Source organism: Agrobacterium sp. fls2-241-TYG-188a, assembly GCF_030209845.1.
In genome coordinates, this window is sequence record NZ_JARVRD010000002.1 from 1,369,613 (window position 1) to 1,427,283 (window position 57,671).

The 57,671-nt window shown below is 57.7% G+C and carries 50 protein-coding genes, 3 tRNA genes and 1 pseudogene (2 of these 54 running past the window's edge); 21 read left to right on the plus strand and 33 right to left on the minus strand.

Annotated features, from left to right (window positions below; translation table 11 throughout):
- Nucleotides 1-423, minus strand: partial view of an acyl-CoA dehydrogenase family protein gene (locus QRN85_RS13395; protein WP_062589511.1) — the beginning only. It extends 1,230 nt beyond the left edge of the window; 423 of the gene's 1,653 nt are visible here — the first part of the coding sequence; its start codon is at nucleotides 421-423; its stop codon lies beyond the left edge, outside the window.
- A 155-nt stretch (nucleotides 424-578) separates the two neighbouring features.
- On the opposite strand from QRN85_RS13395, the gene QRN85_RS13400 reads away from it, so the two are divergent.
- From QRN85_RS13400 to dprA, 4 genes are read left to right on the plus strand one after another with little or no spacing between them, the layout of a single operon-like run.
- Nucleotides 579-1,520, plus strand: a complete 942-nt coding sequence (locus QRN85_RS13400; RefSeq protein ID WP_284758504.1) for an aspartate carbamoyltransferase catalytic subunit — start codon at nucleotides 579-581, stop codon at nucleotides 1,518-1,520.
- The gene (locus QRN85_RS13405; protein ID WP_284758506.1) at nucleotides 1,517-2,803 is read left to right on the plus strand and encodes a dihydroorotase; all 1,287 of its coding nucleotides are present in this window, start codon (nucleotides 1,517-1,519) and stop codon (nucleotides 2,801-2,803) included. Before QRN85_RS13400 ends, QRN85_RS13405 begins: the two co-directional genes overlap by 4 nt.
- A gap of 32 nt (nucleotides 2,804-2,835) precedes the next feature.
- Nucleotides 2,836-3,453 carry a glycerol-3-phosphate 1-O-acyltransferase PlsY gene (plsY, locus tag QRN85_RS13410; RefSeq protein WP_062589508.1) on the plus strand — a complete coding sequence of 206 codons (618 nt, stop codon included), beginning with the start codon at nucleotides 2,836-2,838 and terminating at the stop codon, nucleotides 3,451-3,453.
- A 35-nt stretch (nucleotides 3,454-3,488) separates the two neighbouring features.
- Nucleotides 3,489-4,631, plus strand: coding sequence for a DNA-processing protein DprA (gene dprA, locus QRN85_RS13415; protein WP_062589506.1), 1,143 nt, complete (start codon nucleotides 3,489-3,491; stop codon nucleotides 4,629-4,631).
- Here the strand turns inward: dprA and QRN85_RS13420 are convergent.
- Nucleotides 4,584-4,814, minus strand: coding sequence for a hypothetical protein (locus QRN85_RS13420; RefSeq protein WP_082469771.1), 231 nt, complete (start codon nucleotides 4,812-4,814; stop codon nucleotides 4,584-4,586). The genes dprA and QRN85_RS13420 overlap by 48 nt on opposite strands.
- A gap of 263 nt (nucleotides 4,815-5,077) precedes the next feature.
- Between QRN85_RS13420 and topA the strand changes: the two genes are divergently transcribed.
- The 6 genes from topA to rpmG all read left to right on the plus strand — a co-directional run bounded on the left by topA (nucleotide 5,078) and on the right by rpmG (nucleotide 12,728).
- Nucleotides 5,078-7,795, plus strand: a complete 2,718-nt coding sequence (gene topA, locus QRN85_RS13425) for a type I DNA topoisomerase (RefSeq protein WP_284758508.1) — start codon at nucleotides 5,078-5,080, stop codon at nucleotides 7,793-7,795.
- Nucleotides 7,792-10,140, plus strand: a complete 2,349-nt coding sequence (rnr, locus tag QRN85_RS13430; RefSeq protein ID WP_284758510.1) for a ribonuclease R — start codon at nucleotides 7,792-7,794, stop codon at nucleotides 10,138-10,140. The genes topA and rnr overlap by 4 nt, the downstream gene beginning before the upstream one ends.
- 28 nt (nucleotides 10,141-10,168) lie before the next feature.
- On the plus strand, nucleotides 10,169-10,603 hold the full coding sequence (locus tag QRN85_RS13435; protein ID WP_062589503.1) for a DUF983 domain-containing protein: 435 nt from the start codon (nucleotides 10,169-10,171) through the stop codon (nucleotides 10,601-10,603).
- 15 nt (nucleotides 10,604-10,618) lie between these two features.
- Nucleotides 10,619-11,290 (plus strand): NUDIX hydrolase, encoded by a 672-nt coding sequence (locus QRN85_RS13440; RefSeq protein ID WP_244475512.1) that lies wholly within the window; start codon nucleotides 10,619-10,621, stop codon nucleotides 11,288-11,290.
- A gap of 8 nt (nucleotides 11,291-11,298) precedes the next feature.
- The gene (locus QRN85_RS13445) at nucleotides 11,299-12,471 is read left to right on the plus strand and encodes an MFS transporter (RefSeq protein ID WP_284758512.1); all 1,173 of its coding nucleotides are present in this window, start codon (nucleotides 11,299-11,301) and stop codon (nucleotides 12,469-12,471) included.
- Nucleotides 12,472-12,560: 89 nt separating this feature from the next.
- Entirely contained in the window at nucleotides 12,561-12,728 is a 168-nt protein-coding gene (rpmG, locus tag QRN85_RS13450; RefSeq protein WP_003496403.1) for a 50S ribosomal protein L33, read from the plus strand.
- Between the two features lie 793 nt (nucleotides 12,729-13,521).
- Here the strand turns inward: rpmG and QRN85_RS13455 are convergent.
- On the minus strand, nucleotides 13,522-14,889 hold the full coding sequence (locus QRN85_RS13455) for a PleD family two-component system response regulator (RefSeq protein ID WP_062589501.1): 1,368 nt from the start codon (nucleotides 14,887-14,889) through the stop codon (nucleotides 13,522-13,524).
- Between the two features lie 15 nt (nucleotides 14,890-14,904).
- Entirely contained in the window at nucleotides 14,905-15,276 is a 372-nt protein-coding gene (locus tag QRN85_RS13460; RefSeq protein WP_003547430.1) for a response regulator, read from the minus strand.
- Between the two features lie 129 nt (nucleotides 15,277-15,405).
- Here QRN85_RS13460 and QRN85_RS13465 point away from each other — a divergent pair, with 129 nt between their 5' ends.
- The 4 genes from QRN85_RS13465 to QRN85_RS13480 all read left to right on the plus strand — a co-directional run bounded on the left by QRN85_RS13465 (nucleotide 15,406) and on the right by QRN85_RS13480 (nucleotide 18,850).
- On the plus strand, nucleotides 15,406-15,714 hold the full coding sequence (locus tag QRN85_RS13465) for a DUF3572 domain-containing protein (protein WP_062589500.1): 309 nt from the start codon (nucleotides 15,406-15,408) through the stop codon (nucleotides 15,712-15,714).
- Nucleotides 15,715-15,789: 75 nt separating this feature from the next.
- Nucleotides 15,790-17,076, plus strand: coding sequence for a DNA polymerase IV (locus tag QRN85_RS13470; protein ID WP_284758707.1), 1,287 nt, complete (start codon nucleotides 15,790-15,792; stop codon nucleotides 17,074-17,076).
- Between the two features lie 147 nt (nucleotides 17,077-17,223).
- A complete protein-coding gene (locus QRN85_RS13475; protein WP_284758708.1) occupies nucleotides 17,224-18,462 on the plus strand; it encodes a L,D-transpeptidase family protein in 1,239 nt (412 codons plus the stop codon).
- A 97-nt stretch (nucleotides 18,463-18,559) separates the two neighbouring features.
- The gene (locus tag QRN85_RS13480; protein ID WP_284758709.1) at nucleotides 18,560-18,850 is read left to right on the plus strand and encodes a hypothetical protein; all 291 of its coding nucleotides are present in this window, start codon (nucleotides 18,560-18,562) and stop codon (nucleotides 18,848-18,850) included.
- Between the two features lie 24 nt (nucleotides 18,851-18,874).
- Here QRN85_RS13480 and dnaE read toward each other — a convergent pair whose 3' ends face one another.
- The 26 genes and pseudogenes from dnaE to QRN85_RS13610 form a co-directional block, all read right to left on the minus strand.
- Nucleotides 18,875-22,369 (minus strand): DNA polymerase III subunit alpha, encoded by a 3,495-nt coding sequence (dnaE, locus tag QRN85_RS13485; protein ID WP_284758710.1) that lies wholly within the window; start codon nucleotides 22,367-22,369, stop codon nucleotides 18,875-18,877.
- A gap of 423 nt (nucleotides 22,370-22,792) precedes the next feature.
- The gene (locus QRN85_RS13490; protein WP_062589496.1) at nucleotides 22,793-23,476 is read right to left on the minus strand and encodes an ABC transporter ATP-binding protein; all 684 of its coding nucleotides are present in this window, start codon (nucleotides 23,474-23,476) and stop codon (nucleotides 22,793-22,795) included.
- 15 nt (nucleotides 23,477-23,491) lie between these two features.
- Nucleotides 23,492-24,799 carry a lipoprotein-releasing ABC transporter permease subunit gene (locus QRN85_RS13495; RefSeq protein WP_062589495.1) on the minus strand — a complete coding sequence of 436 codons (1,308 nt, stop codon included), beginning with the start codon at nucleotides 24,797-24,799 and terminating at the stop codon, nucleotides 23,492-23,494.
- Nucleotides 24,800-24,819: 20 nt separating this feature from the next.
- On the minus strand, nucleotides 24,820-26,142 hold the full coding sequence (proS, locus tag QRN85_RS13500; RefSeq protein ID WP_062589494.1) for a proline--tRNA ligase: 1,323 nt from the start codon (nucleotides 26,140-26,142) through the stop codon (nucleotides 24,820-24,822).
- A gap of 649 nt (nucleotides 26,143-26,791) precedes the next feature.
- The gene (locus QRN85_RS13505; protein ID WP_062589493.1) at nucleotides 26,792-27,061 is read right to left on the minus strand and encodes a DUF1467 family protein; all 270 of its coding nucleotides are present in this window, start codon (nucleotides 27,059-27,061) and stop codon (nucleotides 26,792-26,794) included.
- Between the two features lie 105 nt (nucleotides 27,062-27,166).
- The gene (gene mce, locus QRN85_RS13510; protein WP_284758711.1) at nucleotides 27,167-27,571 is read right to left on the minus strand and encodes a methylmalonyl-CoA epimerase; all 405 of its coding nucleotides are present in this window, start codon (nucleotides 27,569-27,571) and stop codon (nucleotides 27,167-27,169) included.
- 34 nt (nucleotides 27,572-27,605) lie between these two features.
- Nucleotides 27,606-29,273 carry a ribonuclease J gene (locus tag QRN85_RS13515; protein ID WP_062589491.1) on the minus strand — a complete coding sequence of 556 codons (1,668 nt, stop codon included), beginning with the start codon at nucleotides 29,271-29,273 and terminating at the stop codon, nucleotides 27,606-27,608.
- Between the two features lie 164 nt (nucleotides 29,274-29,437).
- Nucleotides 29,438-30,208: a biotin--[acetyl-CoA-carboxylase] ligase gene (locus QRN85_RS13520; protein ID WP_284758712.1), complete on the minus strand. Its 771-nt coding sequence runs from the start codon at nucleotides 30,206-30,208 to the stop codon at nucleotides 29,438-29,440.
- A gap of 11 nt (nucleotides 30,209-30,219) precedes the next feature.
- Entirely contained in the window at nucleotides 30,220-31,662 is a 1,443-nt protein-coding gene (gene nuoN, locus QRN85_RS13525; RefSeq protein ID WP_112963808.1) for an NADH-quinone oxidoreductase subunit NuoN, read from the minus strand.
- 18 nt (nucleotides 31,663-31,680) lie between these two features.
- On the minus strand, nucleotides 31,681-33,192 hold the full coding sequence (locus QRN85_RS13530) for an NADH-quinone oxidoreductase subunit M (protein WP_113092926.1): 1,512 nt from the start codon (nucleotides 33,190-33,192) through the stop codon (nucleotides 31,681-31,683).
- Nucleotides 33,192-35,189, minus strand: coding sequence for an NADH-quinone oxidoreductase subunit L (nuoL, locus tag QRN85_RS13535; protein ID WP_113169477.1), 1,998 nt, complete (start codon nucleotides 35,187-35,189; stop codon nucleotides 33,192-33,194). The genes QRN85_RS13530 and nuoL overlap by 1 nt, the downstream gene beginning before the upstream one ends.
- Nucleotides 35,190-35,196: 7 nt before the next feature.
- The gene (gene nuoK / locus QRN85_RS13540) at nucleotides 35,197-35,505 is read right to left on the minus strand and encodes an NADH-quinone oxidoreductase subunit NuoK (RefSeq protein WP_042619655.1); all 309 of its coding nucleotides are present in this window, start codon (nucleotides 35,503-35,505) and stop codon (nucleotides 35,197-35,199) included.
- Between the two features lie 29 nt (nucleotides 35,506-35,534).
- A complete protein-coding gene (locus QRN85_RS13545) occupies nucleotides 35,535-36,149 on the minus strand; it encodes an NADH-quinone oxidoreductase subunit J (RefSeq protein WP_062589485.1) in 615 nt (204 codons plus the stop codon).
- Between the two features lie 135 nt (nucleotides 36,150-36,284).
- Nucleotides 36,285-36,776 (minus strand): NADH-quinone oxidoreductase subunit NuoI, encoded by a 492-nt coding sequence (nuoI, locus tag QRN85_RS13550; RefSeq protein WP_062589484.1) that lies wholly within the window; start codon nucleotides 36,774-36,776, stop codon nucleotides 36,285-36,287.
- A gap of 39 nt (nucleotides 36,777-36,815) precedes the next feature.
- The gene (gene nuoH / locus QRN85_RS13555; protein WP_062589483.1) at nucleotides 36,816-37,859 is read right to left on the minus strand and encodes an NADH-quinone oxidoreductase subunit NuoH; all 1,044 of its coding nucleotides are present in this window, start codon (nucleotides 37,857-37,859) and stop codon (nucleotides 36,816-36,818) included.
- Between the two features lie 12 nt (nucleotides 37,860-37,871).
- The gene (gene nuoG / locus QRN85_RS13560) at nucleotides 37,872-39,953 is read right to left on the minus strand and encodes an NADH-quinone oxidoreductase subunit NuoG (RefSeq protein WP_284758716.1); all 2,082 of its coding nucleotides are present in this window, start codon (nucleotides 39,951-39,953) and stop codon (nucleotides 37,872-37,874) included.
- A gap of 170 nt (nucleotides 39,954-40,123) precedes the next feature.
- Nucleotides 40,124-41,428: an NADH-quinone oxidoreductase subunit NuoF gene (nuoF, locus tag QRN85_RS13565; protein ID WP_062589481.1), complete on the minus strand. Its 1,305-nt coding sequence runs from the start codon at nucleotides 41,426-41,428 to the stop codon at nucleotides 40,124-40,126.
- A 35-nt stretch (nucleotides 41,429-41,463) separates the two neighbouring features.
- Nucleotides 41,464-42,252 (minus strand): annotated as a pseudogene (gene nuoE / locus QRN85_RS13570) (NADH-quinone oxidoreductase subunit NuoE); the annotation flags it as partial.
- A 16-nt stretch (nucleotides 42,253-42,268) separates the two neighbouring features.
- Complete coding sequence (locus QRN85_RS13575; protein WP_062589479.1) at nucleotides 42,269-42,523, minus strand: hypothetical protein; 255 nt, start codon at nucleotides 42,521-42,523, stop codon at nucleotides 42,269-42,271.
- Nucleotides 42,523-43,713 carry an NADH-quinone oxidoreductase subunit D gene (locus QRN85_RS13580; RefSeq protein WP_062589478.1) on the minus strand — a complete coding sequence of 397 codons (1,191 nt, stop codon included), beginning with the start codon at nucleotides 43,711-43,713 and terminating at the stop codon, nucleotides 42,523-42,525. Before QRN85_RS13580 ends, QRN85_RS13575 begins: the two co-directional genes overlap by 1 nt.
- Nucleotides 43,713-44,144, minus strand: coding sequence for a GFA family protein (locus tag QRN85_RS13585; protein WP_284758720.1), 432 nt, complete (start codon nucleotides 44,142-44,144; stop codon nucleotides 43,713-43,715). Before QRN85_RS13585 ends, QRN85_RS13580 begins: the two co-directional genes overlap by 1 nt.
- Entirely contained in the window at nucleotides 44,141-44,743 is a 603-nt protein-coding gene (locus tag QRN85_RS13590) for an NADH-quinone oxidoreductase subunit C (RefSeq protein ID WP_112963672.1), read from the minus strand. Before QRN85_RS13590 ends, QRN85_RS13585 begins: the two co-directional genes overlap by 4 nt.
- A gap of 20 nt (nucleotides 44,744-44,763) precedes the next feature.
- The gene (locus tag QRN85_RS13595) at nucleotides 44,764-45,348 is read right to left on the minus strand and encodes a NuoB/complex I 20 kDa subunit family protein (protein ID WP_062589475.1); all 585 of its coding nucleotides are present in this window, start codon (nucleotides 45,346-45,348) and stop codon (nucleotides 44,764-44,766) included.
- On the minus strand, nucleotides 45,339-45,704 hold the full coding sequence (locus QRN85_RS13600) for an NADH-quinone oxidoreductase subunit A (RefSeq protein WP_062589474.1): 366 nt from the start codon (nucleotides 45,702-45,704) through the stop codon (nucleotides 45,339-45,341). Before QRN85_RS13600 ends, QRN85_RS13595 begins: the two co-directional genes overlap by 10 nt.
- A gap of 498 nt (nucleotides 45,705-46,202) precedes the next feature.
- Nucleotides 46,203-46,279: transfer RNA gene (locus QRN85_RS13605), tRNA-Asp, on the minus strand.
- Between the two features lie 42 nt (nucleotides 46,280-46,321).
- Nucleotides 46,322-46,398: transfer RNA gene (locus QRN85_RS13610), tRNA-Asp, on the minus strand.
- Nucleotides 46,399-46,953: 555 nt separating this feature from the next.
- On the opposite strand from QRN85_RS13610, the gene QRN85_RS13615 reads away from it, so the two are divergent.
- Nucleotides 46,954-47,029: transfer RNA gene (locus QRN85_RS13615), tRNA-Val, on the plus strand.
- Between the two features lie 148 nt (nucleotides 47,030-47,177).
- Here the strand turns inward: QRN85_RS13615 and QRN85_RS13620 are convergent.
- Complete coding sequence (locus tag QRN85_RS13620; RefSeq protein WP_113219431.1) at nucleotides 47,178-47,396, minus strand: hypothetical protein; 219 nt, start codon at nucleotides 47,394-47,396, stop codon at nucleotides 47,178-47,180.
- A 96-nt stretch (nucleotides 47,397-47,492) separates the two neighbouring features.
- Entirely contained in the window at nucleotides 47,493-49,088 is a 1,596-nt protein-coding gene (locus tag QRN85_RS13625; RefSeq protein ID WP_284758723.1) for a S8 family serine peptidase, read from the minus strand.
- A 526-nt stretch (nucleotides 49,089-49,614) separates the two neighbouring features.
- Here QRN85_RS13625 and QRN85_RS13630 point away from each other — a divergent pair.
- The 4 genes from QRN85_RS13630 to QRN85_RS13645 all read left to right on the plus strand — a co-directional run bounded on the left by QRN85_RS13630 (nucleotide 49,615) and on the right by QRN85_RS13645 (nucleotide 54,320).
- The gene (locus tag QRN85_RS13630; protein ID WP_284758724.1) at nucleotides 49,615-50,718 is read left to right on the plus strand and encodes a hypothetical protein; all 1,104 of its coding nucleotides are present in this window, start codon (nucleotides 49,615-49,617) and stop codon (nucleotides 50,716-50,718) included.
- Between the two features lie 146 nt (nucleotides 50,719-50,864).
- On the plus strand, nucleotides 50,865-51,977 hold the full coding sequence (locus QRN85_RS13635; RefSeq protein WP_284758725.1) for a phosphotransferase family protein: 1,113 nt from the start codon (nucleotides 50,865-50,867) through the stop codon (nucleotides 51,975-51,977).
- A 1-nt stretch (nucleotide 51,978) separates the two neighbouring features.
- Nucleotides 51,979-53,031: a T3SS effector HopA1 family protein gene (locus QRN85_RS13640; protein WP_284758726.1), complete on the plus strand. Its 1,053-nt coding sequence runs from the start codon at nucleotides 51,979-51,981 to the stop codon at nucleotides 53,029-53,031.
- Nucleotides 53,032-53,045: 14 nt separating this feature from the next.
- Nucleotides 53,046-54,320, plus strand: a complete 1,275-nt coding sequence (locus QRN85_RS13645) for a lanthionine synthetase LanC family protein (protein WP_284758727.1) — start codon at nucleotides 53,046-53,048, stop codon at nucleotides 54,318-54,320.
- A 324-nt stretch (nucleotides 54,321-54,644) separates the two neighbouring features.
- Here the strand turns inward: QRN85_RS13645 and QRN85_RS13650 are convergent, their stop codons facing one another.
- A complete protein-coding gene (locus QRN85_RS13650) occupies nucleotides 54,645-55,445 on the minus strand; it encodes an NAD-dependent epimerase/dehydratase family protein (protein WP_284758728.1) in 801 nt (266 codons plus the stop codon).
- A gap of 290 nt (nucleotides 55,446-55,735) precedes the next feature.
- Here QRN85_RS13650 and kdgD point away from each other — a divergent pair, with 290 nt between their 5' ends.
- Both kdgD and QRN85_RS13660 read left to right on the plus strand, forming a co-directional pair.
- Complete coding sequence (gene kdgD / locus QRN85_RS13655; protein WP_062589873.1) at nucleotides 55,736-56,641, plus strand: 5-dehydro-4-deoxyglucarate dehydratase; 906 nt, start codon at nucleotides 55,736-55,738, stop codon at nucleotides 56,639-56,641.
- Nucleotides 56,638-57,671, plus strand: partial view of a mandelate racemase/muconate lactonizing enzyme family protein gene (locus QRN85_RS13660; protein WP_284758729.1) — the 5' portion only. The gene runs 103 nt beyond the window's last position; 1,034 of the gene's 1,137 nt are visible here — the first part of the coding sequence; its start codon is at nucleotides 56,638-56,640; the stop codon falls past the right edge of the window. The genes kdgD and QRN85_RS13660 overlap by 4 nt, the downstream gene beginning before the upstream one ends.

A 57,671-nucleotide genomic window follows, 5' to 3' on the forward strand; every position in this document is an offset into this window, starting at 1 on the left:
CAGCGGACACAGATGGCCCGCCTCAAGCTGCGAGGTGAGATAGAACTTGGTAGCGCGCGCCTTGTGCTCGTTGCCGCGCGTTTCTGGCGTATTTTCCCAGGCGCTGCTGTGCAGACCCGATGACATGGAACGGCGCATCAGTGCGTGCCAGGCCGGGTGAAACTCCACCTGATCCAGCCGTTCGCCGCGCGGCCCATGGGTGTGCAGCTTCGGCGTGCTGACATTGGCCATACGCGCCAGTTCCTGCGCCTCGGAAGAGGTGACATAGCGTCCGATCTGATCGAACTCATCACGCAACGGGCGCGAAAGACTGGAGGTCAAATCCACGATCAACGGGTCTGAGCGGTAGGCATTGATGCCGGACCAGAGGCTGGGCTGGTTCAAATCGGCAAGCTGTTCTTCGTTCCGGTTCATATTCGTCATCGCGTGGCTATATCGGGATTCGCATTTTATTGCATGTATTAGGTCTGGCACGGCTTATCCCATGCTTGCCGACAAAGCCACCTGTCTTTATAGACCCGGTGACTAAAGCGAGCAGCATTGCCAGATGCTCTATTGCGACCCGGAGGACATATTCCATGGTCTATTATCCCCACCGCCACCTGCTTGGCATCAAGGGGCTTTCCCATCAGGATATCACCACTCTTCTCGACAAGGCCGATGAGGCGGTGAAAATAAGCCGTCAGCGCGAGAAGAAGACGACGACCCTGCGTGGTCTGACCCAGATCAACCTGTTCTTCGAAGCATCGACGCGCACGCAATCATCCTTCGAACTGGCGGGCAAGCGGCTGGGCGCTGACGTGATGAACATGTCGGTCGGCAATTCATCCGTCAAGAAAGGCGAAACGCTGATCGATACGGCCATGACGCTGAACGCCATGCGCCCGGACGTGCTGGTGGTTCGCCACTCCTCGGCTGGTGCCGCCGCCCTTCTTGCGCAAAAGGTGGCGTGCTCGGTGGTCAATGCCGGTGATGGCCAGCACGAACACCCGACACAGGCGCTTCTCGACGCTCTCACCATCCGCCGCGCCAAGGGCACGCTGTCGGGCATGACGGTGGCAATCTGCGGCGATGTTTTGCATTCGCGCGTTGCCCGCTCCAACATCATTCTCCTGAACCAGATGGGTGCGCGGGTGCGTGTGGTGGCACCACCGACGCTTCTGCCATCAGGCATCGGCCAGATGAGCGTGGAAGTCTATCACGACATGAAGGAAGGTCTCAAAGGCGCTGATGTCGTGATGATGCTGCGCCTGCAGCGTGAGCGCATGTCCGGCTCCTTCGTGCCTTCGGTGCGCGAATATTTTCATTATTACGGGCTGGATGCCGAAAAGCTGAAAGCCGCCAAGGAAGACGCGCTGGTGATGCACCCCGGCCCGATGAACCGCGGCGTCGAAATTGCCTCCGAAGTGGCCGATGGCCCGCAGAGCGTGATTGAAAGCCAGGTGGAAATGGGTGTGGCCGTGCGCATGGCCGTTATGGAAACCCTTCTTCTTTCGCAAAATCAGGGAGAGCGCGCATGAGTACCGTTCTCAAGAATGTCCGCATCATCGATCCTTCCCGCAATCTGGATGAGGTCGGCACGATCATCATCGGCGCTGACGGCACTATCCTGGCGGCTGGCAAGGATGCGCAGAATCAGGGTGCGCCCGAAGGCGCTGTAGTGCGCGACGGACGCGGCGTGGTTGCAGCACCCGGTCTGGTGGATGCCCGCGTCTTTGTGGGTGAGCCCGGTGCGGAACACCGCGAAACCATCGAATCCGCTTCACGCGCTGCGGCAGCGGGTGGCGTGACCAGCATGATCGTGATGCCGGATACCGATCCTGTCATCGATGATATCGCGCTGGTGGAATTCGTGAAAAAGACCGCACGCGACAAGGCGCTGGTGAATATCTATCCGGCAGCGGCACTGACAAAGGGTCTGCGCGGCGAGGAAATGACCGAATTCGGCATGTTGCGCGAAGCCGGGGCTGTTGCCTTCACCAATGGCCGCAAGGCCATGCCTGACACAGCCGTGCTGCGCCGCGCGATGACCTATGCCCGGGAACTGGGCGTGGTGATTTCGCTTGAGACCCGTGACCCCTATATCGGCCATGGCGATATGAATGAGGGCCTGTTTGCAAGCTGGCTCGGGCTTTCAGGCATTCCCCGCGAAGCCGAAATCATTCCGCTGGAGCGGGATTTGCGCATCGCCGCGCTGACCCGCGCCAACTACCACGCCGCCAAGATTTCCGTGCGGGAATCGGCCGAGGCAATTGCCCACGCAAAATCGCGCGGCGTAAAAGCCACCTGCGGCATTTCCATCAACCATCTGACGCTGAACGAGAACGATATCGGCGAATATCGCACCTTCTTCAAGCTCTCTCCACCGCTGCGCTCGGAAGACGATCGCATGGCGATGGTGGATGCTCTGAAGAACGGCACGATCGATATCATCGTCTCATCGCACGACCCGCAGGACGTGGACACCAAGCGCCTGCCGTTTTCGGATGCGGCAAGCGGTGCGATTGGTCTGGAAACCATGCTTGCAGCGGCCCTTCGGTTGTATCACAGCGATCAGGTGCCGCTAATGCGCCTAATCGATGCGCTCTCCACCCGCCCTGCCCAGATTTTCGGGCTGGACGCGGGAACGCTGAAGGTGGGCGCGAAGGCGGATATCACGCTGATCGATCTTGATGAGCCGTGGCTGGTTTCCGAAAAGAACCTGGTTTCCAGGTCCAAGAACACACCATTTGAAGATGCTCGCTTTACCGGCCGCGCCGTTGCAACCTATGTTGCGGGCAAGCTGGTGCATTCCGCACAATAAGACCAAATAGACTGGATTGAGGGGACCTTTCCATGACCGAATTGACTGTTTGGGAGACTGCGCCGGCCCTGCTCGCGCTCGCGGCTCTGGTGGGATACCTGCTCGGCTCCATTCCCTTCGGGCTGATCCTTACCCGCGCCGCAGGACTGGGTGACGTCCGCAAGATCGGCTCGGGCAACATCGGCGCGACAAATGTGCTGCGCACCGGCAACAAGAAGCTGGCCGCCGCAACATTGCTGCTGGATGCGCTCAAGGGCACAGCTGCCGTTCTCCTCGCAAACGCCCTTTGGGGTTACGAGGCCTCACTGGTTGCAGGTTTCTTTGCCTTCCTCGGTCATCTCTTTCCAGTGTGGCTTGGCTTTAAGGGCGGCAAGGGCGTTGCGGTCTATATCGGTGTCCTCTTGGGGATTGCGCCCATCATGATGCTGGCTTTCGCGGCAGTCTGGCTGGCAACCGCCTTTATTACGAAATATTCCTCCCTGTCCGCATTGGTTGCAATGCTTGTCATCCCGGTTGCAATGTGGCTATTAGGCCCGCACAAGACGGCGCTGGCGGTGACGCTGCTCAGCATCATTTCCTGGTACATGCACCGGGAAAACATCAAGCGCCTGCTTGCGGGAACGGAAAGCAAGATCGGCAAGAAGGGCTGAGACGGGGGCGTCTCGTCCGGTTCGGGGGACGAGACATGGGGACAGAAGGCGAGACAAGACGCGGCATCCCGCTGACGGACAGGCAGCGCGTGGCATGGTTGCGGCTGATCCGCAGCGACAACATCGGTCCTGTCACCTTCCGTGAACTCATCAACCACTTCGGCAGCGCGGAAAAGGCGCTGGATGCATTGCCGGATCTCTCCAGGCGTGGCGGCTCTGCCCGCAGCCCGCGCGTCGCCTCTCCTGCCGAAGCCGAACGTGAAATCGAAGCCGCGGCAAAATTCGGCGCCCGCTTTGTCGGGATTGGTGAGCCCGATTATCCGCCTGCTCTGCGTGAAATCGACGGTGCGCCGCCGATCATCTCCATGAAGGGCTCGGCGTCACCCGCGATCCGCCCTTCCCTTGGAATTGTCGGCTCACGCAACGCTTCCATCAACGGCGCAAAATTTGCCGCCATGCTGGCGCGGCAGTGCGGTCAGGCCGGGTACACCATAGCTTCGGGCCTTGCCAGAGGCATAGATGCGGCAGCCCACGCCGCCAGCCTCTCCACCGGCACGGTTGCCATGCTCGCCGGCGGGCTGGACAAGCCCTACCCGCCTGAAAACCTGCGGCTGCTGGACGATATCTACGCCAATGGCGGCGCAACCATCAGCGAAATGCCCTTCGGCTGGGAGCCGCGCGCACGCGATTTTCCCCGTCGAAACCGGTTGATCGCGGGCGTATCCATGGGCGTTCTCATTGTTGAAGCGGCGGATCGCTCCGGCTCTTTGATCACGGCACGTCTGGCCGGCGAATTCGGACGGCTGGTCTTTGCTGTTCCCGGATCTCCGCTGGACGCGCGTTGCCACGGCACCAACCGGCTGATCAAGGACGGCGCCATGCTGGTAACGGAAGCCAGGGATATTCTCGATGCCCTGCGACCAATGATGGAGCCGACCCTGCCCATTCAGCACATTGCCAAGGAAGGCCGCGACGATGTCGAGATATCGCCACCGGGTGACGACGATCGCAGCATCATTGCTTCCGCCCTTGGGCCCTCGCCCGTGGAAACGGACGACATTATTCGCCACACCGGACTTCCAGCAGCAACTGTCTATCTCGTGCTGCTGGAGCTCGATATCGCGGGCCGACTAAATCGGCATTCCTCGGGGCGAGTTTCGCTTATTATGGCCGGCTGAGAGTTTGCGCCGACCTGTCTGGATATCCGTGGCCTCAATATAGGCCATTTCTATCAGGTAACATAACATCTCCGCACCCTCGCGCTCCGCAACAAAGCGCAGCTCAGCGAGAATTTGCCTGATATAGGCGAGACTTTCAGATGTCTGTAGATCCTTGCTCTGGTTGCTGTCTTGTGCACTCACGACAATGGTAACCTCAATTAAACCTGAATAATGGCGACACTCAAAAAGGCGTATCACTTCAATGGGGCAACCATAGCTTGTTTATCTATAATTGCAAATGAGAATTTCGTCCCCGATAGGTTGCATCTGGATGTTATGGCAGAAAAACGCCACTTGCCTCTTGACCCAAACGCATTACCTGTCCATGTCGAAATAAAGGGCGCCCTTTCGCAGATCGAAAATCGCAGGGCATGTTTAACGGGCAAGTTCCGAAAGAAGAAAATATGAATGTCGTCGTCGTAGAATCACCGGCAAAAGCCAAGACGATCAACAAGTATCTTGGCCCAGGCTACAAGGTGCTTGCATCGTTCGGCCACGTTCGCGATCTGCCCGCGAAAGACGGGTCCGTGCTGCCCGACGAGGACTTTGCAATGTCCTGGGAAGTCGATCCGGCCTCGCAGAAGCGCATGAAGGAAATTGCCGACGCCGTAAAAGCCTCCGACGGCCTGTTTCTCGCAACCGACCCTGATCGCGAAGGTGAAGCGATTTCCTGGCATGTTCTCGACCTCTTGAAAAAGAAGAAGGTGCTGGGCGACAAGCCGGTAAAGCGCGTCGTGTTCAACGCCATCACCAAGAAGGCCGTTCTGGATGCAATGGCCGATCCGCGTGACATCGACATTCCCCTGGTGGATGCCTATCTCGCACGCCGGGCGCTGGACTATCTCGTCGGCTTCAATCTTTCCCCGGTTCTCTGGCGCAAGCTGCCCGGCTCCCGCTCTGCCGGTCGCGTGCAGTCCGTATCGCTGCGGCTGGTCTGCGATCGGGAATCGGAAATCGAACGTTTCGTTTCCGAGGAATACTGGAACATCTCGGCGCTGTTGAAGACGCCGCGCGGCGATGACTTCGAAGCGAGACTCGTGTCTGCCGATGGCAAGCGCCTTCAGGCCCGCGCGATCAAGACCGGAGACGACGCAAACCGCCTCAAGACCCTGCTGGAAGGCGCGACCTACAGCGTCGATACGGTTGAGGCAAAGCCAGTCAAGCGCAACCCCGGCCCTCCCTTCACCACCTCCACGCTGCAGCAGGCGGCCTCATCCCGCATGGGCTTTTCGGCGTCGCGCACCATGCAGGTGGCACAGAAGCTTTACGAAGGGATCGACATCGGCGGCGAGACCGTGGGTCTCATTACCTATATGCGTACCGACGGCGTGCAGATGGCACCTGAGGCCATAGAGGCCGCCCGTCGCGCCATTGGCGACCAGTTTGGCGACAGATATGTGCCTGAAAAGGCGCGGTTCTATTCGACCAAGGCCAAGAACGCGCAGGAAGCGCACGAAGCCATTCGCCCAACCGATTTCAGCCGCACGCCCGATCAGGTAAAAAAGTATCTCGATGCCGACCAGTTGCGCTTGTACGAGCTGGTCTGGAAGCGCGGCATCGCCAGCCAGATGGCATCTGCCGAAATCGAGCGGACCACTGTCGAAATCCTGGCTGAGAACAAGGGAGAGAAGGCAGGGCTTCGCGCTGTCGGCTCTGTCATTCGCTTCGATGGCTTCATCGCCGCCTATACCGATCAGAAGGAAGATGGCGAGCAGAGCGACGACAGCGAAGATGGCGGACGTCTGCCGCAGATCAACGCAAATGACGATCTTGCCAAGCAGAAGATCAACGCCAGCCAGCACTTCACCGAGCCGCCACCGCGCTATTCCGAAGCATCGCTGATCAAGAAGATGGAAGAGCTCGGCATTGGCCGTCCTTCCACCTATGCAGCAACGCTGAAGACGCTGAGTGACCGCGAATATATCATTGTCGACAAGCGCAAGCTCGTGCCGCATTCACGCGGACGGCTGGTGACTGCTTTCCTCGAAAGCTTCTTCACGAAATATGTGGAATACGACTTCACCGCCGACCTCGAAGAAAAGCTCGACCGCATCTCGGCTGGCGAGCTGGACTGGAAGCAGGTCCTTCGCGACTTCTGGAAGGATTTCTTCGCCCAGATCGAAGACACCAAGGAACTGCGCGTTACCAACGTACTGGATGCACTGAACGAAGTTCTGGCGCCGCTGGTCTTCCCCAAGCGCGAAGACGGTTCCGATCCGCGCATCTGTCAGGTTTGTGGCACCGGCAACCTTTCGCTGAAGCTTGGCAAATACGGCGCCTTCGTCGGCTGCTCCAACTACCCAGAATGCAACTATACGCGGCAGCTGAATTCGGATGGCGCAGAGGCTGAAGCCGCTGCGATCAACGAACCCAAGGCGCTGGGTGCAGACCCCCACACGGGCGAAGAGCTGACCTTGCGTTCCGGCCGTTTCGGACCCTATATCCAGCGCGGCGAAGGCAAGGAAGCCAAGCGCTCCTCGCTGCCGAAGGGCTGGAAGCCCGAGGATATCGACCACGAAAAGGCACTGGCACTCATCAACCTGCCGCGCGATATCGGCAAGCACCCCGAAACGGGCAAGATGATTTCCGCTGGCCTTGGTCGCTACGGACCGTTCCTGATGCATGACGGTGGCTATGCCAACCTGGAAAGCATCGAGGACGTGTTCTCCATCGGGCTTAACCGCGCCGTGACCGTGATTGCCGAAAAGAAGGCAGCGCCGGGCCGTGGGCGCTCTTCCACGCCGGCGGCGCTGAAGGAACTGGGTGACCATCCGGACGGCGGTGCGATTACGGTTCGCGACGGCAAATACGGCCCTTACGTCAACTGGGGCAAGGTCAACGCCACCATTCCAAAGGCGCAGGCACCCGACACGGTGACGCTTGAAGAGGCGCTTGTGCTGATTGCCGAACGCATTGCCAAGACCGGAACGGGCGCCAATGGCAAGCCTGTGAAGGCCAAGAAGGCGGCAGCACCGAAAAAGGCCGCCAAGGCGGATGCCGCCGATGGCGAAACGAAGACCAAGGCCAAGCCGAAGGCAGCCGCAAAGAGCAAAACGGCTGCAAAGCCGAAAACAGCTGCCAAACCCAAGGCGGCACCAAAAGCAAAGAAAGCAGAATCTTGAGCAAAGCACCGCGTAAAACACCCGGTTCTGCGGGAGATGGCTTCGGCCGAACCGGACGCGGGAAAAAAGTTCTGGAATCTCAAGGCATCATTCACGGCGAGGTTCCTCCCCGCGACGTGCTGCTGAAATTCATTGCCGAGCATCCCGATCAGGCTTCCAAGCGGGAAATTGCCAAGGCTTTCGGGCTGAAGGGTGAGGCCCGCATCGTGCTGAAGGCTCTGCTGAAAGAGCTGGAAACCGACGGTATGCTGCACAAGAGCCGCAAGTCGCTGATGCGACCGGGCGGTCTTCCGCCGGTTACCGTGCTTGATATCACCACACGCGACAAGGATGGCGGCCTGATTGGACGGCCAGCCGAGTGGCCGGAAGATCAGGGCGCGGCGCCTGCGGTCTCGATCCGACAGTCTTCGGCAGATCGTCACAAGGGCAAGACGCCGGTCGGCGGCATTGGCGACCGTGTGCTGGCCAAGATCTTCCCATCCAAGGAAGTTGCCGGACCGCCCTATACCGCTCGCATCATCAAGCTGATCGATCGCCGACAGGGCGCGTCCTTGGGCGTCTTCAAGGAAACACCCGGTGGTGGTGGACGCCTGATGCCGATCGAGCGTCGCGGCGATGAAATGGTCATCGATCCCGATGGCGTGGGCGATGCCAAGGACGGCGATCTGGTCGAGGTCGAAACCTCCCGCAACAGCGGCCGCTATGGCCTGCCGCGCGCCAAGGTCCTCTCTGTCGTCGGCTCCGTGGCGTCTGAAAAGGCAATCTCGATGATTGCCATTCACGCCCATGGCATTCCGCACATCTTCCCGCAGGACGTTCTGGCGGCAGCCGATGAGGCCAAGCCCGCGACGATGTCGCACCGTGAAGACTGGCGCAAGCTGCCGCTCATCACCATCGATCCGGCGGATGCCAAGGACCATGACGACGCCGTCTATGCAGAGCTGGACCCCTCGCCTGATAATCCGGATGGCGTTATCGTCACCGTCGCCATTGCCGATGTATCCTGGTATGTGCGTTCCGGCTCTGCGCTGGACCGCGAGGCAATGAAGCGCGGCAATTCGGTCTATTTCCCTGACCGCGTCGTACCGATGCTGCCGGAGCGGATTTCCAACGATCTCTGTTCGCTGAAGGAAGGCGTCGACCGCCCCGCGCTTGCCGTGCGGATGGTGTTTTCCAAGGAAGGCCGCAAGGCCAGCCACACCTTCCACCGCATCATGATGAAGAGCGCGGCAAAGCTCTCCTACCAGCAGGCGCAGGCCGCCATCGACGGCAATCCCGACGACAAGACCGGCCCTATGCTGGAGCCTATCCTGAAGCCGCTGTGGCACGCCTACGAAGTGATGAAGATCGGTCGCGACCGTCGCCAGCCGCTTGAGCTGGACATGCCGGAACGCAAGATCATCCTCAAGGCCGATGGCACGGTGGACCGCGTGCATATTCCCGATCGTCTCGACGCCCACAAGCTGATCGAAGAGATGATGATTCAGGCCAATGTCTGCGCTGCCGAAACGCTGGAAGTGAAAAAGCAGCGGCTGGTCTACCGCGTCCATGATGCGCCGACGATCGCCAAACAGGAAGTGTTGCGCGAATTTCTGAACACGATCGGCTTTTCGCTGGCCAAGGGTGGGCAGGTTCGCGCCAATTCCTTCAACGGGATTCTGGCGCGTGCTCTGGATACGCCGCATCAGATCATGGTCAACGAGATGGTCCTTCGCTCCCAGAGCCAGGCCATCTACAGCCCTGAGAATATCGGCCACTTCGGGTTGAACCTGATGAAATACGCGCATTTCACCTCGCCGATCCGCCGTTACGCCGACCTCATCGTGCACCGTGCACTGGTCGGTTCGCTCGGCTTCGGCGAAGGCGGCATCACGCCCCAGGAAGAGGCCACGCTTGACAATATCGCAGCGGAAATCTCCACCTTCGAGCGGCGCGCCATGGCAGCCGAACGCGATACCGTCAACCGTCTGATTGCCCACCACCTCTCGCAGCGCGTGGGCGAGGAATTCGAAGGTCGCGTAGGCGGTGTCACCAAGGCGGGACTTTTTGTCGCGCTGCCACAGTTTGGTGCTGACGGATTCGTCCCTATATCTACCCTGGGGACGGACTATTACATCTATGACGAGGCCCATCAGGCCCTGACAGGTGAAAAGACCGGACTTGGTTACCAGCTCGGTGACACGGTGAAGGTACGTCTGGCAGAGGCCGTTCCGCTGGCCGGGGCGTTGAGGTTCGAGATTTTGAGCGACGGCAAGAAGATGCCGACGGCGACGCGCTCCTTCCACAAGACCACACGGCGCAGCGGGCCGACGCCAGGGACAAGACCGCCGCGAAGACGCAGATAACTGCCAAAAGGCATTTAAGGACAAACCCATGACGACGACAGAGACAGTGCAGTATGGTGGAAAACCGGAAGAACGTCCGCTCGGCCGCTCGATCATGCGCGGCATTCTCAGCCGCTGTCCGGCCTGCGGCAGTGGTCGCCTTTTCCGTGCCTGGCTGAAGCCGGTGGACGCCTGCGCTGCCTGTGGCGAAGACATGCACCACCAGCGTTCCGACGATCTTCCGCCATACATCTCCATCATGATCCTCGGCCACGTTGCCGTGGGCGGCTTCATGATGACCGACACCGTGTTTATCGTGCCGATGTGGGTCCATTTTGCCATATGGGTGCCGATTACGATCCTGGTTGCACTCTTGACGATCCAGCCGATCAAAGGCGGTGTCATCGGCCTGCAATGGGCCTTGAGAATGCACGGCTTCGGGAATGAGCCTGAGAAAAAGCAGATCGACGGATCGTCCCACTGAACTGGCAGAACACAAGTGTCATCTGATAGTCCTGCGGGAAAATCCCCTTACCTGCGTCCGAAGGACGCCGCATCGATCCTGATCTTCGACCGTTCGACCTCCGACCTTCGTGTGCTGATGGGAAAACGGTCGAGTGCGCATGTCTTCATGCCCGATGTCTATGTTTTTCCCGGCGGCAGGCGAGACCCTTCAGACCGCACCCTGCCCTATGGTGCGGATCTGCATCCGACCGTAATGAGCAATCTTTTGCGGGCAACATCGCGTCCGCTGAGCGAAACGGGCGCACGCGCGCTTGCTCTGGCTGCGCTGAGGGAGCTGCAGGAGGAAACCGGCCTGCGGTTTCGCAAGGATGGGCAGGAACAGGACCGGCCTGATCTGGCCTCCCTGCGGTTCGTCGCCCGCGCGATCACGCCGCCCGGCAGGGTGCGGCGGTTCGATACCCGTTTCTTCTGCTGCTTTACCGACGAGGCCGGCATAAACCCGGCTGATGCGATGGCCTCGGAAGAGCTGGAAGACCTTGCATGGCTTGACATCGAGACCGCATCCGGTGTGAACATGGCACCCATTACACGCATGGTTCTCGAAGATGTCACAAAGTTCATGATAGGTGATCCCTCCATACAACTCGAAAGCCCGGTGCGACAATATTTTGAGCGTCGTGGCAGTTTCATTCGTGGCTTTTTATAAAGGTCTCCATGCCCCATCCGAATTGCGACGCCGACGATATTCACTGGCCCTCGCTCATCGCCGCCATCTCCGCAATCAGCGCCGTCGGTATAGCCATCGGGCTTGGCCTGCCGCTGCTTAGCATCATTCTTGAGAAGCGTGGCATCTCATCTAGCATGATCGGCCTCAACACCGCCATGGCGGGTGTGGCAGCCATGATTGCCGCGCCTATCACCAGCCGTCTGGCACATGAATTCGGGGTCGCGCGCACGATGATGACAGCCGTCGTCATATCCGCGATCAGCGCGCTCGGCTTTTATTTCGCCGAAGCCATCTGGATGTGGTTTCCCTTGAGAATCGTCTTCCATGGCGCCACGACCATGCTGTTCATCCTGTCGGAATTCTGGATCAATGCGGCAGCACCACCCAAGCGTCGGGGCCTGGTGCTGGGCATGTATGCGACAGGCATGGCCGTGGGATTTGCGGGTGGTCCGCTTCTGTTTTCGGCCATCGGCAGCGAGGGGATCACCCCCTTCCTGATTGGCTCGGCAATCATCCTGCTGGCGGCCATACCCATCTTTCTGGCACGGCACGAAAGCCCTGATCTCGACGAGAAGCCCAACCACCATTTCGTGCGCTATATCTGGCTCGTGCCAATGGCTTCAGCCGCAGCCTTCGTCTACGGCTCCGTGCAGGCTGGCGGGCTGTCTCTTTTCCCCATCTATGCAACGCGCGAAGGCTTCACCGAATCGCAGGCCGCATTGCTGCTGACGGTCATGGCCATCGGCAACATGGCATTTCAGATCCCCATCGGAATGCTGTCAGACCGGATCAAGGACCGGCGCATCCTTCTGGGCCTCATGGCGCTGACGGGCGTCATCGGCACGCTTGCACTGCCCTTGCTGGTGGATAGCTGGGTGCTGCTGTCATCGCTGCTGCTGCTCTGGGGTGGCTGCGTGTCCGGCATGTATACGGTTGGACTGACGCATCTGGGCTCGCGACTCGTCGGTTCAGACTTGGTTGCCGCCAATGCAGCTTTCATTTTCTGCTACGCGGTGGGCACGATTGCAGGGCCGCAAACGGTGGGTATTTCCATGGATTTCCTCGGCACAGACGGCTTTGCCTGGGCTTTGGCCATGTTTTTCGCCCTCTATGTGGTTCTTTCCATTGCGCGTTCGGTTTTCGGATCAAATCGGACTTGACTTTTCAGGCGCGATCCGTAGTTTCGCGCCAGATTTAGCCGGAGCCACACAGCTCCGCGGCTTCACTATTTGTTAAAGGCAGGACGACCATGGCGAAAGCTACAACAATCAAGATCAAGCTGCTGTCGACGGCCGACACCGGTACTTTCTACGTCACCACTAAGAACAGCCGTACATTCACGGACAAGATGACGAAGACGAAGTACGACCCGGTCGTACGCAAGCACGTTGAATTCAAGGAAACGAAGATCAAGTAATTTCCTTTGCATCCCATGCACAGAAACGCGCCCTTGTGGCGCGTTTTTTGTTTTCAGGCTCTCGCAACATTCCAGCTAGCTACGCCAGTTTGCGTCGCAAGTGAAATCGCGGGGCAAAGAATGATAATGATTGTGGGTGTGAATGCAGCGCCGGTTGGCGGACTAGAAAAGTGGGTCGACCGGGACAGCTAGGACAGCACGAGGAACCGTTCATTAGCGTCGCCGGTCGACCACCCCAAGACCCAGGAGATGCGGCGGACCTGAGCACCATGGGGTATTCGAAGGATTGGCCCTCCATCTGGAAAACCAGCCGTCTAGTACCTTTCTGACAGGTTGTCCCACTTAAAGTGTGACAAGTGCAGAAGTTGTATTCTGAAAGTAAGTGTCGCGTATCAAGTGAAGAAAATCAACAAATTATTAATGCAGAACCGAGTTCACCGCGAAATATGGTTAAATATCCAGCCTTGGGACAGAGGAATAACTAAAATACGCCAAAACAATACACAATTAGCCCCTTAGTTTTGAAGGGTTTTGATTGTTATTATAAAATAATAATTTCTAATCTACTTGACGACCTGTGGTTGCCATCAAGTCTCAGAGATGGCGTCATCGGGTATGACAGGCGTCAACGGGCTTTTAACTATAGAAATATCCCGACGAATTTCTCCGCCATCGCAGCAGGCCGCGCAGTATCGGGAATTATTCTTCCAGTTTTGACAGATCACAAATGCGATATCGGCCTGGCCAGATGGAGGCGGCAAGCTGTGGCAGGGCAGTTTGTCAGGAAGTCGGCCTAGGCGGCCGATGCGACGACGCGGTTGCGGCCAGCATTCTTGGCTTCATACAAAGCCATGTCCGCCTGTCGCATCAGTTGCTCCGGCGTTTCCACGCTTGGCGAATTGGAGGCGATGCCTAAGGATGCGGTGATGTGCAGTTCCCTGCCAGACCGAAGGACGAAGGGCCGATCTTCCACGATTGATCGCAAGCGCTCGGCCACGGCTGCCGCCAATTCCACCGGGGTGTCAGGCATGACGACGACAAACTCTTCTCCGCCATAGCGGCAGGCCAGATCCGCGCCGCGCACGGTGGAGCGGATACGGCTTGCAAATTCCCGCAGCACCTCGTCACCAGCATCATGGCCATAGGTATCGTTGACCTGCTTGAACCGGTCAATGTCGGTCATGCAGATGGACAGCGCCCTCTGGCGTGCGGCTGCGCGGTCGAACAGTATCTTGAGATGATTGTCGAGATAGCGGCGATTGTTGAGGCCCGTCAGGTCGTCAATCACGGCCATTTCGATGGTGAGATTGAGATTTTCCCGCAGGCGGTTGTTGTAGCGCTTGCGCTTGATCTGGGTCAGCGTCCGGGCAACCAGCTCGTTAGGATCGATGGGGCGCACGATATAGTCGTTCACGCCAAGCTCGAGCGCCCGCACGATCATGGCTTCGTCACCCTGTTCGGTAACCAGAAGCAGCGGAAGGAACCGCGTGCGTTCAAGCGAACGCAGCTGCGAACACAGCCGCAGCGGATCGAAGTTGTCGAAGTTCGAGTTGACGATGACCATCTCATAGTCATTTTCCGCAGCTTCAAACAGCGCATTGGCGGGATCAGCAAGTGCGGTGATATCCGCCACCGGCTTCAACGCCTTGATGATGCGCTCCTGCGAGCTTGGACGACCGTCCACAAGCAGCACGCGGCCAGGAAGCGCAATCTGCGCGCCTTCCACGATCGGTTCACCGACGCCAATCGTCGATGCCGTTTCGGCGCGCATCCGCAGTTCGTCGCTCATGGTCTTGAGGCGTACCAGGCTTTTCACGCGCGAAATGAGCTGCAGGTCGTTGACCGGCTTGGTCAGAAAATCATCCGCGCCTGCTTTCAGGCCCCGCACGCGGTCGGAGGGCTGATCCAGTGCCGTGACCATGACGACGGGAATGTGAGCGGTCTTCGGATCGGCCTTCAATCGCTCGCAGACTTCGAACCCGTCCATATCAGGCATCATCACGTCCAGCAGGACGATATCCACCTGCTCCTTGCCACATATGGCAAGCGCGGTCTTTCCGTCCTCTGCGCACAGCACATCGAAATACTCGGCCGAAAGCCTGGCTTCGAGAAGCTTCACATTTGCAGGGATGTCATCAACGACCAGAATTCTCGCAGTCATTCGCCTGCCTTTGCCCTATGCATCGCCAAGATAAGTTTTAATTGTTTCTATGAATTTTGGTACGGAAATCGGTTTGGAAACATAGGCCTCGCATCCGCCCTGGCGAATGCGTTCCTCGTCACCCTTCATCGCAAACGCCGTCACAGCAATGACGGGAATGACATGAAGTTCGTCGTCTTCCTTGAGCCACTTGGTAACTTCGAGGCCGGAGACCTCAGGCAGCTGAATATCCATCAAAATAAGATCGGGGCGATGCTTGCGGGCCAGGTCCAGTGCTTCCATGCCATTGCGGGTCTGGATGGTTGTATAGCCAGACGCCTCGATCAGGTCGCGAAAGAGCTTCATGTTCAGCTCGTTGTCTTCAACTATCATGACCTGTTTAGGCATGGGATGAGTCCTTGTTTCGCTTTGAAACCATTTCATAGGCATATAGTGTGCCAGAGAACCGATTCCATTATCCCCCAACGCGTTACGCTAGTGAGATTTGGTTGAGAAATAGGTAACTGCGGTAAACAAATGTTGCGTGATAAAAAAAATGACAGGCAGCCAGTGAAGGATCCGCATGAAACGGCGGTCGCCATACTTGGCTGGCTTGCCGGTGAACCGGATATGCTTGCCCGTTTTCTGGCACTGACGGGGGTGCAGCCCAACATGTTGCGCCAGGCCGTCAATGATACTGGCTTTCTTGCCGCGCTCACCGATTTTCTCATGAGCCACGAACCCGACCTGCTCGCCTTTTGCGAAGCGACCGGAACCAGGCCGGAAGACGTTCAAGCTGCATGGCACCATTTCTCCGGACCGGGTTTGAGTTCTGGCGAATATTGAGTGTGAGTCGTCCTCTATTGAGGTGTCTCTCATATCATATTATGGTGCGGAATGTTCTCTTTTTGTTTCTGAGCCATGGCCCCTGCACTCTCGCATTACGATCCCGGTTTTTGCCGTGACTGTCTGGCTGGCCAGCCGGAGGGATTGAGGCGTTGCCGCACCTGCGGCAGCCCTCGCCTCCTCTATCACGACGAACTCTACGATCTGCCGATCGCCCATATCGATTGTGATGCGTTCTACGCCGCAGTGGAGAAGCGGGATAATCCCGATCTCGCCGACAAGCCCGTCATCATCGGCGGCGGCAAGCGGGGCGTTGTCTCGACCGCCTGCTACATTGCCCGCATTCACGGTGTCCGCTCCGCCATGCCCATGTTCAAGGCGCTGGAAGCCTGTCCGCAGGCCGTGGTGGTGAAGCCGAACATGGAGAAATACGTCAAGGTGGGACGCGAAATCCGCCTGATGATGCAGGATCTGACACCACTGGTGCAGCCCATTTCCATAGACGAGGCCTTTCTCGATCTCTCCGGCACCGAGCGGCTGCACCATGACCCGCCAGCGCGGGTTCTTGCCGCTTTTGCGCGACGGGTCGAGAAGGAAATCGGCATCACCGTTTCGGTCGGCCTTTCCTACTGCAAGTTCCTGGCGAAGGTGGCTTCCGACCTCAGAAAACCGCGCGGCTTTTCGGTCATCGGCGAAAAGGAAGCCGTCAGCTTTCTCGGTCCCCGACCGGTGACAACCATCTGGGGCGTGGGCAAGGCCTTTGCGGCAACGCTGGAGGCCGATGGCATCCGTGTCATTTCCCAGTTGCAGGATATGCAGGAAGCCGACCTGATGCGCCGCTACGGCATGATGGGTCAGCGCCTGTTCCGGCTCTCGCGCGGGATTGATGACCGCGACGTCCACACCAACGACCCGGCCAAGAGCGTCTCTTCCGAGACGACCTTTTTCAACGACATCTCACGCTATGAGGATCTCGTTCCCGTCTTGCGCTCACTCTCCGAAAAAGTCGCATGGCGGCTGAAGAAGAACGAGGTTGCGGGCCACACCGTCGTTCTCAAGATGAAGACCGCGGATTTCAAATCCCGCACGCGCAACAAGCGTTTGGAAGATCCGACACAGCTCGCCGACCGAATCTTCCGCACCGGAATTTCACTGCTGGAAAAGGAAACGGATGGCACGAGCTTCCGGCTGATCGGAATTGGCGTTGCGGACCTGTGTAACCCTACCCTTGCCGATCCGCCCGACCTGGTGGACCGGCACGCCGGACGCCGTGCTGCGGCAGAAGCGGCCATGGACAAGCTGCGAGACAAATTTGGCAAGGGTGCGGTGGAAACCGGCTACACCTTCGGCGCTAAAAAATAGCGCGATACACATAGTCGTGATGACATTTAAAAGTTTCCTTAAATTTGATCCCATAGGCTGAGGCAGAACAGTTCGCAAAGGGTCTCAAGCCCTGTCGCGGCTCCCGTGCCGTTCATCATGGCATGTCTTGTATTGCGTTGGAGTGACATGATGTTGCGTGCCCTTTTGGGAGCCTGTCTCCTTTCTACATCCGTTTTTGCACAGACAGCTTTCGCCGACGATGCGCGAAGCCTGCAGGTCGTGGTTTCCAAGAGCGAGCAGACTTTGTCGCTTTACGAAGACGGCGCGCTTGTTGCGACATCATCCGTGTCGACCGGCAAGGCAGGCCATGAGACGCCAAGCGGCATCTTCTCCATTCTCGACAAGCGCAAGTACCACGAATCCAACATTTATTCGGCAGCGCCCATGCCCTTCATGCAGCGGCTGACATGGTCTGGCATTGCGCTGCACGAGGGCCACGTCCCGAATTACCCGGCTTCGCACGGCTGTATTCGTCTGCCTGCAAAATTCGCCAAGACGCTTTATGGGCAGACCGGGCGCGGCGTTCACGTCATCATTTCCGATGCGGCCATTTCGCTTCGCCGGGTGGATCACCCTGCCCTGCTACAGCCCAAGGACACGTCGCAGGATGGGCTGATGCTTTCGGATGTGGAGCTTCGTCCGGCAAGTTTCGATGCCTCGTTGAAGCTGGTCGAGGTCGCCGTCAACGAGACCACCAGTTCCGTCAAGCCAAAGCCGGTTGCCGAGAAAAACCGCTCGCCGCTGCGGATTCTCATTACCAGGCGCGGCGACCGGGAAAAGATCATGGATGTGCAGCATCTGCTTACCAACATCGGCTTCGATGCGGGCGCGGCGGATGGCTATATAGGCCAGATGACAATCAGCGCCGTCAATGGCTTCAAACGCTGGAAAGAGATGAAGACGACCGGGCCACTGCTGACGGACGATTTCATCGACGCGCTCTATGCATCCACAGGCGCCGACGCGCCACCGAACGGCCAGATCATGGTGCGCAGGGACTTCAAGCCGTTGTTCGAAGCACCAATCCATATCAAGGACCCGCATGTGGCTCTCGGCACCCACTTTTTCGAAGTCATCGATATCGACCACGATAGCGGTAAGGCGCAGTGGAACGGGCTGACGCTGGACAATCACCTGCCAGCGGCAGCGCGCAGGCGGCTGGGAATCGAGACCGCAGAGGCGCCGGGCGGCTCCGACCAGTTGCGGGCGGTTCTCGACCGGATCGAAATACCGCAGACCATCCGCGACCGGCTGGAAGCGGAGCTTGCCACCGGGAGTTCCATCACCGTTGCCGACCTCAGTCACGGGCTGGAAACAGGTCAGGGAACCGATTTCATTACACTGACGAGAGACAGCTCTCTGTAAACGAGCAGTAGGCTCAGGCAACTGGAAGGGCTACGTGGGAACGGAATTCCGACCCGCCGCGTTGACATGGCTCTTACCAAAGCTTGGGAGCCGGGAAATGAAAATCAGATATTTGGCTGCGGCAGTTCTGGGACTGGCCTGCGTTTCGGCAGCGGAATCACCGAAAAATTACAGCGTCTATGCCGGACCGGATGTGGTGAGCGATCCCATTCTTGTCGACGTTTATGATCGTGCCGTCATGAAGTGCTCGGTGGAAGCCGCCACACCACCTCGCGGCACGCCCTACACCACATCCTACTACTATAACGCGGCGCTGCGCTCCTGCCTGTCGCGCCACGGCTTTACCGACAAGGGCGCGTTTGCCTATCCCGCAAACAGCCTGTTCTAAAGCCGGTCTATAGTTTCAGGCCAGCTAGATAAGCTCGACATCGATTACACCGGAAGCGGAGCGGAACGCTGCTCCGATTTCCGGTGAGATGCGATATTTCCCGGGCAGTTCGACCTCGATTTCCCGCTGACCATCATCCTTGATCAAAACAAAATAGACCGAGCCGTCTCCCTTGTTGAGATGGTGCGCCAAGGTTTTCATCGGCCCGGAATCGCGCAGATAAACCCGAAGTGCCTTCTGCATCTGCACGGATTTCTCTTCGAGCGATTGAGCGGTCTGGATGCGCAGGCCAATGCCTTCCGGGCGCTCTTCCGCCTGCACGGTGATGACCAGCGATTTTCCGACCTCCAGGAGATCGCGATATTGGCCGAGCCCCTCGGAAAACAGGACCGCTTCGTACTGTCCGGACGCATCGGAAAAGGTCACGATACCCATCTTGTTGCCGGTTCTGGTCTTTCGCTCCTGCTTGCCGGTGACCGTGCCTGCCAGACGGCCGGCGGTCGCACCCTGTTTAACGGACGCGGTAAAATCGGCGATGTTCTGCACACGCAGCTTGTCCAGAATGGCGCGATAGGTATCGAGCGGATGCGCGGTGAGGTAAAAGCCGAGAACCTGATATTCCCGCAGCAGCTTTTCCGACGCGAGCCATGGTTGATAGGCTGGCAGAACCAGCTTTTCAGGGCCGCTCGCGCTGCCGGAACCGAACATGTCATGCTGGCCGCTGACGCGACGGCTCTGCGCCAGCTGCGCATATCCGATGATGCGATCCAGCCCGCCGATGAGCTCTGCCCGGTCCTTGCCGAAGCAATCAAAAGCACCGGCATTGATGAGACTTTCCAGAACGCGCCGGTTGACGTGCTTGGGGTCTATCCGCAGGCAGAAATCCTCAAGACTTGCGAATGGCTGGTCGCCACGCACTTCCACGATGTGATCGACCGCGCCTTCGCCAACGCCTTTGAGAGCCGCCAGGGAATAATAGATGCGGTTTTCGCCCGGTTCGAACCGGCGGTGTGACGTCTGCACCGATGGCGCGACGATCTCGATACCCATCCGCCCGGCATCCTGACGGAAATCATTGAGCTTTTCCGTGTTCGCCATATCCAGCGTCATGGACGCTGCGAGGAACTCGACCGGAAAATGGGCCTTCATATAGGCCGTCTGGTAGGACACGATGGCATAAGCCGCCGCGTGGGATTTGTTGAAGCCGTAATTGGCGAACTTGGCCAGAAGATCGAAAATCGTATCGGACTGGGCCTTGGACACGGAGTTGCGCATCGCGCCTTCCACGAAACGCTCGCGCTGCTTGTCCATCTCCTCCTTGATCTTCTTACCCATGGCGCGGCGCAGAAGATCGGCTTCACCCAGCGAATAGCCGGACAGGACCTGGGCGATCTGCATCACCTGTTCCTGATAAACGATAACACCCTGCGTTTCCTTGAGGAGGTGATCGATGGTCGGATGGATCGACTCGATTTCCTCTTCGCCGTGCTTGCGGGCATTATAGACCGGGATATTCTCCATCGGACCCGGGCGATAAAGCGCCACCAGCGCAATGATATCCTCGATACAGTCCGGCTTCATGCCAATGAGAGCCTTGCGCATACCGGCACTTTCCACCTGGAAAACGCCGATGGTTTCACCGCGCGACAGCATCTCGTAGGTCTTCTGGTCATCCAGCGGTATGGCCGCCAGATCCACCTTCACGCCCTTCTTGGCAACGAAATCCACCGCGACCTTGAGAACGGTCAGCGTCTTCAGACCCAGAAAGTCGAACTTGACCAGACCAGCGCTTTCCACCCACTTCATGTTGAACTGCGTTACCGGCATGTCCGAGCGCGGATCTCGATACATCGGCACCAGCTTGGAAAGCGGGCGGTCGCCGATGACGATACCGGCGGCGTGCGTGGACGCGTGGCGGTAAAGCCCCTCGATCTTCTGGGCGATATCCAGAAGCCGGGCAACGACGGGTTCCTTGTCGGCCTCTTCCTGAAGCCGCGGCTCTTCCTCGATGGCTTTGGAAAGCGGCGTGGGATTGGCCGGATTGTTGGGCACCAGCTTGCAGATCTTGTCGACCTGACCATAGGGCATTTCCAGCACGCGGCCCACGTCACGCAACGCCGCACGGGCCTGCAACGAACCGAAGGTAATGATCTGCGCCACCTGTTCGCGCCCGTATTTACGCTGGACGTAACGGATAACCTCTTCGCGTCGATCCTGGCAGAAGTCGATATCGAAGTCGGGCATCGAGACGCGTTCTGGATTGAGGAAGCGCTCGAACAGGAGCGAGAAACGCAGCGGATCGACATCGGTAATGGTCAGCGCGTAAGCCACCAGAGAGCCCGCCCCCGAACCACGGCCGGGACCGACAGGAATATCCTGCTGCTTTGCCCATTTGATGAAGTCGGCAACGATGAGGAAGTAGCCGGGGAACTTCATGCGTTCGATAACGCCGAGTTCGAAATCCAGCCTGTCGCGATATTCCTGCTCGGTATATCCCGGCGCCATTCCCAGCGAGGCCAGTCGGTGGTCCAGCCCCTCGACGGCCTGACGTCGAAGCTCGAGCGACTCGGCGCGCTCTGCCTCTTCCGGGTCGTCGCTGGCACCGGTAAAGCGTGGCAAAATCGGCCCGCGCTTTTTCAGGACATAGGAGCAGCGCTGCGAAATTTCGACCGTGTTTTCAAGCGCCTCGGGAATATCGGCAAACAGCGCCATCATCTCTTCGCGGCTTTTCAGATAATGGTCAGGCGTCAACCGAAAGCGCGTGTCATCAGACACGATGGCATTGTGGGCAACGGCCATCAGCGCATCATGCGCTTCATAATCGGCGCGCGAGGGAAAGAAAGCCTCGTTTGTGGCAACCAGCGGCAGATCGTGCTCGAAGGCAAGCGAGATCACGCGACGCTCATGCGCACGGTCGAAATTTCCCTGACGCTGCAGTTCGACGTAAAGACGATCGCCAAACAGATCTTTCAGGGTCAGCAGCCGTTTTGCGGCAAGACCGGCATGACCGTCTCTCAGCGCCATATCGATAGGGCCGGTGGATGCGCCCGTCAGAACGATCAGCCCGCTATTGTCACCCTCTTCCAGCCAGGATTTCGTAATGCTGACCGCATGACCTGTGCCCTCTCCATCGAGATAGGCACGGCTGATCAGATCCACCAGCCGCTCATAGCCCTGCGCATCCGCAGCAAGAACCACGATAGAGGGCAGCTTAGCGAGATTGTTATTGCCCCGCTTGTCGTCGGTGGCATCCTGCATGTCGATGGACATCTGACAGCCGATGATGGGCTGCAACCCTTCGTCACGCGCCTTCTCCGAAAACTCAAGCGCGACGAAAAGATTGTTCGTATCGGTAATGGCGATGGCGGGCTGGCCATCGCTGACGGCTTTCGCCATGATCTTCTTGAGCGGCAGAGCGCCTTCGAGAAGCGAATAGGCAGAGTGCACCCTAAGGTGAACGAATCCGGGTGTTTTTAACCTATCTGCGGTCTGTGATCCGCCGACAATAATCTCACCCATATGCACAAATCCCGCTTATTCTGAATCAACGGGATTTTCGGATTTCCTGGAGGCAAAGTCCACTGCCGCAGGCAAAGTTTACATGCCAATTCCAAGGGAATCGGCTATTCCCGATCACATGGAAGTGAGAATGACCGAGAAGCTGGCGACGAAGACAGCGATGGAAGCGAATGCAGCGATGTCACGGATGATGTCAGTCATTTGTCTCTCCATACTCTTTATGTTCTAACTTTGTTCTCATTTAGTTCTATTGTCAACTGCTTATTTGCGCGTGTCATATTGCGAACGCCGATGGAGTCGCGGCGGTTCCGCTCTCACGTCGCGGCAAGCCGTTGAGTCCCAAATGAAAAACCCCGCACAGCGGATGCTGTACGGGGCTCAAGGATCGCACGTTCTCTGGTGCGTGAGGGTGTCAGAGCTCCATCAGAACTCGATGATCTTGCCTTCGCTGAGCGTTACACGGCGGTCCATGCGACCGGCAAGTTCGTGGTTATGGGTCGCGATCAGCGCCGCAAGGCCCGACTGGCGCACCAGCGCTTCCAGAGCGCCGAAGACGTAGGACGCGGTTTCAGGATCAAGGTTGCCCGTCGGTTCATCAGCGAGCAGAAGAAGCGGTGCGTTGGCCACGGCACGGGCAATGGCAACGCGCTGCTGTTCACCGCCGGAAAGTTCCGACGGGCGATGATCGGCCCGGTGACCGATGCGCATGTAATCAAGCAGCGCCTTGGCGCGCTCGCTGGCTTCCGCGTGCTTCAAGCCGGAAATAAGCTGCGGCATCATGATGTTTTCGAGCGCGGTAAACTCCGGCAGCAGATGATGGAACTGATAGACGAAGCCAATATCGCTGCGGCGGATGAGTGTCCGCTCCTCATCCGTGAGGTCACCGCAGGACCGTCCATTGATGACCACTTCGCCCGCATCCGGGTGTTCCAGCAAACCCGCAAGATGAAGCAATGTCGACTTGCCCGTGCCCGAGGGCGCGACAAGCGCGACGATTTCGCCGCTCTTGAGTTCCAGATCGGCATTCTTCAGGATGGAGAGGCTATGCTCGCCCTGCCCGTAGGTCCGTTCCACGCCGGAAAGCTTCAACGCTGTTTTTTGTGCCATGGTGTGGGGCAGTCCTTATTCGTATCGCAGGGCTTGGACCGGATCGAGCTTGGATGCCCGCCATGCCGGAAAGATCGTGGCCAGGAAAGACAGACCCAGCGCCATGAAGACCACGGTCATCGTTTCGCTCAACTGCATTTCCGCCGGTAGCTGGCTGAGGAAGTACAATTGCGGATCGAACAGCACCGTCCCTGATATCCACGAGAAGAACTGGCGGATCGATTCCACATTCAGACAGACGAGCACGCCGAGGCCGACGCCCGCAAAGGTTCCGACGATACCGATCGCAGCACCCGTCATGAAGAATATCCGCATGATCGAGCCGGAGCTTGCGCCCATGGTGCGCAGGATGGCGATATCGCTGCCCTTATCCTTCACCAGCATGATGAGGCCGGAGATAATGTTGAGCGCCGCCACAAGCACGATGAGCGTCAGGATCATGAACATGACGTTGCGCTCCACCTGAAGGGCGGAGAAGAAGGTCTGGTTTCGCTGTCTCCAGTCGGTGATATAAATCTGCCGACCGGCAGCCGTCTCCACCAGCGGTCTGATGCCATCGACATTATCTGGGTTGGAAACAAAGAGTTCAATCGACTGAACGATGCCCTCATTGTTGAAATAAAGCTGTGCCTCGGACAGCGGCATATAGATCATCGACGCGTCATATTCCGACATGCCGATCTCGAAGACGCCGGAAATCGTATATGACTTCACACGCGGATTGACGCCCATCGGCGTTACGTCACCCTCCGGTGATATCAGGGTGATCTGGTCACCCGCCGTCACGCCCAGCGAAGACGCCAACCGCGAGCCGACAAGAACGCCCTGCCCCGACATGAAGCCGACGAGATCGCCCACCTTGATGTTGCCGGAGACTTCCTTGATCTTCTCGATGTCTTCCGAGCGCACGCCGCGCACAAGTGCGCCGCTGCCGGCGCCACCGCGACCGGATGCCAGCGTCTGGCCTTCGACCAGCGGCAGGGCCATGGTCACGCCCGGCACGGCTGCAAACTTCTTGGCCAGATCGTCATAGTCCTTCAACGGTTGATCGATTGGCTGGACAATCATGTGGCCGTTGATGCCGAGAATTCGGGAGATCAACTCCGTACGAAAACCGTTCATGACAGCCATGACGATGATGAGCGTCGCAACGCCAAGCATGATGCCGACGAAGGAAAACCCTGCGATGACGGAAATGAACGCTTCCTTGCGGCGCGAGCGCAGGTAGCGCCAGGCTACCATGCGCTCGAAGGCCGAAAATGGCCGGGCGGCTGCGCCCTTTACGGAGGAGCCTGCACCGTTATCAGCCTCGGCTTTTGCCATGTTTTCTCCCTGTCGGCTTCTCAGCCAAGTACCCTGTTCATTGCCGCTTCAACGGTCACGGTTTCGCGTGCACCCGTCTTGCGGTCCTTGACTTCAACCTCGCCGGAAGCAACGCTGCGCGGCCCGACGATGATCTGCACCGGCACGCCGATGAGATCGGCGGTGGCGAATTTCTGACCCGCGCGGTCGTCCGTATCATCATACAGAACATCCTTGCCAGCGTTGGACAGCGAGTAATAGAGCTTCTCGCAAGCGGCATCACAGGCCGCGTCGCCAGCCTTCATGTTGATGATGACAACATCGAATGGCGCGACCGATTCTGGCCAGATGATTCCGTTTTCATCATGCGATGCTTCAATGATGGCGGGAACAAGGCGGGTTGGTCCGATGCCATAGGAGCCCATGTGGACAAGGTGTTCCTTGCCGTCAGGCCCCTGCACCTTCGCACCCATCGGCTCGGAATATTTCGTGCCGAAATAGAAGATGTGACCGACTTCAATGCCGCGCGCCGACAGGCGTTCGCCTTCGGGAATGGCATTGAAGGCAGCTTCATCATGCATTTCGGATGTAGCGGCGTAATCCGTCGTCCACTCGTCGAATATACCCTGCAAGCCTGCAACATCATCGAAATTGGTATCGTCGGCAGGAATACCGCGATCCAGGAAGCTCTTGTGGCAGAACACCTCCGACTCACCGGTATCCGCCAGAATGATGAACTCATGGCTGTGGTTGCCGCCAATCGGGCCGGTATCGGCACGCATCGGAATGGCGCGCAGTCCCAGACGCGAGAAGGTGCGCAGGTAAGCCGTGAACATCTTGTTATAGGAGTGGATTGCGTCTTCCTTGGTCAGGTCGAAGGAATAGGCATCCTTCATCAGGAATTCGCGCGAACGCATGGTGCCGAAACGCGGCCGCACCTCGTCACGGAATTTCAGCTGGATGTGATAGAGATTCAGCGGGAGGGTCTTGTAGGACTTCACGTATGAACGGAAGATATCCGTGATCATCTCTTCATTGGTGGGACCATACAGCATCTGGCGATCCTGACGGTCCTTGATGCGCAGCATTTCCTTGCCGTAATCATCGTAGCGACCGCTTTCCTGCCACAGCTCTGCAGACTGCAAGGTCGGCATCAGAAGCTCAATGGCGCCAGAGCGATCCTGCTCTTCGCGGATGATCTTGTTGACCTTGTCCATGACGCGTTTGCCGAGCGGCAACCATGAGTAAATGCCCTGGCTCTGCTGACGCACCATGCCGGCACGCAGCATGAGGCGGTGCGAGACGATTTCCGCTTCCTTGGGATTTTCCTTGAGAATGGGCAAAAAGTAACGGCTGAGACGCATGGCAGTTTCCATTTTGTGACGAACCCTCGCGCCTGCGCGGGAATCGCCGGAATAACGGGATAATTGCGCCGTACATAGCGGTTTCCTTACCAGAAGGAAACCCGCGTCAAGCGGCGGAACAGCGCTTGCCGCACCGCTGAGGCATCAAGGCCAAACGAAACAGAAGAAAACCATTTTTTCGCGTTTTTTCAGCCATCAACATCGCGGCTATGTCAGCTTTATGTCAGTTTCGCGATACAGCTTTCGCCCCGGAACGGTTACAGGAGGAATAATTTTGCACGGATGGTGCGACATATCGCATCAAGAGAAATTTTTTGCCGACTGTAACAAAAATGCAAAAAATTTGATGACAAGTTTCACTCTTTGGGCTAGTTTCAGCTCACAAAAGAGGCAGGAAGTCTAAATTCTTGCCGATTTCGCGGTCAGTCTTGGGAGGATGAGATCTTAGGCGCGTTCACTCGCTGCCCCGGCAACGGTTACAGATCACGCGAAACTGAAAAACAAGGCTGAAATGCCTTGTTTTTTTTTGCCTTTTTGCAAGATGGCACCAAATCACCAAAACAAATCAAGGCTATTTCATGTCTGTCAACGCGTGGCGTCGGTCCTGCGCGTTGTATGGCTGTTATACATGACAACCAGATGACAAAAATCAGTCGTAAACGGGGATAATCCGTGGCAGGTCATCGAGGCTGACCCCAAAGTACCAGGTTCCCAGATACCAGAGGCCGCAGATAACTGCGGCAACCACCGTCGTCGTCAGGATGATCTGCACACCCTTGAAGCGCGCCGGGGCGCTGGCCACCGTTCCCACAGCCACGTCGCCATCCTCGGACTGCGTGCGCAGGCCGATGGGCAGCACAATGAACAGGACTGTCCACCAGACGATGAAATAGACGGCAAATGTTGAAAGCCACTGCATAACCAACGTCCTCACAAAATCCCGGATGGTCTTCCGGCTCCTCCGGCCTGCCCACCGGATATCGCACTTAGCGCAAAATCACGTTGGCCTGAAGCCAGCCTGTGTTCAAATCTGCTCAAGCTCTATCAGGGTGCCACAAAAATCCTTGGGATGCAGAAACAGGACGGGCTTGCCGTGCGCCCCGGTTTTCGGCGCTCCATCACCCAGCACGCGGGCACCCTCGCTTTTCAGGCGGTTGCTTGCTGCGGTGATGTCATCGACCTCATAGCATATATGGTGCATCCCGCCCGCCGGATTCTTGGCGAGAAAGGCGGCGATTGGAGATCCCTCGCCCAATGGCTCCAGCAATTCCACCTTGGTGTTGGGCAATTCCACAAAGACAACTGTCACGCCATGTTCGGGCAGCGCCTGGGGCTGCGAGACCGCAGCACCCAAAGTGTCCCGATAGGTCGCGACAGCCGCTTTCAGATCCGGCACGGCAATCGCGACATGGTTGATACGACCCAGCATGTTTCCTCCCCGAAACCTTGCTTGAAACCGGCCGTCAGACCTTCGTCACGAAAACCGTAACGATGGGCTTCTTGCCCCAGACCTGATTGGCGGTTGCGCGAACGGCGCGGCGCACCGACTCGCGAACGACATTCAAATCTTTGCGACGCGCCCGCGGTATGCTTTCGACAGCACCGAGAACGGCGTCATACAGCGTGTCTTCCATGGCTTCGCCTTCATCATCGAACTCCGGCAAACCAAAGGGAACGACATCCGGATCGCCGAGGAAGTCATACCGGCTGTCCAGCACAACATTGACCGAGACATGACCGGCAAAGGAAAGCTTGCGCCGATCGCCGATACCCATCTCCTCGAAATCGCCCACCAGACGGCCATCCTTGAAGACGCGACCATGCGGCGCATCATCGATCACCTCTGCAGGGCCCGGTGCCAGACGCAGAATATTGCCGTTGCGGACCTTGGGAACCTGCGCAATACCGGCCTGCTCCGCCAGTTCCTTCTGGGCGACGAGATGAGCGGCTTCGCCATGCACCGGCACAAGAATCTGTGGCTTCACCCACTCATACATCTGCAGCAATTCATTGCGGCGCGGATGGCCAGACACATGGACCAGCGCCTCATTATCCGTGATGATATGGACGCCCTGCTCTATCAGGCCATTTTTGATATCGAGGATGGCCTTCTCATTTCCCGGGATGGCGCGCGAGGAAAACACTACGGTATCGCCCGATGCCAAGGCCACATTGCGCATTTCATCGCGCGACAGCTTGGCGAGTGCGGCGCGGGATTCGCCCTGCGAACCCGTCAGGATGACCACGACCTTGTTGCGCGGAATATAGCCGAACTCATCTTCGGCCAGAAACGGCTTGATGCCTTCCATGATGCCAAGATCATGGGACACGTTGACGACGCGCTTCAAGGACGATCCCAGTAGCAGTACTTCGCGCCCTGCCCGCTCGGCGGCCTGGGCAATGGAGCGAATACGCCCAACATTCGACGAGAAGGTGGTGATCGCCACGCGCCCCTCGGCATTCTCGATGATCTGGCGAAGCCCCTCCGACACCTGTTCCTCGGACGGCGAAACACCATCGCGCAGGGCATTGGTGCTGTCGCACATCATTGCCAATACGCCCTCCTGACCGATGGCACGAAACCGCGCTTCGTCAGTCAGCGGACCCAGAGATGGGGCGTGGTCGATCTTCCAGTCGCCCGTGTGGACGGCATTGCCAAGCGGTGTGCGGATGACAAGCGACATGGGCTCCGGGATCGAATGGTTGACGCCAATGGCTTCGATCTCGAACGGGCCCACATTGATGCGATCTCCCGCCTTGAACGGGGTGATCGGAATTTCGGCCCGCGTTCCCTCATAATCCCGCTTGGCTTCCAGCATCCCGGCAGTGAAGCCGGATGCATAGACCGGCACGTTCAGGCCAGGCCACAGATCATTCAGCGCGCCGTAATGATCTTCATGCGCGTGGGTGATGATGATGGCCTTGAGGCTGCCGCGCTGCTCCTCGATGAAGCGGATATCGGGAAGCACGAGATCCACGCCCGGCAGATCCAGCCCGGCGAAAGTAACGCCGCAGTCCACCATGATCCACTGCCGCTTTGCAGCAGGCCCATAGCCATACAGCGCCAGGTTCATGCCGATTTCGCCTACGCCGCCAAGCGGCAGGAATACAAATTCGTCGTTCGTGGTCATCAGCTTCTACATCCAATCATGCGATGCATCGCCACGTCTCCCGACACGGCAATGGGGGAATGCACCATTTTGTCATTCGCACGAACGGCCGATGCCAGCCGCCGCGCTCCTGCATTTACCGAGCAGCAGGAATGCTCCAGATCACTTTTGTGAACTTCGGCGCTTCAAGCACCGCCCGGCTCACCCCAAAACACATCGCCAGCCGCAATCGAGCGCAGTTGGCCCTCATCTTCCTGCAGCAGAAGAAAACCCTTATCATCAATTCCGGCAAAACGCCCGTGGAGAGAGCGATCGGGAAGATTGACCGTGATCGCTTCCCCGATGCCGCAGGCTGCGGACCGCCACAGGCGCATGACTTCGGCCACACCCTCGCCGCCGTTCCATATCGAGAGAATGTAAGCTATTTCCCGAAAAAGATGTGCAAAAACCTCTTCCGGGCTGGCCGACACACCGTGCTCGCCAAGCCGCGTAACCGGATAGGCCGGGCTATCCGGCATATGCGCTATATTTATACCAATGCCGATCACCAGCGCCATGCGTGCATCTGGAAGCGTTTCGGCCTCCAGCAGAATACCGCAGGTCTTTTTACGGCCAATCAGAATATCGTTCGGCCACTTGATTTCCAGCGGCGCACCGCCGGGCGGAAGGACCGCCCCAACCGCCCGGTAAACGGCAAGCGCAACAGCGAGTGGCAGGGAACCAATATGTTCGGGAGGGGCAGGATCGATCAGGAGGAGTGAGGCATAGAGGTTACCAGCTTCGGAAACCCATAATCTGCCGCGACGGCCACGACCACCGGTCTGACGCACCGCCGTGATCCAGATGTTGCCAGCGTCACCCGCCTTAGCTCTCGCAAAGCACTCGGCATTGGTGGATGACGTCTCGCCTAAAGCTTCGTGCCGGAAGTCTTCAAGTGACACCCGGCCCGTTTTCATGCGTCTATCGCTCAAAAGAACGTCTTTGCTGCGGCTGTGACCGCGTTGGTGAACATGCCACCAAAGAGGATGAAGCCGACAACGAAGAGACCCGACAAGGCGTAAACAACGCGCAATTCGCCCGCAGCCTTTTCAAAGCCGCCCTTCGCCTCATCGAACCACATGACCTTGACGATGCGCAGATAATAGTAAGCACCGACAACCGAGGCGATGACACCGATGACCGCAAGCGGGTAAAGATGTGCTTCGATGGCAGCAAGGAACACATAGTACTTGCCGAAGAAGCCAGCCAGCGGAGGAATGCCCGCAAGCGAGAACATCAGGATCGTCAGGACCAGCGCCATGAAAGGATTGGTCGAGGCAAGACCAGCCAGATCGTTCACATCCTCGACATTGCCGACGTCCTTGCGGCGCATGGCCAGGATGCAGGCGAATGTACCGAGTGTCATGCCCATATAGACCGCCATGTACCACAATACGCCCGACACGCCCGACTGACTGCCGGCCGCAAGGCCAACCAGCGCATAACCCATGTGGCTGATGGAAGAATAGGCCATCAGACGCTTGATGTTGCGCTGGCCAATGGCAGCAAAGGCACCGAGCAGCATGGAGGCGATCGAAACGAAGACGACAATCTGCTGCCAGTCGGCAAAGACGGGCTGGAACGCATCGACCACGATCCGAACGAAGATCGCCATGGCGCCAACCTTCGGCGCCGCAGCCAGGAACGCAGTAACCGTTGTCGGCGCGCCTTCATAAACGTCCGGTGTCCACATGTGGAATGGCACAGCAGAAATCTTGAATGCCAGACCGGCCAGAACGAAGACCAGACCGAAGACGAGGCCAAGCGAGCGCGTTTCGGAAGAAAGCACCGCCGCAATTTCGCTGAACCCGGTGTTGCCGGTAAAGCCGTAGACCAGCGACATGCCATAGAGCAACATGCCCGAAGACAGAGCGCCCAGAACGAAATATTTCAGGCCAGCCTCGGTCGAGCGCAGGCTCTCGCGATTGATCGCGCAGATGACGTAAAGAGCAAGCGACTGAAGCTCGAGCGCCATGTAGAGCGAAATCAGGTTGTTGGCCGAGATCATCAAGAGAATGCCGAGCGTGGCAAGAACCAGCAGCACGGGATATTCGAAACGACCAATCGGCTCCACACGGCTGTGGCCAATCGACAGGATCATGGCGACGATGGAGCCAATCAGCGCCAGCACCTTCATGAAGTTGCCGAAGGCATCGGCGACGTAAACGCCGCCGAATGCTTCGCCCGTTGCAGGCGCGAAGATGATCCACAGACCGACGACCACCAGAAGGGCCATGGAAAGACCCATGACCGTGTTGGTCGACTTGTCCCCGGAGAAGACCCCAATCATGAGCAGCACCAGAGCGCCGACCGCAAGGATCAGCTCGGGCGTCGCGATGCGCAGACTGGCAAAAAGAATTTCAGCGGTCATGTCCAACGGGTCCTGTCGTCAGTTCAGAGAAAGCGCAACATTCTGCGCTGCCTGCAATGCGGCGGTATAATTATTGATCAGAAGGTCCACAGATGCTGCCGTGGCATCGAAAACCGGTGCCGGATAGACGCCGAAGAAGATCGTCAGCACAACCAGCGGATAGAGGATGACCTTTTCGCGAGCCGACAGGTCAAGCATGGATTTGAGGCTTTCCTTTTCCAGCGCACCGAAGATCACCCGGCGGTAAAGCCACAGAGCGTAGGACGCCGAAAGAATGACGCCAGTCGCTGCAAACAGCGCAACCCAGGTGTTGGCGCGGAAAACGCCGATGATCGTCAGGAATTCACCAACGAAACCGGAGGTACCAGGCAAGCCCACATTGGCCATGGTAAAGACCATGAAGGCCACGGCATATTTCGGCATGTTGTTGACGAGACCGCCATAGGCCGAGATCTCGCGGGTATGAAGCCGGTCATAGACCACGCCAACGCACAGGAAGAGCGCGCCCGACACGATACCGTGCGACAGCATCTGGAAGATGGCACCCTGCACGCCCTGAACATTGGCCGCGAAGATACCCATCGTCACATAGCCCATATGTGCAACCGACGAATAGGCGATCAGCTTCTTGATGTCGTCCTGCATCATCGCAACCAGCGACGTATAGATGATGGCCAGCACGGACAGCGTGAAGACAAAGGGCGCAAAATAGTCTGATGCCAGCGGGAACATCGACAGCGAGAAACGGATGAAGCCGTAGCCACCCAGCTTCAGCATAACGCCAGCCAGAATGACCGAACCTGCCGTCGGCGCCTGGACGTGAGCGTCAGGCAACCATGTGTGCACAGGCCACATCGGCATCTTGACCGCAAAAGCCGCAAAGCAGGCAAGCCAGAGCCAGGTCTGCATTCCAGCCGGGAAACCAAACTTCAGCAGTTCCGTCATGTCGGTGGTGCCAGCCTGCCAGTACATCGCCATGATGGCGAGCATCGTCAGAACCGAGCCCAGTAGCGTGTAAAGGAAGAACTTATAGGAGGCGTAAACACGATCCTTGCCGCCCCACACGCCGATGATGATGAACATCGGGATCAGCGTTGCTTCGAAGAAGACGTAGAAAAGGACGGTATCCAGTGCGACGAATACGCCGACCATGACGACTTCCAAGAGAAGGAAGGCGATCATGTATTCCTTGATGCGCTTCTCGATGGCGTTCCAGCTTGCGAGCACGCAAAATGGCATCAGGAATGTCGTCAGGATGACAAACAGCATCGAGATGCCGTCAATACCAAGGTGATAGGCAGCGATATCGCCGAACCAGGCGTGCTTTTCCACCATCTGGAAGCCGGGGTTGGAATTGTCAAACCCGATCCAGATGAACAGCGACACGATAAATGTGAAGACGGTGGTCAGCAGCGAGACGTTGAGCACGTTGCGGCGGCCGTAAGGTCCGTTCGCATTCGTCAGAAGCAGGAGCACCACGCCGACCAGCGGCAAGAAGGTGACCGTTGAAAGAATTGGCCAATCGGTCATCAGAAGGCACTCCCGAGCATCATCCATGTGACAAGCGCCGCGATGCCAATCAACATCGCAAAGGCATAATGATAAAGGTAACCGGATTGCAGGCGAACGACGCGGTTGGTCACATCAGCCACCCGTGCTGCAATACCGTTCGGTCCGTAGTGATCGATGACTGCGACATCGCCCTTCTTCCACAGGAAGCGACCAAGCGCCTTTGCGGAACGAACGAAGAGGAAGTCATAGAGCTCGTCGAAATACCACTTGTTGAGAAGGAACTGGTAGAGGCCACGATGGGTAGCTGCCAGACGCTTCGGCGTTTCAGGCGACTTGATATACATGTACCAGGCGGTCACGAAACCAAGGGCCATCGCAAAGAACGGGCTCCACTTCACCCACAATGGAACGTGGTGGAACTCTTCGAGTATTTCATTGGACGGAAGCGTAAACAGAGCGCCTTTCCAGAATTCCGCATATTCGTGGCCGAAGAAGTAGCCTTCGAAAACGACACCGGCGAGAACCGCGCCAACCGTCAACACGAAAAGCGGGATCAGCATGACCATCGGAGATTCATGGACGTGGTGCATGACATCTGCGGAAGCGCGCGGCTTGCCGAAGAAGGTCAGGAAGGCCAGGCGCCAGGAATAGAAGCTGGTAAACAGCGCGGCAACGACAAGCAGCACGAAGGCAAAGCCAGCAACCGCATTGTGCGACGCATAGGCCGACTCGATGATCACGTCCTTGGAGAAGAAGCCAGCAAAGCCGATCATCGTTCCGGGAATACCAACGCCGGTCAGGGCCAGCGTGCCGACAGTCATCGTCCAGAAGGTAATGGGAATGTGCTTGCGCAGACCACCCATGAACCGCATGTCCTGCTCACCATCCACGGCGTGAATGACCGAACCGGCGCAAAGGAACAGCAGCGCCTTGAAGAAAGCGTGCGTGAACAGATGGAACACGGCTGCACCATAGGCGCCAACGCCGAGCGCAACGAACATGTAGCCGAGCTGCGAACAGGTCGAGTAGGCAATCACCCGCTTGATGTCGTTCTGAACCAGACCGACCGTCGCTGCAAAGAACGCCGTGATCGCACCAATCAGCGTGACGAATGTCAGTGCATCCGGTGACAGTTCGAAAATCGGCGACATGCGTGCAACGAGGAAGACGCCGGCCGTGACCATGGTCGCGGCGTGGATGAGAGCCGACACAGGGGTCGGGCCTTCCATGGCATCAGGCAGCCATGTGTGCAGAAGGAACTGCGCCGACTTACCCATTGAGCCCATGAAGAGCAGCAGGCACACGCCGGTCAATGCATGAGCCTTGTCCAGCTGCATACCGAACAGATTGATGACGACATCAGTCGACGCCGAGCCATCTGCTGGCAGATAGGTGCCGGCAGCTGCAAAGATCGTTTCAAAGTTCACCGATCCGAACAGCACGAAAAGGCCGGAAATACCGAGAATGAAACCGAAGTCGCCGACGCGGTTGACGATGAAGGCCTTCATGGCAGCAGCCGAAGCAGACGGCTTCTTGAACCAGAAGCCGATGAGCAGGTAGGATGCCAGACCCACGCCTTCCCAGCCGAAGAACATCTGCAACAGGTTGTCAGACGTAACCAGCATCAGCATGGCGAAGGTGAAGAGCGAAAGGTAGGCGAAGAAACGCGGACGATGCGGATCGTGATGCATGTAACCAATGGAATACAGATGCACGAGGCATGAAACCGTATTGACCACCACGAACATGACGGCGGTCAGCGTATCGATGCGGAAAGCCCACTCGACATCGATGCCACCGGACTGGATCCAGCGCAGCACAGTCACCTTGATGACTTCGCCAGCTTCATGGCTCAGAAGCGCCACATCAAAGAAGACAACCCAGGACAGGATCGCAACAACGATCATCAGGCCGGTTGTGACATATTCGGAAGCCTTGGCACCGATGGAGCGGCCAAACAGGCCAGCGATCAGAAAACCGATCAGCGGAAGAAAGACGATAGCTTTGTAGATCATAGCCTTATCAGCCCTTCATCATATTGACGTCTTCCACGGCAATCGAACCGCGGTTGCGATAGAAGACAACGAGTATTGCAAGACCGATGGCAGCTTCCGCAGCAGCAACGGTCAGAATGAACAGTGCGAAGACCTGGCCAACAATATCATTCAGGAAGGACGAGAACGCGACCATGTTGAGGTTGACCGCAAGCAGGATCAGTTCGATCGACATCAGGATGACGATGACATTCTTCCGGTTAAGAAAGATACCGAAGATGCCGATCGTAAAGAGGACCGCGCTGACCGTGAGGTAATGGGAAAGACCGATTTCCATAATATGTTTTCCTTGGATCCGTTCGCGCCTTAGATGCCCTGACCCGGCTTGACCTTGACTGTGGTAACAGCGGTCTTGGGATCGCGACCGACCTGGGTGGCAATATCCTGCCGCTTGATATCGGTGCGGTGGCGAAGTGTCAGCACGATCGCGCCGATCATTGCCACCAGCAGCACCAGACCGGCAAGCTGGAAGAAGTAAACGTAGTTGGTGTAGAGCACGTCGCCGAGTGCCGCAGTATTGGTGCGCTCCAGCGGGTTCGGGATCGGCATGGTGATGGATTTCGCTGCCTGCGGGTTCAGGACGCTGCCGCCCACGACGATGATGAGCTCAGCCGCAAGGATGATGCCAATCAAAGCGCCGATCGGCGCATATTGCAGCACGCCGGAGCGCAGTTCGGCAAAATCCACGTCCAGCATCATGACGACGAAAAGGAACAACACCGCCACGGCGCCGACATAAACGACGAGCAGGATCATCGCCAGGAATTCAGCGCCGGTCAGCAGGAAGAGCGCTGCGGCATTGAAAAAGGTCAAGATAAGGAACAGCACCGAGTGAACGGGGTTCTTTGAAGCGATGACCATGAACGCAGACGCCACGGCGACGAAAGCGAAGATGTAAAAAAATACAGCGTGCAGACCCATGTTGGTGCCTTTTTGTCCTCACCGGACAAACGCGACCCTGAAGTCGCATGCCCGTTTCGTTCCCGTCAGCGATAACCGACAGGCATTGACTGTTTTACCCCCTCCGAAGCACTGCTGCGGAGACATCATGCTGCCTTAACGGTAAGGCGCATCCAGAGCAAGGTTGCGAGCGATTTCACGCTCCCAGCGATCGCCATTATCGAGAAGCTTCTGCTTGTCGAAATACAGTTCCTCGCGGGTTTCCGTCGCGAATTCAAAGTTTGGACCCTCGACGATCGCATCGACAGGGCATGCTTCCTGGCAGAAGCCGCAGTAAATGCACTTTACCATGTCGATATCGTAACGAACCGTGCGGCGCGTGCCATCGTTGCGGCGTGGGCCAGCTTCGATGGTGATGGCCTGGGCAGGACAGATCGCCTCACACAATTTGCAGGCAATGCAGCGCTCTTCGCCGTTGGGATAACGACGCAAAGCGTGCTCACCACGAAAACGCGGGCTGACCGGACCTTTTTCGAACGGATAGTTTACCGTTGCCTTCTGTTTAAAGAAGTGACGCATGGTCAGAAAAAAGGCGCCGACGAATTCCTTCAGGAACAGTGAATTGACGGCTTGGGAAAGACTGGCCATCTCAACCTCCAGATCTGCAAGCGAGGGCTGCGCACATCATCATGCGCCTGCCGTCAGCTTGAGTACGAATGCAACAATAATAACCATGGCGAGCGACAGCGGCAGGAACACCTTCCAGCCAAGACGCATCAACTGGTCATAGCGGTAGCGTGGAACGAATGCCTTAACGAGACCGAACATAAAGAAGACCATGCCGCCCTTCAGCGCAAACCACACGATACCCGGTACCCAGTTGAGGAACCAGACATCCACGATGGGAAGCCAGCCTCCGAGGAACAGGATGGTCGTCAGGCAGCACATCAGAACGATGGCGGCATATTCACCCAGCATGAACATCATGTACGGGGTGGAGCCATACTCCACCATGTGACCCGCTACAAGTTCCGATTCCGCTTCCGGCAGATCGAACGGTGGACGGTTGGTCTCGGCCAGCGACGAAATGAAGAAGATGATGAACATCGGGAACAGCGGCAGCCAATGCCAATCCAGGAAGGAGGCAGGTAGCCCGAGCGACGTGCCGATACCGGAATGCTGCGCATTGACGATATCCGTCAGGTTCAACGAACCCACGCAAAGCAACACAGTGACGATGACGAGGCCAATCGAGACTTCGTAGGACACCATCTGCGCCGCAGAGCGCAACGCGCCGAGGAACGGGTACTTGGAGTTAGACGCCCAGCCACCCATGATGATGCCATACACTTCAAGCGACGAAATCGCGAAAATGTAGAGAATGCCGACATTGATGTTGGCCACCACCCATCCATCCGCAAACGGGATGACGGCATAGGTCGCCAGAGCCAGTGTCACGGCAACCAGCGGCGCCAGCAGGAACACGGCCTTGTTGGCACCTGACGGAATGACGGGTTCTTTCAGAATGAACTTCAAAAGGTCGGCAAAGGACTGGAACAGACCGAAGGGACCAACCACGTTGGGGCCACGGCGCAGCTGTACCGCCGCCCAGATCTTACGGTCGGCAAGAAGAAGGAAGGCGATAGACACCAGCAACAAAACGAGAAGCAGCAGAGACTGGCCGACAATAATCAGCGCTGGCCAGACGTAGCTCCAGAAAAACGAGTCCATAATCCCCTACCCTTACTCTGCCGCAGCCTTGAAGTTGTTGCGGGCCAATGCGGAACATTCGGCCATCACGGCGGACGCTCTCGCAATCGGGTTCGTCAAATAAAAATCCTTCACCGGCGAAGCAAAGCCTGCCTTGCCAAGCGCACCGCCCGTGGCCGCGAGCGCCTCGATATCAGATGCATTGGCAACCGTTACAGCGTCCACATCGGCGAAATGCGGATGGGTGGCGTAGAGCTGCGCGCGCAGAGCCGACAGAGAGTCGAACGGCAGCTTGTGGCCAAGCACATCGGACAATGCCCGCAGGATTGCCCAGTCTTCGCGAGCTTCGCCCGGTGCGAAGCCGGCGCGGTTGCCCATCTGGACGCGACCTTCGGTGTTGACCCACGTTCCCGACTTTTCGGTATACGCAGCACCCGGCAGGATGACATCGGCATTCATGGCGCCATTGTCACCGTGCGAACCAATATACACGGTGAGCTTTGCGGATTTGCTCGAAAGATCGATCTCGTCCGCACCCAGCAGGAACAGCACTTCAGCCGATGCTAGGATGGAGGCGGCGTTGAGCGACTTGTCTGCCGGCACGAAGCCGAGATCAAGTCCGCCGACGCGGGCAGCAGCCGTATGCAGGACGCAGAAACCATTCCACTCAGCCGAAACAGCGCCGACAGCCAAGGCCAGCTTTGCCGCCGCGCCAAGGACCGCAGCACCATCTTCACGCGACAGAGCGCCCTGACCTACGATGATCAACGGGTTCTTCGCAGCCTTCAACTTTTCGATGAAGCTGTGCGAACCGTTCGTCAGATCGGACAGCGTGTCGGTGCCGGAGCCGAGATATTCATAATCATAGCGCAGCTCACCTGCCTCGCCGATAACGGCAATTGGCAGGCCACCGCGACGCCAGCGCTTGCGAATACGCGCGTTGAGCACCGAGGCTTCATAGCGCGGATTGGAGCCGATGATCAGAACCGCATCCGCCTGATCGATGCCTTCGATCGTCGCGTTGAACAGATAGCTGGCGCGACCAAGCGATGGATCAAGCGCCGTGCCATCCTGACGGCAATCGACGTTGGTCGATCCGAGCGATGCCAGCAGCGACTTCAGCGCAAACATTTCCTCGACCGAAGCGAGATCGCCAGCGATGGCGCCGATCTTTTCACCCGATGTCGAACCGACGGCTGCCTTGATGGCGCCGAAAGCCTCAGCCCAGCTGGCAGGCTGCAGACGGCCATCCTTGCGGACGTAAGGCCGGTCCAGACGCTGGGTTTTGAGACCATCCCAGATGAAGCGGCTCTTGTCGGAAATCCACTCTTCGTTGATGGCTTCGTTCACGCGCGGCATGACACGCATGACTTCGCGGCCACGTGTATCGACCCGAATGGCAGAACCGAGAGCGTCCATCACATCGATGGTTTCGGTCTTGCCGAGTTCCCATGGGCGGGCGGTAAAGGCAAAAGGCTTCGATGTCAGCGCACCGACGGGGCAGAGGTCAACCACGTTGCCCTGCAGCTCGGATGTCATCGCCTGCTCAAGATAGGTTGTGATTTCAGCATCTTCACCGCGACCGATGAGGCCGAGTTCGGAAATGCCGGCGACTTCGGTGGTGAAGCGGACGCAGCGCGTGCAGTGAATGCAGCGGTTCATGACCGTCTTGACGAGCGGTCCGATATATTTGTCTTCCACGGCGCGCTTGTTTTCAGAATAGCGCGAACCCGGAATACCGAAGGCCATCGCCTGGTCCTGAAGGTCGCATTCGCCGCCCTGGTCGCAGATAGGACAATCCAGCGGGTGGTTGATGAGCAGGAATTCCATCACGCCTTCGCGGGCCTTCTTGACCATCGGCGTATTGGTGAAAACTTCCGGCAATTCGCCATTCGGGCCGCCGCGAATATCGCGCACACCCATGGCGCAGGAGGCAGCAGGCTTTGGTGGTCCGCCCTTTACCTCGATGAGACACATGCGGCAGTTACCCGCGACCGACAAACGCTCATGAAAACAAAAGCGCGGAACTTCAGCACCGGCCTCCTCGCACGCCTGCAGCAGCGTGAAATGATCCGGAACTTCGATCTCTTTACCGTCAACCTTGAGCTTTGTCATGGTCCTACTTACGTCCTGTTGCCTGTCCATCTCGCATCAGCGCGGTCGCGGACAAATCCTGATCGCATCCGGCAAGACTCACAAGGCGCCAGATGCTTTAACGATGTAAGGGACCGGTACACCCGATCCCCGCCCCTCGCAACACCCTTGAGGTGTTACTTTGGCCGGTGTTACTCGGCAGCCTCAAGCACAGCGCCATCATCCATGGCTCTGTAGGTATATTGATCGATCCGCTTTTCGATTTCCGGACGGAAATTGCGGATCAGCGCCTGAACCGGCCATGCAGCCGCATCACCCAACGCGCAGATGGTGTGACCCTCGATCTGCTTGGTGACTTCAAACAGCATGTCGATCTCGCGCTTCTGCGCGTTGCCCTTGACCATGCGCTCCAGCACGCGCCACATCCAGCCCGTGCCTTCACGGCAAGGGGTGCACTGGCCACAGCTTTCATGCTTGAAGAAGGCAGCGATACGGGCGATCGCCTTGATGACGTCGGTGGACTTGTCCATGACAATCATGCCGCCGGTACCGAAGGACGACTTCACTTCGCGCATACCGTCGAAGTCCATGATGGCGTCCTTCATGTCCTCACCGCGAACGATGGGGCACGATGCGCCGCCTGGGATGACGCCGAGCAGATTATCCCAGCCACCACGGATACCGCCACAGTGACGCTCGATCAGTTCCTTGAAGGAGAGGCCAAGCGCATCTTCAAACGTGCAGGGACGCTCGACATGGCCGGACACCATGAACAGCTTTGTGCCGACATTGTTCGGACGGCCGATGGACGAGAACCACGATGCACCGCGACGCAGAATGGTTGGCGCAACAGCGATGGATTCGACGTTATTGACGGTTGTCGGGCAGCCATAGAGACCCATATTGGCCGGGAATGGAGGCTTGAGGCGCGGCTGGCCCTTCTTGCCTTCGAGGCTTTCGAGAAGCGCCGTTTCCTCGCCGCAGATATAGGCACCTGCGCCGTGGTGAACGTAGATATCGAAATCCCAGCCGTTCTTGTTGTTCTTGCCCAGCAAGCCAGCATCGTAGCATTCGTCGATCGCCGCCTGCAGCGCTTCGCGCTCACGCATATATTCGCCGCGAACATAGATGTAAGCGGTGTGGGCACCCATGGCAAAACCGGCGATGACGCAACCTTCGATCAGCGTATGCGGATCGTGGCGCAGAATTTCGCGGTCCTTGCAGGTACCGGGTTCCGACTCGTCGGCGTTGACGACGAGGTAATGCGGACGGCCATCGTTTTCCTTCGGCATGAAGGACCACTTGAGGCCCGTCGGGAAGCCGGCGCCACCGCGACCACGCAGGCCCGACGCTTTCATCTCATTGATGATCCAGTCACGACCCTTTTCGATGATCTGCTTCGTGCCGTCCCAGTGACCGCGTGCGAGCACGCCCTTCAACGAGGTGTCCTTAAGGCCGTAGAGATTGGTAAAGATGCGATCTTGATCTTTTAACATGATTCAACCCCTCACTTCGGCGTCTTGCCGGAGTTTTCCGACTCGGAAGCCTTGACGTTGGCCTCTGCTGCCTTCGGCTCCGTTGCGGGTGTCTTTAGCTTCGGATCCGTTTCCGGTGCGTCCGTCTTTGCCCTTGCGGCATTCGAAGGCGGAGTCTGCACAGCGTCTGGCGCAGCCTCTTCCTTCTTGTCGAGGTTGGAACGATCGGGCCTGGTTTCTTCGGTCAGCGTCGTCAGGCCGCCAATGGGCGCCGAGAGATGCCGGTCGATCTGCGGACCAGGCTTGATGGTGTCACCCTTGCCGGCCTCGAACGTATCAATAATCTCTTCCAGACGCTCAGGCGTCAGATCTTCATAGGCATCCTTGAAGATGATAACCATCGGCGCATTGACGCAGGCGCCCTGACATTCCACCTCTTCCCAGGACAGCGTGCCGCTCTCATTGGGTGTTAGCGGATCATGATGAATCTTGTGGCGACACACATCCATCAGTGCCTCTGAACCACGCAACATGCAGGGCGTCGTGCCGCAGACCTGGATATGCGCCTTGGTACCAACAGGTTTCAACTGGAACTGGGTATAGAAAGTCGCGACTTCGAGAACACGGATATAGGCCATGTCCAGCATGTCGGCAATTTTCTCGATACAGGCGCGGGTTACCCAGCCATCCTGCTCCTGCGCACGCATCAACAGCGGGATAACCGCCGATTGCTGGCGTCCGGCGGGATATTTCTGGATCGTTTTTTCCGCCCAGGCAGAATTCTCCGCGTTGAACGCGAAGCCCGTGGGCTGGAACTGATCTTCGGCTAGTCGACGAACGGACATACTTCCTCACGCCCCATCAATTGAGCGACTCGCAACGCGATTTCGTCACCGTGACGAATTCGCAAGCATAGGCCGCTTTGTCTTTTTGCATGAACACAATGAATTTTCCGCCATTGGGAAGCGAGGATTTAATCTCGTATCCTTGTGACAGAAGCTGCTTGACAGAAGATGAACCGCCGCTTGCCTGCGACGAAACGCCGTCCTGCGCCGTTTGGGCGCAAAGCGGTGTAGTCGCGGCACAGAGAGCCAGAATGGCCAGCGGCAAACGCATCAGCGGTCAACCTCCCCGAACACGATGTCGAGAGAGCCGAGAACAGCGGTTACGTCGGCAAGCTGGTGTCCCTTGCACAGGAAATCCATGGCTTGCAGATGCGCGTAACCCGGAGCGCGGATCTTGCAGCGATAAGGCTTGTTGGAACCATCGGCGACCACGTAGACGCCGAACTCGCCCTTGGGCGCTTCGACAGCTGCGTACACTTCGCCGGCAGGCACGTGATAGCCTTCCGTGTAAAGCTTGAAGTGGTGGATCAAGGCTTCCATGGAGCGCTTCATTTCGCCACGCTTGGGCGGAACGACCTTGCCATCGAGAGACGACACGGGACCAATACGGTGCTTGCCCTGCAAAAGCTCGACGCACTGCTTCATGATCTTGATCGATTCGCGCATTTCCTGCATGCGGATCAGATAACGGTCATAGCAATCGCCGTTCTTGCCGACGGGAATGTCGAATTCGAGATCGGAATAGCATTCGTAGGGCTGCGAACGGCGCAAATCCCACGCAGCACCCGAACCGCGAACCATGACGCCGGTAAAGCCCCAGGCAAGCGCGTCTTCGAGCGACACGACGCCGATATCGACGTTACGCTGCTTGTAGATACGGTTCTCGGTCAGAAGACCTTCGACATTGTCGAGGAATGTAATGAACGGATCGCACCATTTGCCGATGTCATCGACGAGCTCCGGCGGCAGGTCCTGATGGACGCCACCCGGGCGGAAATAGGCGGCATGGAGACGGGCGCCGGACGCGCGCTCGTAAAACACCATGAGCTTTTCGCGCTCTTCGAAGCCCCAGACCGGCGGGGTCATGGCACCAACGTCCATCGCCTGGGTCGTGACGTTCATGATATGCGACAGGATACGGCCGATCTCGGAGAAAAGGACGCGGATCAACTGCCCGCGCATCGGAATCTCGAGACCCATCAGCTTTTCCACGGCAAGCGCGAAAGCATGTTCCTGGTTCATCGGCGCGACGTAATCAAGGCGGTCGAAATACGGGACGGCCTGGAGATAGGTCTTGGTCTCGATCAGCTTTTCCGTACCACGGTGCAGCAGGCCGATATGCGGGTCAACGCGCTCGACGATTTCGCCATCGAGTTCGAGAACCAGACGCAACACGCCGTGCGCGGAAGGATGCTCCGGGCCGAAGTTGATCGTAAAATTGCGAACGTTATGTTCAGTCATCAGTGTTGCTCCGCCGACGTGATCATGGCGATAAATTCGGGGCCAGTCATCGTTTTCGTGGCCTCGGCGAACGAATAGCTCGTCGGCTTTTCGTCTATGAAGATCTCAGATACCAAGCTAAAGCTTGAAGGATCGTCAAAGGCCTGCACAGAAACGACCTTATGTGCGCCATCTTTCGACCGCCACATCAAGGTGCTGCCACAGCTGTTGCAAAAGCAGCGCTCGCCCCACTCGGAAGACGAGAAGACGCCGAGATGGCTGTCATCCTCGATCGATACGCTTTCGCATTCGACGCCGAGAAAAACACCGCCGGACCAGCGACGGCACATGGAACAGTGGCAAACACCAATCTCACGGGCGCCGATCTTCGCTGTGAAGCGAACAGCGCCGCAAAGACATTGTCCTTGCACTGTGGCGGCAACGTCGCTCATTGCTTGGCCTTTTCGTCACCAGGAAGAACGTAATCCGTTCCTTCCCAAGGGGAGAGGAAATCGAAGTTGCGGAATTCCTGCTTCAACTCGACGGGTTCGTAAAGAACGCGCTTCAAGACGTCGTCGTAGCGAACTTCAACGAAGCCGGTAACGGGGAAGTCCTTGCGCAGCGGATGACCCTCGAATCCGTAATCGGTGAGAATGCGGCGCAGGTCAGAGTGGCCTTCGAAAGGAATGCCATACATGTCCCATGCTTCGCGCTCGAACCATTCCGCCCCATAGAAGACAGAGGTTGCAGACGGCACGGCTTCGTCTTCGGCCACCTGCAGCTTGAGGCGAACGCGCAGATTCTGACGCGGCGACAACAGGTGATAGACCACATCGAAACGCTTTTCGCGGCTCGGCCAGTCGACACCGCAGATATCGATGATGTTGACGAAACCGCACTGCACGTCGTCACGCAGGAAGGTCAACAGCGCGATGACATTGTCCGGCGTCGTGTTCAGCGTCAGTTCGCCATAAGCAATAACCGCGGATTCGATCAGAGAACCGCGCGCATCCTGCACATAGGCCGAGAGGTCGTTGAGAGCTTCGCTCATTCCTTATCCGTCCTTTGCCCTTAACGCTCGATCGTACCGGTGCGCCGGATCTTCTTCTGCAGCAGCAGCACGCCGTAAAGCAGTGCCTCTGCCGTGGGGGGACAGCCCGGCACATAGATATCGACAGGAACCACGCGGTCGCAACCGCGCACCACAGCGTAGGAATAATGATAATAGCCGCCGCCATTGGCGCAGGAGCCCATGGAGATGACATAACGTGGCTCCGGCATCTGGTCATAGACCTTGCGAAGCGCGGGCGCCATCTTGTTGGTCAGCGTGCCGGCAACAATCATCACATCCGACTGGCGCGGTGATGCACGCGGAGCCACACCAAAGCGCTCCATGTCGTAACGTGGGCCGGATGCCTGCATCAGACCCTCGACGGCGCAACAGGCGAGACCGAACTGCATCCACATCAGCGAGCCCGTGCGCGCCCAGGTGATCAGTTCGTCCGTAGAGGTGACGAGAAAGCCCTTATCGGCAAGCTCGTCGTTGATTTCAGTGAAATAGCCGTCATCGCTGCCGACAGGCTTGCCCGTCGACGGATCGATAATGCCTTTGGGCTGTGGCGCGACAAGCGTCGTATTGTTCTGAACTACGCCCATTCCAGTGCCCCCTTCTTCCATTCATAAATGAAACCGATGGTGAGAACACCAAGGAATACCATCATCGACCAGAAACCGAACCAGCCCATTTCACCGAAGGACACCGCCCAGGGAAACAGGAATGCGACTTCGAGATCGAAGATGATAAAGAGAATCGACACCAGATAGAAGCGAATGTCGAACTTCATGCGCGCATCGTCAAACGCGTTGAAACCGCACTCGAAAGCAGACAGCTTTTCCGGGTCGGGGTTCTTGTAGGCAACGGCAAAAGGCGCAATCAACAGCGCCAGACCGATGACAAGCGCGATACCAATGAAGATTGCGATCGGAATGTAGGAACTGAGGAGTTCAGTCATTGTCTCTTCCTTGCCCGACCGAGCGTCGGGCACAGCCCATTGGAGTGAAGAATCCGCAGGGTCGATATTATGTTGCAACGCCGCAGTGGTTATCGCAGCCAAGCCCTCTCTGCAAGAGTTTAAGTGCCATTTCAAGTCAATCGTGACTTGGAATATCGACCATGTCGCAAACCGCCTTCCGCAACACGCCGGAAACAATTCAACAAACCGTTGAAAACAATTGAAAATTAGGGAATGCGGTACGGAGATACGAACCACCTGCAGTCCGCCGACAGAAGATGTTTTTTTTGGCCCGCAGGGCGGCGAAAACATGACCCGAAAGAACAGGAATTTTCTTTTCCACACCACGCAAATCAGGCCGCTCTCGGCGACATGATGACATCGCGACGAGCGATCTGACGTTTATCAAAAGCAAGCACAAGGGCAGGAAAAACAAAACACGCCAATGCCATGTAGCGGCAGAGGCGTTATAAGGAGATGACATTGAAGATTGTAAAATGGCGCGAGTGACGGGGCTCGAACCCGCGACCTCCGGCGTGACAGGCCGGCACTCTAACCAACTGAGCTACACCCGCGCATTTTATGGATCTCGAGGATCCGTCTTTTCGAGGAAGGAATGGCGCGAGTGACGGGGCTCGAACCCGCGACCTCCGGCGTGACAGGCCGGCACTCTAACCAACTGAGCTACACCCGCACATTCCCTAAAGACTGGCCTAAACCGGTCTTACGAACTCGCCTCGGCTGTTCGTTGAGCGGCTAACTAAGGCGTTCGCGTTGGGGTGTCAAGCAGGTTTCACGACAAAAGATTATGCTCATGCATTTTGATTTGCCAAAGACCTGAAGACGCCCGGTTTCCCGGCATTTTTCCTTATCAGTTTTTTTTCGTCAATCGTGCCCACTTATCCACAGACGGTCTCCGTGGATGCCTCACGCGACCCGCCTGCCCTCCCAACCTGTCCGCTTGAGCATTTCCGCGATAGGATTCGGCCTGGATCTGACGCACGGCAAATCCCGCTTGAGATCGTGGCTGGAGGTCGCACAATTGTGGATAAGTTTTCATAGCGGTCTCAAACGCGGCAAACTTCCCGGATTTGCTGGGATTAGGACGATAGCACGTCGCCAAACCAGCGAACCGGCCCGCACAAAAATCGAAAAAAACAAAAAAACTTCATAAAAGCTCTTGCGGTTTTTTTCCGATCCGAATAGATCACGGCCACCGACGCGGCGGACACGATCCGCAAGACGCGAAGGGCGATTAGCTCAGTTGGTAGAGCGCCTCGTTTACACCGAGGATGTCGGGAGTTCGAGTCTCTCATCGCCCACCATTTTCTTAGTGAAGACATCTTTGAAACTGTTGCGCAGCTCTTTTGAGCACGGCCAATGGTCAATCGCGCGGCTAGGTAACCGTTGCCGCCTCAATGATTCTCGCTCGGTTGCCCAGCTTTTCAGCCCGACACACAGGGCTGTCGCTCGTCAGAAATGGCGAGGGAGGTCTTCTTCGATGAGTATGTCGCTTGAGAACTGTTCGCGCAGGGCGCGGATGGCTGCGGCATTGGCTTTGATGCGGCTTTGGCGGCCGAGTATCGAGATGACTGTAACACCGGGGATGTCAGCGACGATTTGCTGCCAGGCTGGCGGTTGCTCGGCATTGTGGCGGAAAGTCATGATGTACTGTTTCTGCGGGTCGGTCATCGTGTTTGCCGCCTTTTGTAACGAGGTTGCCCTCCTCACCTTGGGTGAGCCTGGGATGGCGCGCAGACTTGCCTTGCGCCATCCTTGCCTCGGGCATCAGTTCACGCGGCTAAGGCCCTCTCCCTGATAGGGTTGAGAAAGACCGATGGACAAGGCCGCCCCTTCGAGTTTCGATCTGGCGTATTTTGCGCGGGCCTGAGTTCTTTGCAAGCTCCTGTAGATTGCATCTCGAGACAGCATGACAGCCAGCGTGGCAGTTGTGATGGGGGTCGCCATGGAGGTGCCAGACATATCGGCATAGGGGGCCTCGTCCCCTTCCCATGCGGGCACCGTAGAGATGACCGCTGATCCACCCGCCGTGACTGCAATCTCCTTGCCGACATTGGCGTAGGTCGGCAGGAACAGACCGCCGGTACCGAAGTGATCGGCCTGATTGGGAATGGTGAGACTGGCCATATTGTTCAAAGGGTAGGTTCCGGGCCGTCCGACAGCAGACACCGCCACCGCCAGCGGGTAGCTTGCCGGAGCAAGAACCGGCTGCCCGAAATTGTTGCCCGCCGCACATATGCACAGCGTGCCACGCGCATAAGCCGCGAGCACGGCATCATATTCGATGGCAGACGGATCACCGCCCAGGCTCAGATTGATCAGATCCACCTCGTGCGCAATCGACATGGCATCTATCGCAGACGCGATGTCGCCCTGATTTGCACCCTGCCCCGGCGCAAACACGCGGGCCACGAACACCTCTGCGGCAGGCGCCAGCCCGGCATAGTCGCCGGTGCCCAGCGGCGGGCGCGCGCCAATCAGTCCCGACACATGCGTGCCATGCCACTGAACATCTGCGGTGGCCTCAGGGCCCGGCTGAAAGCAGCCATCGATAAAGGAGCCGGCAGGAATCATATGGTTGAGATAAGGATGCGGCCCCAGCCCGGAATCGATCACACCAATGCGGATTCCCTCGCCTGCGGACGGATCGTAAAGGCTGATCCCGGCAAGCTGGTGCCACCATCCCAACGGACCGCTTTTCGGAAGACAGTCGAGATTGACCGACGTAGCCGTCACCGGATGGACGACAACGCCTGACCAGGCGCCACCGTGGGGCGAAATCTGTGCAGACATCGGGTACCACTGCGCCGGATCAAAGGGAAAAACGGCCAGCCCGTTTGAATCTGTTACCACGCTGAGACTGCTCGTTTGCGACTGCGCCGATGGCGTGAGTGCGACCAGGCCAAGCTCCACCAGCACGCCAGAAAGCGGTGAGCCCGAAGAGGTCACGGTCATCGTGAACGCAGGCGCTGGTGGAACGGCATTCTCTTCAACCGCTTCACTGTCGATAAAGGGGGCTACCGGAGAACCCCATGGAGCCATACGCAACGCCGCTGGCCAGCGCAGAAACTCCCTCTCGATAATCGTGTCCGGTGAAAGATCACTGTTCTTCGCTCGCAACTCCGCTTCTTCGGCATTGACGACCAGAACACGGCGCAAATCGTCACGGTCGGCACCGCTGTCGCTGACGATCTGCATCGATCCGCCAAGCGTCCGCATCAGTCTTTCGCTGAAATTGCCCTTCGCAGTGCGTCTCGCCCGCCCGTCGCGGTAGGGGGCTATACGATGGGAGATGATGAAGCGTCCTGTCGGACTTTTATGTTCAGGAGGCTGTTCTGAATGATCGGTGGTGTCGGTGGTCATCGCTCGTTTCCCTGATGGCTTACAAGTGGCCGGAACCCTGGTTTTTCAGGCATAATCAAAATTTCAAATACACGCATAACGACTTCTGCGCTTAACAATTGCTCGTTATAAATGTATTTTGGGTTTGCACAACTTTAAAAAGTGCAATATGGGTTTTCGCGTTATGAGGGTGTACGGGTCAATTTAGCGATTACCGGTGGTTGCTTCCCATGACCTAGCTTACATTCCGAACACGTCACAAAGCCCTTTCAACTTTGATTTTGGGAATTGAACCATGACTATCACTACATCTTATGGTTGTACTACAGTGACAACCACAGTCGTTGGCCCGACCGGCTATCTGCATTGCCCACAGACCAATATGCCAGGCTGCAACACGGCAACCGCCGCGAACCTCGGCCCAACCGCATATCTGCATTGCCCGCCGACCAACATCCCAGGCTGCACAACGGTGACTGCCGCAAACCTCGGCCCGACCGCATATTTGAATTGCCCACAGAGCAGCATCCCAGGTTGCCAAACCTCCGTGCAAGGATGTGTTGTACCGCAGAACACCGCCACGCCAATTTGCTCGTTGCCCTTCACATCTGTCTTCTGCGACACCGGCATTCCGCTCGTATGCGACGGCGCGGCTGCTGCGCCTCAGGCTGCAGCACAGCCACAGGGAATCACGTTCACGCCAATTTGCCAGGTCACGATCACACCCGTCTGCTCGACCGGTATCCCAGTCATCTGCAATGGTGCAGCCGCGCAGCCACAGGCAACGGTCACCCCTCCGACATCTATCGGATGCGGCACCTTCGCCACGATCTGCAAGCCGACGCATATGCATTGCACAGGACCGCAGGCCAATGATCAGCCGCAGAACGTAACCTTCACGCCGATTTGCCAGATCACGAACATCACACCCGTGTGCTCGACCGGCATTCCGGTTGTGTGCAATGGTGCAGCCGCCGCTCCTCAGGCCGCAGCACAGCCTCAGAACCTGACCTTCACGCCAATTTGCCAGGTCACCAACATCACACCCGTGTGCTCGACAGGCATTCCAGTCGTGTGCAATGGTGCAGCCGCCGCTCCTCAGGCCGCAGCACAGCCGCAGAACCTGACCTTCACACCGATTTGCCAGATCACCAACGTCACACCTGTGTGCTCGACGGGCATTCCGGTCGTGTGCAATGGTGCCGCTGCTGCACCACAGGCCGCAGCGCAGCCACAGGGCATTACATTCACACCAATTTGCCAGGTTACCCTCACACCCGTCTGCGCAACCGGTATTCCAGTCATCTGCAACGGTGCCGCCGCCGCTCCTCAGGCAGCAGCACAGCCACAGGGCATTACGTTTACACCAATTTGCCAGGTTACCCTCACACCCGTGTGCGCAACCGGTATTCCAGTCATCTGCAATGGTGCAGCCGCCGCTCCTCAGGCTGCAGCACAGCCTCAGAACCTGACCTTCACGCCAATTTGCCAGGTCACCAACATCACACCTGTGTGCTCGACGGGCATTCCGGTCGTGTGCAATGGTGCCGCCGCACAGACCCAGGCAACGGGAAATCCCGTGACATTCATCGGATGCGGCACGTTCGCAACGCTGTGCAACCCGACGCACATTCAGTGCACCGGAAACTAATCAGCTTGAACGACCATCGCCACACTTGATGTGACGTCAACACAACCCATCGGCCGGCAGTGGCCGATGGGACTTTCTCGAGGGATGCCAGCCTGCGGTCCCACGAGCTCTCAACAAAACCTGATTGTCCGGCCTTGGGGAAAAACATGTATCTTACCTCTAGCACGCTTGTGCCTTATCTCGTCGACCGCAGCGTACTGACACCAGCCGAGATCGTCGGCGATGATTTCACCATTCTTGACGCAGGCCGCCGCAACCGCAATTTCAAGATTTCCCGTCGTGATGGCTCTGGCATTTTCGTCAAGCAGGTGCCTGTCATGGCAGTCGAGACAACGCAGTCATTGCAAAGAGAAGCCACACTCTACGCGCTGGCCGACAAGGATGTTTCAGCAGATCGCCTGAAGCCGCTCATGCCGCGCCTTCGCCACTACGACCGCAGCCGCCATCTTCTGGCGGTTGATCTGGTGCCGCATTCCCAAAGCCTTACCTTTTACCAGATGCAAGTTGCAGCTGTTCCCGGCGCGATGGAAGACATCGCAGCCCAGATCGGAACTCTCCTTGCTCTCTGCCACTCCCAGTCCCCTGACCTTCTGGCGGAGACGACGAAACAGGGTATCTTTCCCGCTGCCCTCCCCTGGATCCTGAACTTCCCGGAAGCCGGGGAGAAGATTATTCCGACCATGAGCGGAGGCGCGCGCACCATTCTGGCCACGCTGCGTCAGGAGCCTGGTCTGGCAGCCAACTTCAGCCGCCTGAGAGAAGAGTGGGCACGCACCAGCCTCATTCATGGTGACCTGAAATGGGAGAACTTCCTCGTCTCCCAGAAAGATGGCCCCGACGGCACCGCCAAGGTGGAGCTGATCGATTGGGAGCTTGCCGACCTGGGTGACGCCGCCTGGGATGTCGCATGTGTGCTTGCAAGCTTCATCCAGCCGATCATCGTCGGGCGCTTCTCCGCCCAGGGACAACACATGGGACCGGCCACCGCAGACGATATCATGCGTGCGCAGGCCTGCTGCCGCGCATTCTGGCGGACCTATACCGCAGCATTCACGCTGACCCCAGAACAACAGATGCTTGCCATGGAACGTTGCGTACGCTTCGCCGCCGTCCGCTTTGTCCTCACCGCCTATGAAATTGCCCAATCCATCGCAGAGATGCCGCCTTCCGCTCAACTCGCCATTCGTACCGCCGCTGACATTCTAAACGATCCACGCAGCGCGGTACGCCAGCTGTTTGCGCTCGACACCGGAGCTTGACATGAACGCCCTCCCCAAGACCTTACATTCGGTAACGCCGGACATCGCTTCGACCGCTGACACGCTGGAAGGCCAGTTGATGCAGATTTTCGAGGCGGTCGACATCATCAGCCTTTCGCGCTTTCAGATCGGCAATCGCCCCGTGGTGTCGCTGCCCGCAATGTCGACGACGGATACGCCACGCTCGGTAACCACCCGTCTGACAGAGTTCCTCTGGCCCGCACTTTACGATGCAGCCTATGCCCGCCCCTTCAGCGTCGAGCCGCCAGCGGCCAGATCCGTTCAGCCTGCACCAGATCTGCTATCGCAACTGCGCGCGGTCTTTCCCGAGGGGTCGTGCTGGTCGAACAACTGGCAGATCTACAAGAACGATGCCAACGGCGCGGCGCATGTGAGAAAGGGAGATTGCTGCCGCCAGGTCATGCCAGGCACCTTTGCAATCACCTCAGCCGGGCAGGCGCAAGCCAGCGCAATCGCTTCCATCCTGCTGCCAACGGCCTCTTCGCAGCAGCAAGCGGGCTTCTACCATATCCACAGTCACGCTCCATACAGCGACCATGACGATGCATCTCTGGCGCGGCTCTATCTTAACACCCGCCCGGAAGCGGTGGTCTCCATCATGTCGCAAATCGCGGGCTTGCTGAACGCCTATGCGGTACCGTTCAGGGCGAAAACGCTTCTAGACCCGGCAGCCTATGACCGGACCGACAGCACGGTCTTTTATCTCGCCCGCCGCCACCTCGCCTTTACACTTGCGTTGCTGCGCGACCTGTTTCCAGTTCCGCCAGCCGAACTCGCGCCGGACGTGCCGTTGTTCTCGAAGTCACTGACCGGTGGCATCGGCGGAGCCGATGACCCCGGCTATGGCATGAGCTTCGGGCAAACGCGCGCAATGATGATGGCGGATGCGATCGTCAGTGCCTGGGCAGACGGCAGTCAATCACCTTCCATTCGGCTCGAGCGTCTTCGCAAACGCTTTGATGAATCCGGCATGACGTTGAATGCACCGCACCTGAATGCTGGCAACAGCGACATATATCGCCTACCCGCCTGAGGAGATTTTCGGACATGACTTTGATGACACTTCCCAAGGCATCAACCGTTGGCGGCAACACATCCTTTCTGGAAGCGGCCACAAGAATTGGCCAGCAACTGTGCCGCGACGCTATCTGGCACGAGGACCGCTGCACCTGGATGGGCTGGGCCATGACACTGGCGGATGGCAATGCCATACCTGCGTATCGCACCGCTTCCGTTTCTCTCTATGATGGCGTGGCGGGCATTGCTCTGTTCCTCGGCAAGCTGGCCGCCCTCGCACCCTCCCCTCGGCTTGAGGCAACAGTCAAAGGGGCGGTCCAGCAGGTTTTGGCACGATTGCCCGATCTCGACACACCGCCGCAAAGAGGGCTCTATACGGGCACGCTCGGTGCCGCGCATATGTTGTGCGAAGTCGGCAGCGCGCTCGACAGGCTGGACTGGGTTGAGAAAGGGTTGGCGCTGGCGACAGAGCATGCCCCTCATCCATACGCGGATGACGCTTTGGATATCATCGCCGGTTGCGCAAGCGCCGTTCCGGCGCTCATCCATCTCGGCAAACGTTATGACCGTCCCGATCTGGTTCAGTCCGCAATCGGCCATGCAGAGCGGTTGATGGCAGCCGGAGTGATGGATACGAGCGGTCTTTCCTGGCCCTCAATCATGCCGAAGCACCGCAACCTTCTGGGTTATGCCCATGGCACATCCGGCATGGGAATGGCCTTGCTGGAAGCCCACGCGATCAGCGGCAACGAAGCGTTGCTGCACGGTGCAAAGGAAGCATTTCGCTATGAGCGAAGCTGGTTCGATGCACAGCAGCAGGGTTGGCCAGATTTCCGCATAGACCATATTACCCCTGGCGCAGCGGCCCTTCCCCCTTCCTGCAATTGCAGCTGGTGCGCCGGTTCCAGCGGCATCGGATTATCGCGGCTGCGCATGATGGAGCTCATGCCAACCGACGAAATGGCGGCAGTGGAGGTCAACACCGCCCTGCAGGATGCCTCGCGTCTGCTGACCACGCCCGTCGTGCCACAGGACCTGTGCCTATGCCACGGCCTTGCCGGCATTGCCGATTTTGTCCTCTCCGCCGGGATACAGCTGAAACAGGATGCCATATCGGTGCATGCGGAACAGGTCGGGAGATTCATCATCGATCAGTATCTGGATGCCGAGACCCCTTTGCCTTGCGGGGTCCAGCAAAGGGGTGAAGCGCCGGGCTTGATGCTTGGCATTGCCGGTATCGGCTATTTCCTCTTGCGGCTTGCCGAGCGGGAGAAGTTGCCTTCGGTGCTCCTGTTGAGGCCCTGACAGCCACCCGGGCGTTAACCTCTTGCAAACCACAGCCGAGCAAATGCGGTAAACGCCCGTTTTGATACAGTTTTAGGTCAATTACGGCTTTGGTAACCATGGCTGATTCAACAAATTTAAATCATTGATCTTTTATAGTCACGACCGCCGATTTCATGATGAATTCGGGTTTTGTGGGATGAACCATGCTTGCGAACTCTATCGTCACGCTGGCGCTGATTGCGCTGCCGATCTATCTTTTCTTCCGCTGGGTCCAATATGACTCGGAAAGGCAGGACGGAAAGAAGTAGATCCTGACCTTTCCATTCTGTGACTATCTTACAATCAACCATCTGCAGGATGGCGGAGCTTTGTGAAACCGCCCCCCTGATAGATATGTGCGGGGTCGGTGGGGTCTTCCTTGCCGGCCTCGGCAAGAATTTCCGCGCGCCATTTCGCTGAGCTATCGCTGGGTTTCCACCCCAGAAACGCGGCGTGGCTGTTGTCCCACCAGCTCTCAAGATTGTCGGAAGCGCCATAGACGACTGCATTTCCAAGACGCGGCGTTTCGAAACCACGCGCGCATAGGGAGACGAAATCCTGCGCGCTTAGCCACGTGGCCAGCATTCGGCTATTCTGCGGCTTTGCGGTCAATGAGCCGATCCGGACCGACAATGTCTCCTGCCCGAACTTGTCGAAATAGAAACTGGCAAGATTCTCACCGAAGCATTTCGAAACCCCGTAAAGCGTGTCGGGCCTTACGGACGAATTTCCATCCAGCTTTTCATCCCGTCGGTGAAAACCGATCGTATGGTTGGAGCTGGCAAAGATGATTCTTGGTTGGCCGTTATGACGCGCGGCTTCATAGAGATTATAGACGCCCTCGATATTGCCCTTGAGAATCAGCTCGAACGGTCTTTCGACGGATATTCCACCTAAGTGAATAATGCCGTCCACACCCGCCACGGCGGCGTCGACCTCCTCGCGGATGGACAAGTCGCATTTGACGAATGTCTCATGGGACGCAAGATCAGCAATATCGACCATATCGGACAGGACGACCTTTTCCGCGATCTCCTTCAACAGGGGACGAATGGCTTTTCCTACGCCCCCGGCAGCTCCGGTCAGCAGCAACGTTTTCAGCATATTCACTCCATGTTGCCGATTGCGCACCCCGAAGAACGGGAACCACGGCCAAAAAACCAACTCATCTGTTATCTTATCTCTACGCCAAAGCCGCCTGCCATTTCAAGGAGAGCGCGCGGCGTGCCCTGTAAATACTGGCAAAACACCAAAAACCGGCCTGACTTCTGCCTGACGACCCAATCTGCACCAACCATGCCAAAAATCAACTCATATTATAAGTTCTTGACGAAGGTAATATCTCGAATATGATCCGCCGCAAATGATTACAGGAGATTTGGACTCACATGGCTATGGACCCGCAGGAACTCAAAAAGGCGCTTGGTGCCGGACTTCTTTCCTTTCCCGTCACGCCCTTTACGAAGGATGGCGAATTCAATGAAAAGCCCTATCTTGAGCATGTGGGCTGGCTATCCGGTTTCGATGCCAGTGTGCTGTTTGCCGCCGGGGGCACAGGCGAATTCTTTTCGCTCGCGCCTGAAGAAGTCGCCAGCGTCGTCAAGGCGGCCAAATCCGCAGCCGGTTCCGTACCCATCGTTTCAGGCTGCGGTTACGGCACCAAGATTGCCATCCAGATCGCCCAGAGCGCGGAAGCTGCCGGTGCTGACGGCATTCTGCTGCTGCCTCACTACCTGATGGACGCCTCTCAGGCCGGTCTTTACGCGCATATCAGAGCCGTGTGTGACTCCGTTTCGATTGGCGTGATGGTCTATAATCGCGACAACTCCATTCTGACGGCGGAAACGCTCCAGAAACTGTGCGACAGCTGCCCCAACCTCGTGGGCTTCAAGGATGGCTCGGGAGACATCGGGCTTGTGCGCAAGATAACGGCGACGATCGGCGAGCGACTGACCTATCTCGGCGGTATGCCGACTGCCGAACTTTTTGCCGACGCCTATCTCGGCGCAGGCGTGACGACCTACTCTTCCGCCGTCTTCAACTTCGTCCCGGCACTTGCCCAGCAATTCTACAAGGCCTTGCGTGCAGGTGACAGAACGACAACGGATCGCATTCTCATAGACTTTTTCTACCCGTTCATGGACATTCGCAATCGCCAGAAAGGCTATGCCGTCTCTGCCATCAAGGCGGGCGTCCGGCTGATCGGTTTCGATGCGGGGCCAGTTCGCGCACCGCTCACGGATTTGACCGAGGAGGAAGTTGGAATGCTGCAAACCCTGATTGGACCTTACAAGTCATGAAGATAGAAGCGGTTCGCACACATCTGCTCGATTACAAGTTGGGTCATGCGTTCGAAAGCGCCTCGATGCGTTTTGACAGGCGCATTCATTGTCTTGTCGAGATCATTTGCGATGATGGCACCGTGGGCTGGGGCGAATGCCTCGGCCCGGCAAAACCCAACGCAGCCGTGGTAGCCGCTTACACCCCTCACCTCATCGGGAAAGACCCGCTCGATATCGAGGTCATCTGGCATCAACTCTACAATCTCTTGCGCGACCAGGGCCAACGCGGGCTCACCGTTACGGCGCTGAGCGGCATCGATATTGCGCTCTGGGACGTCAAGGGCAAACGCTTCGGCACGTCCATATCGCGTCTTCTGGGCGGACGCTTCCGCGAAAGCGTTCAAGCCTACGCAACCGGCTCTTTCCGCAAGGATGGTGTGGACGCCGTTTCCGACGTGGCGGCAGAAGTGGCTGGCTATGCGGCCCAGGGCTTTCATGCGGTCAAGATAAAGATCGGCTTCGATGTCGCTGAAGATATTGCCGTCATCGAAGCTGCGCGCGAAGCCGTCGGCCCTGATGTCAGAATCATGATCGACGCCAATCACGGTTATGATGCATTGGATGCCATTGAAGTTGGCAAGGCGCTTGCCCCGCTTGGCATCGACTGGTTCGAGGAACCGGTGGTTCCGGAGCAGCTGGATGCGTATCAGGCCGTGCGTGCCGGTCAGCCTATCCCTGTCGCGGGCGGTGAAACATGGCACGGACGCTATGGAATGCGCGCACCGCTGGAAAGCCGTGCTGTCGATATTCTCCAGCCTGATCTTGCTGGTGCTGGCGGCTTTTCGGAAACGAAGCGCATTGTCGATCTGGCCAGCCTTTACGGCGTGCGTGTCATTCCCCACGTCTGGGGCACGGGCGTTGCAATTGCCGCCGCGCTGCAATTCATGGCCTATCTTCCGCCAGACCCGGCACGTCGAAATCCCCGCCCGCCGATTCTGGAATTTGACCGGACCGAGAACCCATACCGCCAGGCGGTTCTGACAAGCCC

Bases quoted from the DNA above. Each gene is read 5' to 3' on its own strand.
- QRN85_RS13480 (WP_284758709.1), top strand. From the start codon at position 18,560: ATGAAAATCAGATATTTGGCTGCGGCAGTTCTGGGACTGGCCTGCGTT.
- QRN85_RS13445 (WP_284758512.1), top strand. From the start codon at position 11,299: ATGCCCCATCCGAATTGCGACGCCGACGATATTCACTGGCCCTCGCTC.
- QRN85_RS13575 (WP_062589479.1), bottom strand. From the start codon at position 42,523: ATGCGTTTGCCGCTGGCCATTCTGGCTCTCTGTGCCGCGACTACACCG.
- QRN85_RS13475 (WP_284758708.1), top strand. From the start codon at position 17,224: ATGATGTTGCGTGCCCTTTTGGGAGCCTGTCTCCTTTCTACATCCGTT.
- plsY (WP_062589508.1), top strand. From the start codon at position 2,836: ATGACCGAATTGACTGTTTGGGAGACTGCGCCGGCCCTGCTCGCGCTC.
- nuoN (WP_112963808.1), bottom strand. From the start codon at position 31,662: ATGACCGCTGAAATTCTTTTTGCCAGTCTGCGCATCGCGACGCCCGAG.
- QRN85_RS13490 (WP_062589496.1), bottom strand. From the start codon at position 23,476: ATGGCACAAAAAACAGCGTTGAAGCTTTCCGGCGTGGAACGGACCTAC.
- QRN85_RS13545 (WP_062589485.1), bottom strand. From the start codon at position 36,149: ATGGGTCTGCACGCTGTATTTTTTTACATCTTCGCTTTCGTCGCCGTG.
- rpmG (WP_003496403.1), top strand. From the start codon at position 12,561: ATGGCGAAAGCTACAACAATCAAGATCAAGCTGCTGTCGACGGCCGAC.
- QRN85_RS13400 (WP_284758504.1), top strand. From the start codon at position 579: ATGGTCTATTATCCCCACCGCCACCTGCTTGGCATCAAGGGGCTTTCC.
- nuoF (WP_062589481.1), bottom strand. From the start codon at position 41,428: ATGTTAAAAGATCAAGATCGCATCTTTACCAATCTCTACGGCCTTAAG.
- proS (WP_062589494.1), bottom strand. From the start codon at position 26,142: ATGCGTCTCAGCCGTTACTTTTTGCCCATTCTCAAGGAAAATCCCAAG.
- QRN85_RS13405 (WP_284758506.1), top strand. From the start codon at position 1,517: ATGAGTACCGTTCTCAAGAATGTCCGCATCATCGATCCTTCCCGCAAT.
- QRN85_RS13455 (WP_062589501.1), bottom strand. From the start codon at position 14,889: ATGACTGCGAGAATTCTGGTCGTTGATGACATCCCTGCAAATGTGAAG.
- QRN85_RS13600 (WP_062589474.1), bottom strand. From the start codon at position 45,704: ATGACTGAACTCCTCAGTTCCTACATTCCGATCGCAATCTTCATTGGT.
- QRN85_RS13645 (WP_284758727.1), top strand. From the start codon at position 53,046: ATGACTTTGATGACACTTCCCAAGGCATCAACCGTTGGCGGCAACACA.
- QRN85_RS13460 (WP_003547430.1), bottom strand. From the start codon at position 15,276: ATGCCTAAACAGGTCATGATAGTTGAAGACAACGAGCTGAACATGAAG.
- QRN85_RS13640 (WP_284758726.1), top strand. From the start codon at position 51,979: ATGAACGCCCTCCCCAAGACCTTACATTCGGTAACGCCGGACATCGCT.
- nuoK (WP_042619655.1), bottom strand. From the start codon at position 35,505: ATGGAAATCGGTCTTTCCCATTACCTCACGGTCAGCGCGGTCCTCTTT.
- QRN85_RS13470 (WP_284758707.1), top strand. From the start codon at position 15,790: ATGGCCCCTGCACTCTCGCATTACGATCCCGGTTTTTGCCGTGACTGT.
- QRN85_RS13585 (WP_284758720.1), bottom strand. From the start codon at position 44,144: ATGAGCGACGTTGCCGCCACAGTGCAAGGACAATGTCTTTGCGGCGCT.
- dprA (WP_062589506.1), top strand. From the start codon at position 3,489: ATGGGGACAGAAGGCGAGACAAGACGCGGCATCCCGCTGACGGACAGG.
- QRN85_RS13620 (WP_113219431.1), bottom strand. From the start codon at position 47,396: ATGACCGACCCGCAGAAACAGTACATCATGACTTTCCGCCACAATGCC.
- QRN85_RS13520 (WP_284758712.1), bottom strand. From the start codon at position 30,208: ATGAAAACGGGCCGGGTGTCACTTGAAGACTTCCGGCACGAAGCTTTA.
- topA (WP_284758508.1), top strand. From the start codon at position 5,078: ATGAATGTCGTCGTCGTAGAATCACCGGCAAAAGCCAAGACGATCAAC.
- mce (WP_284758711.1), bottom strand. From the start codon at position 27,571: ATGCTGGGTCGTATCAACCATGTCGCGATTGCCGTGCCGGATCTGAAA.
- nuoL (WP_113169477.1), bottom strand. From the start codon at position 35,189: ATGATCTACAAAGCTATCGTCTTTCTTCCGCTGATCGGTTTTCTGATC.
- QRN85_RS13465 (WP_062589500.1), top strand. From the start codon at position 15,406: ATGTTGCGTGATAAAAAAAATGACAGGCAGCCAGTGAAGGATCCGCAT.
- QRN85_RS13515 (WP_062589491.1), bottom strand. From the start codon at position 29,273: ATGACCACGAACGACGAATTTGTATTCCTGCCGCTTGGCGGCGTAGGC.
- QRN85_RS13580 (WP_062589478.1), bottom strand. From the start codon at position 43,713: ATGACTGAACATAACGTTCGCAATTTTACGATCAACTTCGGCCCGGAG.
- QRN85_RS13650 (WP_284758728.1), bottom strand. From the start codon at position 55,445: ATGCTGAAAACGTTGCTGCTGACCGGAGCTGCCGGGGGCGTAGGAAAA.
- dnaE (WP_284758710.1), bottom strand. From the start codon at position 22,369: ATGGGTGAGATTATTGTCGGCGGATCACAGACCGCAGATAGGTTAAAA.
- QRN85_RS13530 (WP_113092926.1), bottom strand. From the start codon at position 33,192: ATGACCGATTGGCCAATTCTTTCAACGGTCACCTTCTTGCCGCTGGTC.
- nuoI (WP_062589484.1), bottom strand. From the start codon at position 36,776: ATGGCCAGTCTTTCCCAAGCCGTCAATTCACTGTTCCTGAAGGAATTC.
- QRN85_RS13590 (WP_112963672.1), bottom strand. From the start codon at position 44,743: ATGAGCGAAGCTCTCAACGACCTCTCGGCCTATGTGCAGGATGCGCGC.
- kdgD (WP_062589873.1), top strand. From the start codon at position 55,736: ATGGACCCGCAGGAACTCAAAAAGGCGCTTGGTGCCGGACTTCTTTCC.
- nuoG (WP_284758716.1), bottom strand. From the start codon at position 39,953: ATGACAAAGCTCAAGGTTGACGGTAAAGAGATCGAAGTTCCGGATCAT.
- QRN85_RS13625 (WP_284758723.1), bottom strand. From the start codon at position 49,088: ATGACCACCGACACCACCGATCATTCAGAACAGCCTCCTGAACATAAA.
- nuoH (WP_062589483.1), bottom strand. From the start codon at position 37,859: ATGGACTCGTTTTTCTGGAGCTACGTCTGGCCAGCGCTGATTATTGTC.
- QRN85_RS13495 (WP_062589495.1), bottom strand. From the start codon at position 24,799: ATGGCAAAAGCCGAGGCTGATAACGGTGCAGGCTCCTCCGTAAAGGGC.
- QRN85_RS13435 (WP_062589503.1), top strand. From the start codon at position 10,169: ATGACGACGACAGAGACAGTGCAGTATGGTGGAAAACCGGAAGAACGT.
- QRN85_RS13505 (WP_062589493.1), bottom strand. From the start codon at position 27,061: ATGCAGTGGCTTTCAACATTTGCCGTCTATTTCATCGTCTGGTGGACA.
- QRN85_RS13595 (WP_062589475.1), bottom strand. From the start codon at position 45,348: ATGGGCGTAGTTCAGAACAATACGACGCTTGTCGCGCCACAGCCCAAA.
- QRN85_RS13635 (WP_284758725.1), top strand. From the start codon at position 50,865: ATGTATCTTACCTCTAGCACGCTTGTGCCTTATCTCGTCGACCGCAGC.